The organism is uncultured Metabacillus sp. (assembly GCF_947503125.1).
GTDB lineage: Bacteria > Bacillota > Bacilli > Bacillales > Bacillaceae > Metabacillus.
Genome location: NZ_CANNCR010000007.1, coordinates 1 through 57,671 on the forward strand (window position 1 = coordinate 1; position 57,671 = coordinate 57,671).

Here is a 57,671-nt window from a genome sequence, read left to right on the forward strand (position 1 = left end):
AAAATCGTGTTAATTCCAAGGGAGTAGTCTGCCTAAAAATAGAGATTTGTAGCCCCAAGTTCTAGAAATACAATTTTAAGAAGTAAAATGAACAAAATTCCTTAGAAAGTTTAAAAACTATAATTGATTTTTGGTTAAATGCATGAACTCAGAGATGGTATGAATAATTCAGGTTTCCTTATTTCTTTTCCGTTTTTGAATAGGCTTCATATGTTTTTAACACTTCTAAAAATTGATCTTTAGAATGAATTCGAATACCTTGGATTAATTCGTCGTGCTTGCGGCTTTCGAGCTTTTTAACATCTATTTGAAAGAAAGATTGAATAACTTCCTTTGTTTCAGGCTTTCCATTAAATATTGATAATACCCCATCCCCATCAATTCCAAAGTATCCATTCGTTTTTAACAATGGCGAAATATCATCAACCTTTCGTTGAAGAACAATCCTTTCTTTACTTTGATCAATTAACTGCCAGCTATCATATGCAGCCCAAAAATCTTCCATCGAGAGAATGGTTTCATTTGTTACTTCTTCACTTAATTCTCCATCTAAGTAAACCCGCTGCAAAACCACTTTTACCGTTAACGGCTCATCACCTATTTTTTCGAAAGCTATTACTTGGTTACCGTTTGGATACAATCCGAACATAAAAATCAAACTGCAAACGGTAAGGATGCGACTTAGATGAAACGTTCTCATCAATCTCACCTCGATCATTAAATTCTTCAAAAGCCTACTATCATTTGAATCTAATCTGGTTCTGTTCAATTATATTGTGACCAATAATAGAAGTTTTAACCAACTTATCATCTAAATTACGCAATCCAAAACCTTCCACAACATCTGATAAGCTTTAAACTCTAGAAATAATAGAGAATAACACTTTTAAATATTCATTTCTTCCATAGGCTATTTCATTACGCTTCCTTTACTTAAGCTCATATATTGTTAATAAAGGAGGGGTTATAATGAATAGTTGGATATTCTTATATTTAGCCGCAATTTTATCAGGCTTTGCTTTAATTAAGGTGCCATTAGCAGGAACATTTTTAGCTAGTATTGCACCATTTACTACAGTTGTTGGAGTATTAACGGTTTTGGTTTTCTCAGCGGTTCTTATTTATAAAGGCATCAGATATTTATTTTCAAATAATTAGTTTTATATAGAAAATTAAAAGTCACTCAGGTACAGCCAATTCCCCTTTACTGAGTGACTTTTTTATTGGGAATTCCATAATCTTTACACTCAGGTTAAATGCTCTTTTTCATCCCGCATGCCCTGCATTCCCTTAGAAAAATGAAATCCTTAACAGAACTTTTAAATAAAGTATTCCCGCAATTATCACAGCGGCCGCTGATCTCGTCAGGGTATTGTTTAAAATCATATACAATCGATGTATCAATTCCTTTTGTTTCTCGTTTTATTTCTTTGTCTTCCATTCGATCACCTGCTACATAAAATTTTAAAAAAACTTCATATATCATACCATATTTTATGGTTCGTTTTATCATAATAAAAAGGGTCGACCCCAAACACAATATAAGAACTTAGTTCCATATCGGTTTTAGGAAGTCAGACCCTTTTGAGGCTGCCTTTATTCGTTTCTATCTCCATTGAATGGGCGTTGCATTGCATTTCCAAGATCATTCATAAGATTGTTTATATCATCATCAATTCTTGTGCGGTCAACACCATTTTGAATATTATTATCTATGTTACGAACACGGGTAAAGGTTCCTTGATCTGTCACAACCTGAACATCCCGACCATCAGCCATTTTACGAACATTATTTTTGATTTTATTCTTTAAATTGTTTTCATTAGCAGCATCTGTTTTAACTGCAACTAAAATGCTATTTTCAGTAACCAAGACACGTGCATCATCAACATTGTTCATTTTCTCAACAGAAGCCCCTATTTTTCGTGAGATTTCATTATCTTCACGATCATTATTTCCTTGTTTATTTAAATGGCCATGGTAATTTGTATCTGTACGTCTAAATCGATTATCTCGAACAAGTCCATCATCCCGGTCACCTAAAGGAACTGTTGGATTGTCCATATTTTGGTTGTTATTACGATTATTAACCCTACGGAAATAATTGTTTTCATTATTCATACCATCCATCATTTCCGTTACTGGGCCTTCATTATCCACATTGGTATCTTCATTTGAATAGTAACCCATGGGTTGAGTGTTATCATTATACCTTGTATCTAATGCACCCTCATTATTATTACAGGCTGTTAAACCCGATGTAAGAAGTGCGATAGCTGTAAATGCTGAAGCTTTTTTCTTGTTTATCAACACGATTACCCCCCTGTAGGTACTTTCAAAGAGCACAATATCGCGCTCATTAACTAGCTTGTACCTTTTACAGGGAAATCAATCTGTTAGTTAACGGTAATATTGGAGACAGGAAAAAGCAGAGGTATCTCCATTACCTCTGCAAATTTAATCGGTTTAATCTTCGTCGTTATCTTCCCTGCTGTCATAATCAGGCATTTCAAACATTTGCCCGCCCTGTGCCATTTGCTCTGGGGAAAACCCTTGTGGACTCATGAATTGTTGCCCTTGAGCACTCATAAACTGCTGTCCTTGGTCACCCATAAATTGTTGCCCTTGTGGTTGTGGACCCATGAATTGTTGTCCTTGATAACCACCAAATGGTTGCTGCATTGGATAGCCAACTGGATGCATCATTGCAAAGCCTCCGTATGGCTGCTGCATTGGATAGCCATACTGTGGCATTTGTTGATATGGACTCATCTGCGGAGCAGGTCCGCCGCACCCGCAATCCTTCTGGTCATATGCTGGAGAAAGGGCTTCATTTTCATAATCATCGTCATCATACGGATCATCGTATGCTCCTAAAACTTGGCTAGGATGATGAAATCCCGGACCTGGTAATACTGGAGACACCGGTACACCTGCATATGGATTTACTGGGAACCCATGACCGTAATGTGCAGCAGGCGCAACAGCTTGCGGATATGGCATATTTGGTGCATAAGGACCTTGTTCATCATCATCGTCATCATATTCCGCAGGACTAACTGCGGTTGGGTATGGCTGTTGCGGCATTGCCGGACCGAAACCATATGGCATTGGAAAATATGGTCCTGGTGGACATAATCCACTGCCAGGTAATACTGGTGAAACAGGTACCATATATTGTGGTGCTACACAATGTGGCTGATACATGGCTGGTGCAACATTTGTTGGCATTGGCATGTAAGGCATATTCGGTAGATTCGGCATATTTGCCATATCTTTTGAATCCTCCTCTTGTTGTAATGGTGATGTGTAATATGGCTGCTCCTTAAATTGCTCCTTAGGCTGTTCTTTAGGTAAATCTTTTGGTAGCTCTTTAGCTGGGACTTTATAGATGTCTTCATCATCCTTCATTATATCTGGTAATACATTTTCCGGTTTTGGCGGCAATTGCGGATTTGGCATTTGCGGCATCATCGCCATATTCACCGTATAATAATTATTCATATCGATTCCAGTATATACCGGATGCTGAATATTAGGTACAGGCGGTATATAAGGTTTTGATGGTTTTTCCGTTTTTACATCTTTTGGTGCTGTATCTTCTACATCTACTGCCTCTTTAGGTTTTTCTTTTGCAAAAGGATGTTCAACCTTAGGCATTTCTTTTTTTATCGGCATTTCTTTTTTCACTGGTGCTTCCTTTTTTAATGCTACATTACCAGAAGGTACTTTAATTTTCATTCCAGGCATGATTAAATCAGGATTGCTTAATTGGGTGTTCATACTTTTTAACTCTTCGAAATCAACCCCATATTTTTTTGCAATTTTCCAAAGAGTATCGCCCTTTTGAACAATATGAATTTTCAACGCTTTCCCTCCTAAACATAAAAATAAATAACCATCAGAAAGCTTTTTCTATACTGATGGGCTTCTGACTCATCGAACTAATGATAAAATCGATGATGTTTTTCCACCTCATAAACAATAAGCATGATGTCATTAATCTTCATCACAATTTATGAAGAAAAAACAGAAAATATGATTAAACTCGTATTAAAAATTGGATAAACCTATCCACTTTTATCATTTTTATGCTTAATGAGGACATTTTATTAACCGCAAAACTTTCATGATTTATATACATAAATAAAAATGAAGGAGGAAAAATACTACAATCATACTTAAAGGATTGGTTAAATGCTTAAAATAGTGATGACATTTGTTTTAATAAATTTGATAGTACCTAATAATGAAGTTCATGTAGAAGCAGCGGAAAAGGAATCAGTTACAATTGCAATGCGTAACAATGCTTTAAATGCAACCATTCAATTTTTTAATGCTCAAAAAAACTGCAAGACGGACAAAATGTCAAAGTATTCAATCGACATTCAGAATGTCGATCGTAGTAGTTATGATCAAACATTTTGCAAGAAAAATCCTTTACAAAAGGCAGAAATAACGGACCTTACTGTTGTTTCTAGTGACCTTGCTTTAGCATCGGTACATTTAGATTTTGAAGACCAAGTCATTGTTCAGACATTCCCAGTTATTAAAAAAGAAGGAAAATGGAGAATTGTAAAAGGTGTATATCGAAAGCAAGCAGCGGAAAAAACGATGAATATTGGTATGCTTAACGGAATTAAAGGTTATTTTAGCAGCATTCATTCAGGGAATGAAGCTGCATTAAGGAAGTATGCTAGAAAGTTTAATAAAGATCATGAGCAAATAGATAATCGTGATAGAATATCGGCGCTTGAATATAACATACATAATGTAACCACTCTAACAAATACAGCATCGATTGTTGACATTTCCGTCATAAATGGCAAACAAGTAAACATGATAAAATACGTTGTTTATAAGGCAGATAACAATTGGAAGGTGATTGCCGACAGGCATTTAGTTAAAGCTGTAATCCCTAAAAATGCAAATCCTGTTGAGGTAAAATAAGGAGTTTTTGAAAGCATAAGGGTCAGTTCTCCAGTATAGAGGGACTGACCCAATTTTGTATTTAAACATTTGCAAGCATGCGGTCAAGTGCTAAAACGGCATCCTTTGTTATTTGCTCAGGCACTACAATTTGATTCGTGATTTCTCCTTTTTCTAAGCCTTCAAGCGCCCAAAGGAGATGTGGGAGATCAATCCGGTTCATTGTTAAACACGGGCACATATAAGGATTTAATGATACGATTTTCTTGTCCTTGTTTTGCTGAATTAAACGGTTTACAAGGTTCATTTCTGTTCCGATCGCCCATTTTGTACCTGATTCTGCTGCTTCAATCATATCAATAATATACTTTGTTGAGCCTGCATAATCAGATAAGCCAACAACCTCACGACTGCATTCCGGGTGGACAATAATGTTCATATCCGGTTCTGTTTTGCGAATATGTTCAATATTTTTCACTGTGAAGTTTTCATGGACTGAGCAATGGCCTTTCCAAAGAATAACAACGACCTCTTCAATATTCCCATCATATTCTAATTTGTTATGAATTGGGTTCCAGATCGCCATTTTTTCTAACGGAATCCCTAAATCATACGCTGTATTTCTTCCTAAGTGCTGATCTGGTAAAAATAAAATTCTTTCCTTCTTAGTAAATGCCCACTCTAACATTTTCTTGGCATTTGAAGAGGTGACTGTTGCACCGCCGTTTTTTCCAACAAAAGCCTTAATGGCAGCTGTAGAGTTTACATAGGTTAAAGGAAGAATCGTATCACCAAACAATTGCTGGAGCTCCTCCCATGCCCGGTCGGTTTGTTCAATATCAGCCATATCAGCCATTGAGCAGCCAGCTCTCATATCTGGTAAAATCACCTTTTGGTTCTCAGTAGTTAACATATCAGCCGTTTCAGCCATGAAATGAACACCGCAAAACACAATAAATTCAGCTTCTTTATTGGCTGCAGCGGCTTGTGCTAGCTGCAGGGAGTCACCTGTTACATCAGAAAACTGCACAACCTCATCTTTTTGATAATGATGCCCCGGAATATAAAGCCTTGTGCCGAATTTTTCTTTAATTTCGCGTACGCGACGTTCCATTTCCTCCGTTGTACGTGTTTTATAGGATTCTGGCATCATTTCTCTTTTCTCATGTTCAAGAATATCTAATAATTCCATTTTCTGACCTCCTATTTAACATTCAAGCTTATATCTAACGATTTATATGAGTGTGTTAATATACCTAAGGATATATAATCGACATTTGTATGACGGAAATCAGCTAAATTATTTAGTCCAATTCCCCCAGAAGCTTCTGTCACAATATGTTTTGGCGTTAGTTCAACAAATTTTGCTACCTCTTCTGGTGAGCGGTTGTCAAACATGATAACATCTGCTTCAGCCTCAATTGCTTCTAGCAGCTGCTTTTCGGTTTCAATTTCCACTTCAATTTTCACCATATGACCTGTTTTTTCCCTTACCTCTTTTACAGCATTTATAATCGAACCTGCAAAGGCGATATGATTGTCCTTAATCATGACCCCATCATAAAGGCCAAAGCGATGATTAAAACCACCGCCGCAACGGACAGCATATTTTTCAAACATTCGCAAACCGGGAGATGTTTTTCTTGTATCGCAAATTCTTGTATGATCTGATTGAAGGAGATTTACTGCCTTATTTGTTAAGGTTGCAACCCCGCTCATCCGCTGCAATAAATTTAATATCACTCGTTCCCCGCTCAAAATCGTGCCGACCGGTCCCTCGATTTCCGCGATAATATCACCCTTGGTAAGTTTGTCGCCGTCACGTTTTTTTAAGGTTACATCCACCTTTTGCTGAAATAAGGAATAACCTGTTTGAATCACATCAATTCCAGCTAAAATTCCATTTTCCTTAGCAATTATGACAGCCTCTCCCCTTGCTTCAGGACCAAATATCGTTTGACTTGAAACATCCAATTCACCTAAGTCCTCTAGAAAAAATTCCTCAAGTTTCTTTTTAAATTTAATCACGTTCATCCGCTACACCCCTACGTACATTTCATTTTTTGTTCGGATCAGCTGCTTTTTTCGCCATTCTTTATCATTCATGTCAGGAAAATCAATTCTGAAATGTCCGCCTCTGCTCTCCGTTCTGTTTAATGCCGAGGTGGAAATTAGCCAGCCGATTGTTATCATATTGATGATTTCAATTTGTTGAGTTGTGAAATCCTTCACATTAAATGCCCAAAAAGAGCATTGCTTCTGATAACTCTCAAACCAATTTACCGCATATGTTAGCTCTGCTTCCGTTCGCTGAATTCCAACATATCGGGTCATAATGCCTTGAATTTGTTTCTTTGTCGGTAATTCACAGCTATCTGTACTTGCAAATTCCATGCTATCATCAACGGCCATTACAGGTTGATCAAAGGGTAAGGATAATATATGGCCGGCGACTCTTTTTCCGAAAACAAGTCCTTCTAATAAAGAGTTGCTAGCTAAACGATTTGCACCATGAACTCCCGTACAAGCAGCTTCACCTATTGCAAATAATTTCCTAATATTTGTTTCGCCATTCTCATCCGTGCGAATTCCTCCCATTAGAAAATGCATACCTGGTGCTACGGGTATTCTCCCATGTTTTAAATCAATACCATGTTGTTTACACATACGTGAAATCGTTGGGAATCTCGTTACAAAATTTGAAAGCATGGATATATCAAGGAATACTTCATTCCCCTTTTTCATCTCGAAAAAAATCGCTCTTGAAACGACATCTCTAGGCGCTAAATCTGCTTGTGGATGGAGCTTATCCATAAACGCTTCTCCATGCTGATTAATCAAGACAGCTCCTTCACCGCGAACAGCTTCTGAAATGAGTCCAACACATTGCCCATTAATTTGAAGCATCGTCGGATGGAATTGGATAAATTCCATATCAGCAATTTCCGCTCCTGCCCGATACGCCATAGCAATCCCGTCACCTGTGATCACATCGGCGTTTGATGTATGGCCATAGACAGCCCCACATCCACCGCTTGCTATAATCGTGTTACTTGCCAAGTACCGTTTAATCGTTCCATCTATTCTCTTAGTAAAAACACCGCAACATACACCATGCTCAACAATTAATTCTGTTGCCATTTCATTTTCTATGATTCTTACCGAGGATTTTGTTGCTTGATATAAAAACTCAGTAATGGCTCTTCCTGTTGCATCTCCTCCGGCATGAATTATTCTATGATGGCTATGTGCCCCTTCCTTCCCTAGAAGAAATTGACCATTTTGATCACAGTCAAAGCTCATGCCTCGTTGGCACCATTCCAAAATTTCATTCGGGCCTTCTTGGACAAGATACTCAACATTTGTTGGATTATTATGATAACACCCTGCCACTAACGTATCTTCAAAATGATTTTTCCAGGAATCATTTTTATGAATCACAGCGGCTATTCCACCTTGGGCAAGCATTGAGTTGCTCTTTTTCCAAGATGATTTCGTAATAAGTGTTACTTGTTTATGTCGTAAGTGGTATGCAGCAGAAAGGGCTGCGATTCCACTGCCAATGATAATGACATCTGATTGAGGCATACATGGCACCCCCAGTAAATTTACACCTGTCTTGACACCTATATTTACATATATTTAAAATAATGACAAGAGTTTTTTTATACGATTAGAATTTACTCCTTAAGGATACGTATAAAAAAACGATGACTTTCCCATCAGAACATGACAATAATCCATTTTTTTAATTATAAGATTTCATAGATTATGAAAAACATGGGGTGAAACCATTGATCTATCTTGATTACGCAGCAACGACTCCTATGAGTGATCATTCGTTAAACATATATATAAAGGCAGCAAAAAATGCATTTGGTAACTCAAGCAGTTTACATGATATTGGCGATATAGCCGCAAGGACTTTACAGGCTTCGAAAAAGCTTATTGCAAATATGATTGGCGGGAACGAAAAACGGCTTTACTTTACAGGCAGCGGGAGTGAAGCGAATATTTTGGCCATACAATCACTATTAAATGGAATTCATCCATCTAAAAATCATATTATTACGACCCAAATTGAACACTCATCACTTTATACTTTTTTTAAAAGACTGCAAACAGAGGGCTTCGAAGTTAGCTTCTTGAAGCCAAATAAACATGGACAAATCTCAATTGAAGATGTGATAAACGAGATTAAAGATCATACGGGATTGGTTTCCATTCAGCATGGCAACTCTGAACTTGGTGTTATTCAGCAGATTGAAGAAATCGGTCTATGTTTAAAAAAGCAAGGAATCTTATTTCATAGTGATTGTGTTCAAACCTTTGGTAAACTGCCAATCCATGTGGAAAAGGGATATGTTGATGCCATTTCTATCTCCAGCCATAAAATTTATGGACCGAAGGGAATCGGTGCTGCCTATATCGATTCTTCCGCATACTGGAGGCCAGTAATTCCCGGAACGACCCATGAGTCAGGCTTCCGTCCTGGGACAGTAGATGTTCCCGCAGCTGCCGCGTTCGCTGCTGCAGCAAAAGATATCTCAGATAAAATGAATGAACATTCAAAACATTATCTAGAGCTGAGAAGCCAATTCATACACGCAATCAAGCCATATAAAGACAAACTAATCCTTTTAAATGAAAACAGTGAGCATATCCTTCCGAATATTTTACCTGTGATTGTCAGTGGAATTGAAGGACAATATTTGATGCTTGAATGCAACCGATATGGTTTTGCCATTTCAACTGGAAGTGCCTGTCAAGTCGGCATGCAAGCACCTCCCCGCTCACTTCTTGCCTTGGGAATTGACGAGCAAAAAGCAAAGCAATATATTAGAATATCATTAGGGGAGCAAACAAAGGCTAAAGAGCTAGAATCATTTACACGAACTCTTATTAACATCATCGAACATTTTTAAGAGACTGGCAGCTTCTTTTAATCGGGAAAAAAGCGGTCATTAGTTAATATATTAATCGAATTGTTGAAAGGATGATCTTTGTGAAGACGGAAAAAATTTTAGGAGATGAGCGACGAGCCATGTTATTGGAATTGCTTTCTAATACAGACAAGCCGATTACTGGCGGAGAATTAGCCAAAAAAGCAAATGTCAGCAGACAAGTTATTGTGCAGGATATTTCCCTTTTAAAAGCTAAAAATTACCCCATTATGGCTACAAGCCAGGGATATGTGTTTTTATCAAAGCAAAATGACCACTCTAACCTTTTTGAACGGATCATTGCCTGTAAGCATGCCCCTGAACGGACAAGAGAAGAATTAACCATCCTTGTTGATCATGGTGTGTTTGTAAAGGAGGTCATTGTTGAGCATCAAGTATATGGCGAATTAACAGCCTCTGTTATGGTAGGTAATCGAAATGATGTAAATGAATTCATCAAAAAAATAGACCACTCTAATTCTGTTTATTTATCACAATTAACAGAAGGGCTTCATTTGCATACCTTGCAAGCTGATTCACTGGAAAAACTAGATCGTGCATGTGAAGAACTTGATAAAGAGGGATTTATAGTTAAGGACTAAAGAACAGCAGGATCAACATTTCAAGATCCAGGTGACTTTTGATTCACCTGGTTTCTTGAAAAAAGGTACTAAACCTCTTTTTCGATATTTTGTTTAATCGAGTATCCTTCATAAGACCCAAGCAGCTTTACACTGCAGCCTAAAGCTTCAAGCTCAGCAATTGCACCTGGTATAAGGATTTCGTCGACAAGCATATCAAGATCAATAATGAAAAAATAGTTGCCTAACCCTGTTTTCATCGGTCTTGATTCAATTTTTGATAAATTTAGCTTCCGCCATGTAAATGCTGATAACACTTGATGTAATGCCCCTGGCTGATCTGAAGGCAATGTCACCATCAGTGTCGTTTTTTCTTTATCAGGCTTTAAATACGGACTACAATATTCCTTATTTTTTAAAGGATTTAAAATGGCAAATCTCGTATGGTTATAGTGATAATCATGGATATTCGCCTTTACAATTTCTAACCCATATTCTTTTGCTGCAAGTCTATTTGCTATCGCCGCTACAGGCTCTTCTGGATGCTGGCTAACATAGCTTGCTGCCGCTCCTGTTGATGTTGCATAATCATAGATTATCCCTTTGAAGGTATTGTGCAAAAACTTATGACACTGGGCAATCGCATGTGAGTGAGAATAAACTCGAGTTACGTTCTCCCAATCCTTTACTCTTGCTGGATGAACCATCAAATGCTGTTCAATTGGTGCAACAATTTCTCCGACTATGTATAATGGTCGTTCATGTATCAAATAGTCAAATGTTAAATTAACAGAGCCTTCTAATGCATTCTCAGTAGGAACAACAGCAAAATCAATTTCACCATCCGCAACAGCATCAATACACTGAGGAATCGTGGTAAACCCTACCTGCTCAACCTCTTCTCCAAAAAATGCTTGCACAGCTAAATGGGTAAATGTTGCTCTTGGCCCTAAAAAGCCTATTTTTAATGCCAACTATCTTCAACTCCTTATGCTCCCTGGCCAAGTATCTCTACTTTCTCAACAAATTCCAATCTTCTGAGCTTAGCCATCAAGCGATTGATATCTTCTGTCATTCCATTCGTATTAAGAGAGAGTGTAACATTTGCACGTCCTTGAATGGGAATGGTTTGGTGAATGGTTAACACATTACATCCAGCAGTGGCAACAACCGATAACAATTGGGATAATGTACCACTGCGGTCCTCAAGATGAAAAAAAAGTGTGATAAGCTTTTCTTTTACCATTGTATGGAACGGGAATACAGCATCACGATATTTATAAAAAGCACTGCGGCTCATATCCACACGCTGAACAGCTTCGGCTACAGAATCTACTTTTCCTCTTTCTATTAACTTCTTTACTTCAAGAGTTTTTTTCATCGCTTCCGGCAAAATATCTTCGCGAACTAAAAAAAACGTAGCGTCCTTCATTTTCTCCCTCCCAACATTTTTCTTAATGTAGATAATTTATCACAATATTAGCTAAATTTCTTCTTTTTTCTTAATTTATTTTTTAAAACGATGAGAAGGACATAAAGTTTTCACCTTCGTACAAAAAAGAGAGCCAAATGATCAGCTCTCAGGCACAATATTAAATCATTATTCAACAAACTCAAATTCGTAATCAAGCAGTTTTACAATATCACCGTCTTGTGCTCCTCGTTCTCGTAAAGCTTCATCAACACCTAAACCACGAAGCTGTCTAGCAAAGCGGCGAACTGATTCTTCTCGAGAAAAGTCTGTCATTTTAAACAGTTTCTCAATCTTTTCACCAGAAAGGACATATGATCCATCACTGTCGCGAGTAATCGCAAAGTTCGGCTCTTCCTTTTTAAATTCATATACTACCCGGTGCTCGGCAGGTTCTTCCTCAAATAACGGAAATTCAGGTGTGCTCTCCAATGTATCAGCTATTTCAAATAACAGTTCACGAACACCCTCGCGAGTAATCGCTGAGATCGGGAAGATTTTCACATCATCCTCAAGCTTTTTCTTGAACTCCATTAAATTATCTTCAGAATCTGGCATGTCCATTTTATTGGCAACAATAATTTGCGGACGCTCTGTTAACCGAAGATTGTATTCCTTTAACTCTGCATTAATGGTTACATAATCGTCATAAGGATCTCTGCCTTCTAACCCAGACATATCGATAACATGAACGATAACACGTGTTCTTTCGATATGTCTTAAGAATTGGTGACCTAATCCGACACCTTGGTGAGCACCTTCAATTAAACCAGGCAGATCTGCCATGACAAAGCTTCTACCGTCTTCTGTTTCAACCATTCCTAAATTAGGAACAAGGGTTGTAAAGTGGTAATCTGCAATTTTCGGCTTCGCAGAAGAAACGACTGATAATAAGGTTGACTTTCCTACACTCGGGAAGCCTACTAACCCTACATCTGCCAACACCTTTAATTCCAAAATAACATTTCGCTCGATACCTGGTTCACCATTTTCCGACAGCTCCGGGGCAGGATTTGCAGGTGTTGCAAATCTTGTATTCCCGCGGCCCCCTCTGCCGCCTTTGGCAATGACTGAACGTTGTCCATGCTCAGTTAAATCTGCAATAATTTGTCCTGTTTCTTCATCCGTAACAACCGTTCCAGGAGGAACCTTTACGATCATTGGCTGTGCATTTTTGCCATGCTGGTTTTTTGACATACCATGCTCACCGCGAGGAGCTTTAAAGTGACGTTTGTATCGAAAATCCATTAAGGTTCTTAAACCCTCATCTACTTCGAAAACGACGTCAGCACCGTTTCCGCCATCACCGCCAGCCGGGCCGCCTTTTGGCACATATTTCTCACGACGGAACGCTACCATTCCGTTTCCGCCATCGCCGCCTTTTACATATATTTTGACTTGATCGACAAACATTTGTCTTCCTCCGTTCTAAATCCCAAATGAAATAACTGTAGTTAGCTCATATGTATCAACGTGATATTCATTCACAACCAATCGTGAATGATCAACTGCTTTTAACCAATTTTCGATTTGATCTGTCTTATTTATTATGCCATTAAAATCAAAAAAGAAACGAACCCCAGCTTTATCAGAATCTAAATCGATCGTAATGCTCACATGGTTTTCACTGCATCTATCGACCGTATTTTCTAGTATATCCAAAAAGCTCCTGCTCCATTGGGTCACTGACTCATCGAATGGTTCCAAAGACCGTACATCCCCTAAAATTTCATATTCAAGCAACAAATGATGTTTGTTCCAATTATATGTGAGGAGATAACTTGCAAATTCGGGCATTTTCAAATTACAGAGTTTTGATTCATGTTGGGCTTCCATAATGACTTCTTCTATTATATCGTTGACACGTTCATATTTTTGCAGGGATAGATTACCTTTAATTAATTGTAGTTTATTCATCCAATCATGACGAGAATGACTTAAAAGATCGACAATGTTCCATTCGTTTAAATTATTTTTCATACTCATTTTATTCTCCTAGTTCTTATTAGAAAACTTGGCATGTCTTGATAGGCTGTACTATGAATTATAACAAACATTGATTTGGAACATAAGGGAAATTGTAACAATCGTCATTTATTACAACAAAAAAACCCTAACCCAAATTTTCAGGTTAGAGTCTTTATTACAAACTTATGCTTCTTGTGCTACAGGGTATACGCTAACTTTTTTGCGATCGCGTCCGAAACGTTCGAATTTAACGACACCATCAACTTTTGCAAATAGCGTATCATCACCGCCGCGGCCAACATTTTCACCTGGGTAAATTTTTGTACCGCGTTGACGGTAAAGAATTGAACCACCAGTTACGAATTGCCCATCAGCACGCTTTGCACCAAGACGTTTCGCGATAGAGTCACGACCGTTTTTAGTCGAACCTACCCCTTTCTTAGATGCGAAGAATTGAAGATCTAATCTTAACATGAAGTTCACCTCCTATTTAGTTGATATTCGATACAGAAATATATTGTCCATACTCTCTTTCAATCGTTTGAAGTGAAATCAGCATACCTTCCAACAAAAGTTGAACTTTATCACTTGTTGCTTTGTCAAGGTCAGCAGGCAATTTCACGTGTAAATAGCCGCCATCCTCGCCTTGCTCAATTTGTGGTTCAATATTTGTTAATGACAGTACTGCATTGACAGCACCAAAGGTAACAGCTGAAGCCCCAGCACAAACTAAATCTTTACCATGCTCATCAAATTCAGCATGTCCAGATAATATGAACGATGTGATAAGTCCCTCATTTGAACGATAAATTTTTGCATTTATCATATTCAAACAGCCTTACGCGTTGATTTTTTCGATAACAACTTTTGTGTATGGCTGACGGTGACCTTGCTTTTTACGTTGATTTTTCTTAGCTTTATATTTGAAGACAGTGATTTTCTTTTGACGACCATGTTTTTCAACTTTACCTGTAACAGTTGCTCCGTCAACAGTTGGGCTGCCAACCTTCACATTGTCTCCACCTACGAATAAAACTTTGTCAAACGTAACAGTTTCACCTTGCTCAGTACCAAGCTTTTCAACATAAATTACTTGGCCTTCTTCAACTTTTAGTTGCTTTCCGCCAGTTTCAATAATTGCGTACATTCTCTGCACCTCCTATAAACTCAGACTCGCCAAAATCAGGTGAATGTCTAAACATTGCTTAAACCTTATTCTGAGCGGTTGTAGCACGGGTGCGCTACAAGTCATAACATTAACCATAATATCAAATACCTTTGAAATATGCAACCATTATTTCAAGCTTTAAGCCTTTCTGTGATTGAGCTCAAGCTGCCAATATGTTTTATTCGATAATTAGGTATGGGACTTGTTAAAGTTGAACACAGTATTTTAAAGTGTAACGCTTCTTCAAGCTGCTTTTTATGGTTCTTGTTTTCACCTTGAAGCAGTTGGATTACATCATCAGTCGCTTCAACCCAGATCGCTTCCTCGTCCATGAATTGATACTCCCACAGTTCTCGCTCAAGCTTATAGGTAACACTCTCGGCAGATGGAATTCGCCCTGTTCCATGACAGACTTCACATCGGTTTGTAAGACTTTCCTGAATCGATCCCCGTACTTTTTTTCTTGTTATTTGCAAAATATTCAGTTCGGTAAAGCCAATTATTTTATGCTGGACACGATCCCTCTTCATCTCGCGAGTGACCGTATCGACAATTACTTCTTGGTCTTCTTTATATCTCATATCGATGAAATCGATTAAGATAATTCCGCTAAGATTTCGCAATCTTATTTGTTTGGCAATTTCAATTGCAGCTGCTTGATTTGTTTTTAGTACCGTGTCCCTCATCGAAGATTTCCCAGAGAATTTCCCTGTATTTACGTCAATAATTGTCATTGCTTCCGTTTGTTCGATCACAATAAATGCCCCGTTCTTTAGCCAAACAGTTTGTTTTAAGAGTTTGTCAATCTCTTGTTCAATCTTATGTGTAGAGAAAATCCCTTCTTTTTGATCATGATACATAACCGTGACATTTGGATATTGCTGTTTTAAATGCTGTACTGTCTCAATTTGATCGCAAATTATCATGTCTTTAGGATGAAGTGCTAGTTCATTTACAATGCGGTCAACAAAGCTTCTTGCCTCAAATATACATTCAGGTACTTTAGCATTTTTTCTAGACAAAGAGGTGAACTGCTTTTTGAGCTTTATATATTCTTCAGTAAGCTCCTCCTTTGTTTTATGTAAACTCGCTGTACGAAAAAGAAGCCCCTCTTTTCCCTCGCGGAGCTCATCAGCAATTGTTAATAATCTATTTCTTACTGCCTCATCTGTAAGTTTTTTTGAAACAGCAAGATAATCACCAAATGGCATGTATACTAAAAACTTACCGCCAAATTCAAGATTTGTTGTTAGCTTCGGTCCTTTTTGATCTGTCCCCTCTTTGACAACCTGGACGAGCAGCTGATCACCCTCTCTTACATAATGGGAGATTGAAGTTTTAGAACCATGGTTCACTTCATACTGAAACGAGATTAAATCATTGCGATGTAAGTATCCGTTTTGTTTTAAGCCGATATCAACGAAAGCAGCCTGCATACCGGGAAGAACCTTTGTCACTCTTCCAACAAAAATATTGCCAACAACCTCGTCTTGATAAGAATTCGTTTGATGAATTTCTGTTAATTGATTCTCCTCAACAACAGCACAACGAATTTCGTTTGTTTTTTCATTAATAAACAATTTCCGCACTGCTTATACCCTCTTTCTATAAGAAAAGGGACAAAAGCTTTTGCTAAGCTTTCACTTCCCAGATAGATACCTCTATTACTATATCATAGAAGCTGTTTACGAATGAAGGTACAGGCTAATATCAATAAGCGTAGACTAAATCTCCTACCTTTGAATCGGTAAGCTTATTTGCAAAATAGGCATGGAGCAATTCATTTTCATCCATTTCCGATACTTTTGAACCATTTCGTTCCACAATGATTAAGTGTTTGCATCCCCGTTGAAATTGAAGCAACACATGGAAAATTAACTCTGACTCATCTACGACAATCGGCTTTAAACGGTAAATGGTCTCTTGTTTGCCATAGTAGCGTTCCATTAAAAAGCGCAAACAGCCATACATTCGATTCTTATACTCTTGATATAAACTGTAAATGAGGAAGGAGGTAATAATCCATGCATTCAAATGATTCGGTGAATATACTAAAACAACTGCTACGTAATTGAACAAGAAAAAGAGTGACACTCCAATCATATATAAATGTGCTCTTTTATATGGCCAATAATTTGAGAAAAGAATAAATAATAGCTTGCCGCCGTCTAAAGGCCATACAGGCAGCAAATTAAAGAATAAGATCGATAGATTATAAAACGTAAACAATTGATAATCATCTGCACTAATTATATTCGCTGTCAAAAGCAGATAGGCTGCCCCCTGAAGCCAAATATGCTGAATCGGACCTGATAATACAACAATTAACTCTTGTTTCAATGAACGATTTCCATGCTCATCAACCACAGCAACCCCTCCAAACGGGAGGAGCATGATTGATTTAATACGCCAAGAAAAAAAATGAGCACTTATTGCATGGCCCATTTCATGTACAAACACAATCAGCATTAAAACGAATACCGTTTTAAAGTTTGCTGTAATGACACTTATTCCAATCATGACCCATAACAATGGATGAATATGGATTTTTAATAAGAGAGTTAAATAGTTATTCAAATGGGATCACCTTGTTCGGGTCAATAAAATCATCACCCTTTTTTATAGCAAAATAATAGGTGCCTTTTTGATTTTCATTTAATTTTGTTTTTCCTAGCTCTTTTCCTTTTTCGACAAAATCATAAAGAGCTACATCAATTTTTTCTAAATTTCCATACCATGATTCTGTCCCATCTGCATGCTGGATGACGATTGTAAGACCATTATCCGATTTTTCACCCGCTTCAACAACAATTCCTTCATTAATTGCCTCTACAGCAGGGCGATTTGTCTCTACCATAATCCCCTGTCCGTTGTCTTCAAAGGTTTCAAGGACTTTCCCAGTTGCTGGTACAGATAAATCAGCGGTTTCAGTTTGATTTTCCTTTTCATTATCACCTGATGTTGGATTAAAAAGGGCTAATGGTTCGCCAAATTGTTCCTTATACCATGAAGATACAGCAGCAAATTGAAACTCTTCTTCAAGTGAATAACTGACCGCTGATTGTACTTTTTGGAAAAGAGGTGCTCCATTTTTAAAAGCGATTGCAGCCACTAATACGATCACGGCTGAAAATAATACTTTAAACATGAATACTTCTGCACGGAAAAGCGGATGACCGCCATTCCCATTGCCAGGGCCACCTTCATACGTCGGCGGCGAATATACGCCATATCTCTCCTCGTCACTTAAAAACAAGGAAGTTCGCTTTGTTGTTTCAGGATCATTTCCTAATCCTCTTTCACGTTTTCTTTTCGCAATTCTTTTTTTCACTTCATCCGCTCGATGACTCATCCCCATCAATCCTTTTAGTCAGTTTGTACAAGTTTATGCCTTGTCCTGAAAGGATATGATTAAATTTTATCGCTTAAAAAAACAAAAAAACTAGTGGTTTAAATCAACTCTTAATAAAAGTTGGTTTTGCCCACTAGTCACTATGTAAGATGATTAAACTCGTACACCAAAGAATTTCTTCAATCTGGTTAGTACGCCTTTATGTTGCTCCTCTAAAGATTGTAAAGGAACCGATTCACCAAGAATTCTCCGTGCTATATTACGATAAGCAATTGCTGCACGATTATTCGGATCCATGGCAATTGGCTCTCCATTATTGGATGCTTTTATGACATTATCATCATCAGCAACAATACCAATGAGATCAATGGAAAGATGTGTCACAATTTCATCTACGTCCAGCATGTCCCCGTTTTTTACAAGGTGATTACGAATACGGTTAATGATTAATTTCGGTGGTTCAATATCTTCCTTTTCTAGAAGGCCGATAATTCGGTCTGCATCACGAACAGCGGATATCTCAGGTGTTGTGACAACAATCGCTTTGTCCGCACCAGCAACTGCATTTTTATAGCCTTGTTCAATACCAGCCGGGCAATCAATGACAATATAATCATAATCTTGTTTTAATTCATCTACAAGCTTTTTCATTTGCTCTGGTTTTACGGCTGTTTTATCACTCGTTTGCGCTGCTGGCAATAAATATAATAGATCTTCAAACCGTTTATCTTTAACAAGCGCCTGATGCATTTTACAGCGACCTTCAACAACGTCCACTAGATCATAAATAATCCGATTTTCTAATCCCATTACAACATCCAGGTTTCGAAGACCGATGTCTGTATCTACTAGACAAACACGTTTGCCTAATATAGCTAAAGCTGTCCCTAAATTTGCAGATGTTGTTGTTTTACCAACACCACCTTTACCTGAGGTAATGACAATTGCTTCACCCAATGTTAGATTCCCCCTTCAAACCTTGTCAAATTAGGTCGTAAATGAGTAAGTAGCTGCAGTCGCTCTATAATCATTTCGTTATCTTCATTTATATAAGCACATTCCATTTCATTTCCATCATTAGGTATATGATCGGGTGCACGATTAATGATGTCACTAATTCGAAGCTGAGCCGGTTTCATTAATGAGGCAGCAATAACAGCCTGCCCGTTACCATCCGCTCCCGCATGTGCAATTCCTCTTAACGCCCCTAGTACAAAGATATTTCCGGCAGCAATCACTGTTCCGCCTGGATTGACATCACCAATAAGCAGGAGATCCCCTTCAACCTTTAAAACCTGACCAGAGCGAACAATTTTTGCAACAGAGACAACTTCTGTTTCTCTTTTTAGCCTAAGCGCCTCATCCTTTGTTATAACATTGCTTTCAATTGCTTCAACCTTTAAATTGCGTTTTTGCTGAATCAATGATTCCAGCTTTTCATGTTGCTGCTTATTAACGAACCGATTACCGACCTTGACATTTACACCAATAACTGGACCAGACCCGTGAATATATTGTTTTAAAGATAGCATTTCCTCGAGTTCATGGAGCAATTGGTCAAAAGAGCATGAATCATCGAGATGTAACGTTAAGCCATCTTTTGTGCCTTTAATGGTAACATATTGTTGTTTTTGGACCTTCATCACGTTCACCTCAACGATTTATCTATTCGACAGAAATGCATTAAATCCTTTTTCTAATCATCTGATTCTTCTAATTTTATTTTAGTAAGGAATTTTTTCATAGGGTAGATTAACAGAATGGCAACGATAGAGTTTAATGCAAGAGTAGGCAATAATCGTAATGTTGTAAAATGGTACAATGTCATTTTCGTCGACCCAATTAAATAATTAATTCCATACACATAAAATTCAAGGATGGCGATTGATAAAATAGTCAGGAATAATACAATTAATGCATTTCCATGTAAAATCTTCATCGCTTTTGAAACTAGATAAGCCAAAATGGCATATGCAAATAGGTAGATTCCTATTATCTCGATATATACAATGTCATACAGCAAGCCGAACACTAACCCGAAAATCATTCCATGTGTTCGATTCAAGTATACGGTGAGAAATAGACATGTAATTAATACAAATCGAGGGATATAAAGCTGATCTTCCAGTGCAAATGGTAAATGAACCAAGTGAGAGAAAATACTCTCACTTATAAAAATAAACAGAACCAGAAAAGGAAGAATGAAACGCCTCAAGATTCCTCCTCCTCCTCAGTTACCGCTTCAACTGGATCTTCTGATTGTGCAACACGCTCTGCTACCCAAACCCGGTCAATATCATAGAAATTTGCTGACGGTTTCACATAGGCCATTTGTTCTAATCCATATGTATCCGGTTCAACTCCAATTATTTCACCAATTAAGATGCCTTCAGGGAATACTTCACCTTTTCCTGAGGTGATTACTTTCTGTCCCTCTACCAGCTTAACATCTGATTCTATACGTTTTAGTAAAAGCGCACCTTTTTCCTCGTCATAGCCTTCTATTAAACCCATTACTTTTTGGGTATTGTTTGCATTGTTTTTGTCAGCTTCATTTTCCGGTAATGCTTGTACTTCAGCTGAAATTTTGTTTTTTAGATCTGTTGCACTTAATAGCTGCACAGTTGAAGTAAATTGTGAAATTGTTTTCACTTTTCCAACCAAACCTTCAGCCGTTACAACGGCCATATCAGGCTGAATCCCATCTTGTGCGCCTTTGTCAATTGAAACATAATCATACCATCTGTCAGGATTTCGCCCAATGACAGTGGCAAAAATCGGATTATACTTTCTTAAGTTAGCAACCTTACCTAGCTCAGCTAACAATCTTTCATTTTCTTCTTTATACTCTTGAAGATCCGCCTCAAGCTGCATATATTCATCAAGTCTGCTCTTTAACAGCTCATTTTCTTCATAGGTATTTTTTAAATCCGTCACATTTTCAAAGAAATCAGAAACATATATTGCAGGTTTATGAAATATTGACTGAAAAACACCTACTGTATCCTGTAAAAATTGCTCAGGCCAAGTTAACTTTCGATCTTCCTTTAAAGAAAAACCAATCAATGCCACTAAAACAATAATACTAACTAGCAACAAGATAAGGCGTTTATTCAGGAAAAACTGTGGCATGATGAACACCCTCTTAACTCGAATTTCCGTTTCAAAACATAGCCTCTGCTTATATGTGACAAATAAATGATGTCAATAAGCAAAGGCTTTTCAATTAATTGTATTATCGGCTGTCTCTAGCTTTATTTTTAAATAAATGGATATGCTCTAAAGCTTTACCTGTTCCAATCGCAACACAATCTAATGGATCTTCTGCAATTAACACCGGCATATTCGTTTCTTCACCAATGACTTTATCTAAATTCCGCAGTAATGCACCGCCGCCTGTTAAAACAATGCCGCGATCCATAATATCTGCTGCAAGCTCCGGCGGTGTTTTTTCCAAAGTGTTTTTTACTGTATCAACAATTGTATAAACAGTATCTTTAAGAGCGTCAGCAATTTCAGCTGCGGTAATTTCAATTGTTTTTGGCAAACCTGTTAGAAGGTCTCTCCCTCTTATATCCATATTCTCAACACCGTCAGGAGAGCCAGCTGAACCAATCTCCATTTTAATGGCTTCAGCTGTACGGTCACCAATCATTAAGTTATACGTTTTACGTATATATGTAATAATCGCCTCGTCCATTTCGTCGCCAGCAACACGAATTGATTGGCTTGTTACAATACCTCCGAGAGAGATAATCGCAACCTCTGTTGTCCCGCCGCCAATATCAACTACCATACTTCCAGTCGGTTCCCAAACTGGTAAATTCGCTCCAATTGCTGCAGCAAATGGCTCCTCAATGGTATAAGCATCTCTTGCTCCTGCCTGTCTGGTTGCATCAATAACAGCCCGTTCTTCTACTGCCGTTATACCTGATGGAACACAAACCATAACATAAGGCTTTCTTGCAAAAACACCTTTCGTTTTTGTTGCTTGCTTAATGTAGTATTTCATCATCGTTGCTGTTGTTTCATAATCAGCTATAACTCCATCTTTCATCGGGCGCAAGGCAACAACATTTCCCGGTGTACGACCAATCATATTTTTAGCATCATTACCAACTGCAACAATTTGCTTTGTATCTGTTTGTAAGGCGACAACAGACGGTTCTCTCACAACAACCCCTTTCCCTTTCACAAATACAAGTGTGTTTGCAGTCCCTAAATCTATACCAAGGTCTCTTGTACCAATTCCAAACATAGGGTGTATCTTCCTTTCTGAAACGAAATATTTACTTTTTATTAATAGGAAAATTGACGAAAACAACTTTCTTCATTTTGAGGCTTTTCTACCTTCAGGCATGTTTTACATCAAATGAGGTTATATTTTCGAAACTGCTTCTTCATCTTTCCTGCATCGAAATGAGTTTTTTCCTAAAATAGAAAAAAACTCATAAACCTTATTATATCGTAATTACGCAAAAAAAAAAGTATTACACATAGCCTTTTTCTTTTAAACTGACATATTTTTGTTCTCCTATAATAAGATGGTCCAAAAGTTCTATTCCTAATACCTTTCCACATTCAGATAGTCGCTTAGTCACTTCAATGTCCTCCTTGCTCGGAGATGGGTCGCCTGAAGGATGATTATGAATACAAATGATTGAGGCGGCAGAGCGTTTGAACGCTTCTTTAAAGACCTCACGAGGGTGGACAATTGATGCATTCAGACTGCCGATAAACACCGTTTGTTTATGCAAAACTTGATTTTTTGTGTTTAAATAGAGGCAGACAAAATGCTCCTGACTTAAGAAACGCATTTCTTCCATTACATAGTTGGCCCCATCTTGTGGTGAGCGAATGACAAAACGATCATCGTACGTAAGACGATTGATTCTTCTTCCAAGTTCCAGAGCAGCCAATATTTGAACTGCCTTTGCCTTTCCTATACCAGATATTGTTGTGATTTCTTCTACTGTTGCATCCTTTAACATTCTCAGTCCTTCAAAATGATGAAGCAGCTTTTGCGAGAGTTCAAGGACAGATTCCTTTTTTGTTCCGGTCCTAAGCAGGATCGCGAATATTTCTTGATTTGACAACTTATCAGGGCCTTCATTTAACAAGCGTTCTCTAGGCCTTTCATCTTCAGGGAAATCACGGATTTTAAGTATTGAACGTTCCATATTGCCTCCTTCATTCCCCTTTCTGCTCACTAAGAAATTTCTCTCTCTATCATGGACCTATGTTACAGTTTTATACGAAGAATACATCTATTTCTAAAAAAAGCCTGCCCCTATGCTATGTTTGATAAGTTTCATTTAGCGCTTAAATCCCATTTTTAACAACTCGCGGTTTGTTCGAGCTATTGGCAAGCCGACAATAGCATAATAATCTCCATGAATTTTTTCGACTAGTAATGCACCATAGCCTTGAATTCCATAGGCTCCAGCTTTATCCATCGGCTCACCTGTTGAAACATATTCCTTAATTTCTTTTTGAGTAAGCGGAAAAAAGGTGACACTTGCTTTTTCATAAAAAGATTGAATTTGTTCACCGTACATAATGGCGACTCCTGTATAAACCTCATGTGTTTTCCCTGAAAGCATTTGAAGCAACTCAATTGCTTCCCTTTTACTAGATGGCTTTCCCAACATCCGCTCTCCATATACGACAAGCGTATCAGATCCGATTACATAAGAATGCTTATTATGTTTAGCAACACTTGCTGCCTTTTGCATAGCTAATGACTGGACCATTTCTGCTGGGTGAAGACTTTCGTCTAATATTTCGTCCACTTCACTTACAATAATCTTAAATGGAATTTGAAGAAGCTCAAGTAGCTCTTTTCTTCGAGGAGATGCTGATGCTAATATAAGACTTGACGCCATGTCATACATCCTTTCTACGTTTCAGATCAGAAGATACACGACCATCGTACCAAAATGAGGTAAAAACAACAATTTTTGAAAAACAAATTTTTATAGAGCAAAAGTGGACATCATTTTTCTAAGAAGAATAACATCATGACAAAATAAAGAGCTATTTTTTGTCTCATACAAAAAATAGTAATAGACTTACTCTTTTCACAGTAAGCCTATTGCCATTCTTTTAATTTGTCGTTATTTTACTAGTTACATCTAACACATACTGCTGTGCATCCCAACCACTATTATTTTTTATACTTTCAGCTGCTTTTAAAAGATTTTCGATTAATGTCTTTTCTTCCTCACCATTTGCTTTGATGCTTTTAATGGTCGTTTCAATTTCTGTAACAGCTTCTTGACTTGGAGTGTTTCCGTTTGCTGCAGCGGCAGCTAATGAAGATAATTCCTGAATCGCAGTAGCCCATTGCTGTGCTGCACTCCCAGTTGAAATAGTAAGTGACAGCTCTTTTCCACCCCAAAATTCAATATCTGCAAAGTTTTGCTTTTGATACATTTCACTAAGTGAGCCGGTTTCCGTCCTCTCTTTTCCAAAGCCTGCAAATACTGTATAGGAACCATTTGTTTCGATAACAGTTGCAGCAAATCCCTTCTCCTTAATCTTTGAGGCAACCGTTTCTGCTCCTGTTTTTGCAGAAAAAATTCCACCTTGAACAGCATATAAATTTAGAGTGGCTGTCGAAGCTGCCGATTCATTTCCTGCTGTATCTTTATCATCATTATTGTTCTCCTGATTTGGCGACTCCCCAGTTGCTGTACTGTCTTCGCTTGTTACATTAACTGAAGATCCCATTGTCGGCATGTCTTCATTCGATAAAAAGTTTAGACCAATCAAGCCAAACATAAACCCTAAAACAATCGCTAAAACGATAATTGTCATCATTTTTTTAAATGGAAATGTCCCATTGATTTTTTTACGAATTTTATTATTGGAATATTGATAAGGTGTGACCGTTTGATTTGAAAATCGTATCTTTTTCTTTGAAGGTGTAACAACCTTCGGGTCATCTTTAAAAATTGAATCATCCTCTTCAGGTAGAAGCCAAGGAAAATCATCTTCCTCTTCTATTGGCTGCTTTGCTGAAGCAACCTCTTTTTCTGCCTTCAGCTTTTCATCCCAACTCGAAACAGCAAGTTCTTCGGCGGTATCTTCTTGTGAGAGCTGGCGTTCCTTACCATTAATTTTTATTTTGATCATGTCTGATGTGTGCTTGTCCATATGCCTACCACCCTTCTTTACAAAACACGTGCGGTCATTTTGCTTACCATGCTATCAGAAAGCATCAAAAAAATAACAAGACATTTGTCGTCTTAACATTGAAAGTTTTCGTCAAATTTTTCATTTGACATGTGAAAAGACATTAACAGTTTATACAAAAAATAGGTGTATAGACCTATTCAAAAATTTCTTTTATAAGCTTAGTTTGCAATTTGGACAAAGTTAGGTCTTTAAAACTAACTATACAGGTAAGATTTGAAACAATCTGCAAATAACCGATTGCCTTTTTATATCTTTATAGAAAAGGACCATTCAAAAAAAGAAAGTGAATATATAAATCGATTAAATCCTTCCCAAAAAAATAGGCAATTAATGCGCCAATACCTAAAAAAGGGCCAAACGGAAATGGTCGACTTTTCTTTATATGACCGGTAGACAGGCCAATTAGCCCTGCAACTGTTCCAATAAGAGTTGCAAGAAAAAAACAGAGTAAGACAAGCTTCCAGCCTAGAATTAAACCTAATACTGCAAGAAACTTCATATCTCCTCCGCCAAGTCCTCCCTTGCTTATTAAAATGATGATTAGGGGCACAAGACCACCTACCACTAAGCCTGCAATAGGGTCCCACCATGGATTAAGGGGGATCAAAATCCTTTCTATCGCAAAAAGCAGCAGAAAAAATAGATTAACAGCATCAGGTATTATCATATACTTTATGTCTGAAACGACAACAATCATAATAAATGAAATAAGTGACCACGAGATCATCACTTCATTGGACCAACCCATCAGCAAAGGAGAAATCACAAAGAGAAGCGCCGTAAAAAATTCAATGAAAGGGTACAGAGGTGAAATAGCATTTCTACATGTTTTACATTTCCCTTTTTGCAAAATATATGATAGAAGCGGGATCATCTCGACTGCTTTCAGTTTTTTATGACAAACAGGGCAAGCGGACCTTGGTAATAAAATGGATTCCTTTTTTGGTATACGAAGACCTACTACATTGTAGAACGAACCAAGTATTGCTCCCAGCAGAAAGATATAAATAAAAATAACGGTGCTAACAATCATAGAAAGGCTCCTTTATAAAAATTGATACGTTCATGAAGAGGGAGAATTTTTCACTCCCTAAAGAATCTGAGGGAAAAAACGCAGGAAAAAGATGTTTGGAGTTTTGATAATGAAAACTAGGAATCTAATGAAGCATCAGGGCTAATCAATGCCCTGATGCGATGGTGAACTAGCTCTTTTTTATTCCATGGGAAATAATATCTATTCGCCTAGGTTAAAAAAATGTTCACTAACTTACATAAACTGCGACCTTATTCCTTCCAGCCTTTTTCGCTCCAATATACATCGCGCGGTCAGCATGCCGGATGAGAGAAAAAGTATCCTCTGCATCCAATGGTGCTGTTGCGACTCCGATACTTGCTGTTAAAAAGACCGCAATCGATCTGCTTAGGCTATTCTGTAACGAGTGATCAATCTCGAAAGGATGATTGGCAATTAATTGACGAATTTCTTCAGCATATGCAATACTGCTTTGTTTATCCATATTCGGCAGGAGGATGACAAACTCTTCACCTCCATATCTTGCAACCGTGCCAATTCCTTGTTTTTTAACATAATTCAGCAGACGATGTGATAGTTGAATAAGGACTTCATTACCAGAGTAATGCCCATATGTATCATTTATGTTTTTAAAATGGTCGATATCTAATAGTATCAGCGTTAAGGCAGCTAGTTCATGTTGATGCAGCCGTTGGAAATCACGCTCTAGCTTTTGCTCAAAATAACGATAATTATATAAGCCTGTCAGTGAACAGTGTTCACTTTGCCTTCTTGTCTCTTCATAGTTTTTAGCATTTTCTATTGCTACCCCTAAGTAGACTGACAATAAATCGATAATCATTAGCTGTGCACGATCAAAAGCGTGTTTTTTATTAGAAGCAAGAATAACGATTCCGATTAAGACTTGGTTTCTCATAACCGGCACAGCGATAAGGCTTTCCACTGTTTTTGGCAGCTGGGATTGCTGAATATGCTTCCATTGCTTTCTTTTGTGGAATAAAAAACTCTCCCTCATAATATATACATGGCCTGATATTCCGCGATCAGGAGACTTTGCTTCTTCACCACTTGCATGAATGATCCCATTTTCATATCTTCTTACGATTCTAAGCATGTCCTTTTCAAATACATCGATTAAATACGCCCTTTCTACTGGAATCATATCAACGATCTTCTCCATGAAGATATCCAGGACATCTTTTTTATGTAATTTCTCCGTTAACTGATGCCCAATTTCGCTTGCCTTCTGCAAATAACGATTAATTCTTTGGCTTTTATAGTAGAGTGACAGAAAAATTGATAATCCTAGAAAAGGTGTTCCTACAAAGAAAATGGCTTTCATCCCTACCTGAAGATACAGAAAGTAAAGGCCTATCCCCATCGGAAAAACAAGTAATGAGGTAAAGCATTCCCAGAGGAAGCTTCGTGTAAAAAAAGCAAACCTCATTTTATAAATAACAACCTGAATGATGCTTAATAAGAATTGATTAATAACAAAAATGGAGAGTCCATACAAAAAAATTGCTAAAAGATCTTCATTTATCGTTAAACGGCCATGTGTACCTCCCGCTAGGTAATAAATCGCAGCACTCCCTATCGAGATAAAATAAAACAATAGCGCATTCAACGGATATCTATAAAGGTCTTTTGAACCAACACGAACTTTTAATAAGAGAACAATAACTGCAATTTGGGTTAAAAGAAGTTCTATAAATAATCCAAACAATAAAAAAACAACAAGTGAAACACCCTGTACATAAAAAATAGGTGTATCATTTATGATGATCGGCCAAACAGAAACAAGACACATTAATAAAAGAAACGCAGTAATATCCCACTGAAACCCTTGATATATTGGCGGTGAAGTATGATAGGCAATCATGAAAAATAAGGGTGTTGAAACAATCCAACAGATCCATAATGCTGCTTGCATCTTCCTGCCCAAAGCAGAGCCCCCTCATCATATAGTCGTTGATAGGACTTATTTTAGCAAATATTCAAATTTTTGTCATTTTATTCTCTTGCTTTTTCCTCATTCTCCTCGTTTCTTTTTCGACAATATTCACGTATGTGTGAAATAAAATATAATGAACCTGTTATGACGACTAAATCTTCTTTTTGATCCCGATATTCAGTTATTAGCTGGTCCATCATTTGCTGCCATGATTCAGAGTAGGATTTTTCTTTAAGCTGACAAGCTGAATAAAGCTCAAATGCCGTTGCAGCCCTTGGAAAATCAAAGGTAGTAAAATGCATGGAAGCGGCAATGGTTGATAGTCGCTCAATCATTTGTGCATAATCTTTGTCCTTCAATGCACTAAACAAAATGTGAATGCTGCGATCAGGATAATGTCGTGTTAATGTTTCAAGCAAACTCTCAATTCCTTCTTTATTATGGGCACCATCAATAATGACTTCTGGATTGTTATATACTAGCTCAAATCTTCCTTTCCAAGTGGCTCCTTTAAGCCCTTTGCGAAGCTGCTCTTCACTTAATTTCAACTTGTCCATCTTTATCATATAATCAATGACTGAAACAGCTAAAGCTGCATTTTTGATTTGATGCTCTCCCCTCATTGAGATGACGAGATTTTTATAGGTTGAATACGATGTCTGAAGCGTAAACATTTCTCCTTGCTGATAGAGCTGTTTTGGAATAATGTTTAGATCTTTCCCTAAGAAATAAATCTCAGACTGCATAGTTTTGGCTACTTCGCTAATTACCGTTTTTGCTTCCTCGTTCTCGACAGCCGTCATAACCGGAACACGAGGCTTAATAATTCCTGCTTTCTCTGCCGCAATTTCGGCGATCGTTTCACCTAATATATTCATATGGTCATATCCGATCGTTGTAATAACGGATAAAATCGGCTCAATGATGTTTGTGGAATCTAGTCTGCCGCCTAGACCAGTTTCCAATAATAAAAAGTCCGGCTTGTTGTATTTTCCAAAGTAAAGAAACATCATTGTCGTGATAATTTCAAATTCAGTTGGGCCGCCTAACTCTGTTTTTTCAATTTGTTCAACATAAGGCTTTACTTCATTGGCAAGCTCAATCATTTCTTGATCAGATATCGGCTGGCCATTTACACTAATCCGTTCATTAAACGTTTCGATGTATGGCGATGTAAAGCTCCCAACCTTATATTCACCTTCTACAAGCATGTGCAGCATATATGAAATAGTCGATCCCTTGCCATTTGTACCTGCAACATGTATAGTCGGAATATTCTTTTCTGGATGACCTAGTTCCGCTAAAAGCCATTCCATTCTTTTTAAACCCGGCTTTATGCCAAATTTTAAGCGTCCATGAATCCAGTTAAGGACATCGGAATATTGCGTAAACATAAAACAAACCTCCTTTTAGAAAATGATCTGAAAAACTCGGGTGAGCTAACCGCGCCACCCGAGTTCCCCCTTTTCTTATCCTTTTAATTCATTAATTCTTGCTATTACAATCTCACGTTTTTCAAGATAATCTTTTTCCTTCGCTTTCTCTTCCTCAATGACTTTTTCTGGAGCTTTCTTTAAAAATCCTTCATTTCCTAATTTTTTCTGAACGCGTTCTACTTCTTTATCAAGCTTTTCACGCTCTTTTTCTAATCGTTTAATTTCCTCTTCAATATTAATTAATCCTTCAAGAGGTAAAATTATTTCTGCACCAGTGACTACAGCTGTCATTGATTTTTCAGAAGAGGTAAAATCTGTCGCGATTGTTAATGAGCTTGTGTTGCAGAAGCGTTCAATGTATGCACGATTGTTTTCGAGCTGAGTCATTACCTCTTCATCTTTCGCTTTAATTTGCATCTGAATTTGCTTGCTCATTGGCGTATTTACTTCAGAGCGAATATTTCGGACAGCTCGAATCACTTCGACTAAAAGCTTCATTTCATTTGATGCAGCTGCATCGGTCAGCTCGCTGTTTACAGTTGGCCAAGCCGCTACAGTAATGGACTCTCCTTCATGCGGAAGTGATTGCCAAATTTCCTCTGTAATAAATGGCATAAACGGATGTAATAATCTCATTGTGTTATCAAGGACATAACCAAGAATAGAACGTGTAGTCTTTTTCGCTGCTTCATCTTCTCCATATAATGGGAGCTTAGCCATTTCTATATACCAATCACAGAAATCATCCCAAATGAAATTGTAAAGCAATCGTCCAACCTCTCCGAACTCATACTTATCAGCAAGCTTTGTAACATTTTCGATGGTTTCATTTAATCTTGTTAAAATCCATTTATCCGCTACAGATTTTTCACCAGTTATATCAATTTCCTCATATGTTAAACCATCCATATTCATTAAAGCAAAACGAGAAGCGTTCCAGATTTTATTTGCAAAATTCCATGTAGATTCAACTTTTTCATAGCTGAAACGTAAATCCTGTCCTGGTGAGCTTCCTGTTGATAAGAAGAAACGCAGTGAATCAGCACCATATTGATCAATGACTTCCATCGGATCAACGCCATTGCCAAGTGATTTACTCATTTTACGTCCTTGCTCATCACGTACAAGTCCATGGATTAATACATCTTTAAATGGGCGCTTACCAGTGAATTCCAGGCCTTGGAAAATCATTCTTGAAACCCAGAAGAAAATAATATCATAACCTGTAACAAGAGCATCTGTAGGATAGTAGCGCTTAAAATCAGCTGAATCCGTATCAGGCCATCCCATTGTTGAAAACGGCCAAAGCGCTGAACTGAACCATGTATCTAGAACATCCTTATCCTGCTCCCAATTTTCACTATCGGCCGGCGGTTCATGATTTACATATACTTCTCCGGTTTCTTTATGGTACCAAGCTGGAATCCGATGTCCCCACCATAGCTGACGTGAAATGCACCAATCACGGATATTTTCCATCCAGCGTAAGTAAGTTTTTTCAAAACGATCTGGAACAAAATTCACTTTTTCTTCAGCCTTATCCTGAAGCTTAACGGCTTCATCTGCTAAAGGCTGCATTTTAACAAACCATTGTGTGGATAAATAAGGTTCTACAACTGCACCGCTTCTTTCACTATGTCCAACAGAATGCAAATGCTCTTCAATTTTAAACAGCACACCTTGTTCTTGTAGATCTTTTACGATTTGCTTTCTGCATTCAAAACGATCTAGCCCATTGTAGCTACCAGCATTTTTATTCATTGTACCGTCTTCATTCATAACAAGAATACGTTCCAGGTTATGACGATTACCAAGTTCAAAGTCATTAGGATCATGTGCCGGCGTAATCTTCACTGCTCCAGAACCAAATTCCATATCCACATAATCATCACCGACAATTGGAATTTCTCGGCCAACAATTGGCAAGACAACTTTTTTCCCAATTAAATGCTTATAGCGCTCATCTTCAGGATGCACAGCTACAGCAGTATCTCCCAGCATGGTTTCAGGACGTGTTGTAGCCACCTCAATTGATCCGCTGCCATCTGCTAATGGATAACGCATATGGTAGAAAGCACCTTGAACATCCTTATAAATAACCTCTATATCAGATAAAGCTGTTTTTGTTTGCGGGTCCCAGTTAATAATATATTCACCGCGGTATATTAGGCCTTTATTATAAAGAGAAACAAATACCTCTCTTACCGCTTTTGATAAACCTTCATCAAGTGTAAAGCGTTCGCGTGTATAATCTAATCCCAGGCCTATCTTAGCCCATTGCTCACGAATATGGCCTGCATACTCTTCTTTCCATTTCCATGTTTCTTCAACAAATTTTTCACGACCTAAATCATAACGGGATTTGCCTTCTTCCCGAAGCTTTGCTTCAACCTTCGCTTGGGTTGCAATTCCTGCATGGTCCATTCCAGGAAGCCATAGTACGTCATAACCCTGCATTCTTTTCATCCGCGTAAGAATATCTTGCAGCGTCGTATCCCACGCATGACCTAAATGAAGTTTACCTGTAACGTTTGGCGGCGGAATAACAATCGTATAAGGCTGTTTTGATTCATCACCTGTCGCTTCGAAATATTTTCCTTCTACCCAAAAGGAATAACGGTTTTTTTCAATTGTATTTGGATCATACTTTGTTGGTAATTCACGCTGTTGTTCAATCTTTCCCATCTTAATAGTTTCCTCCTTTATCTACCTGCTAAATTTCATAAGCAATATAAAAACTTATGTACAAAATAAAAACTCCTTCCATCCACTAAAAGGACGAAAGGAGAATAATTTCGCGGTACCACCTTTTTTCACAAACTAAAGCATTAGTCTATGCACTTAAAAATGATAACGGTCTGCACCGGCTTCTCCTACTCCATTCAAAGAAGCAACTCCTGGGCGACCTTCCAATGCATCTACATAAGAAATCTTTCAGCAAATGATTTCTCTCTCTGTAAAGAGATCGCAATTGTACTCTTCCCAATCAACGTTTCACCTGTTATGAAATTGATCTATTCTATATTACTAAAAAATTCTTTTTTCCGTCAATATCTTCGCCAATTTTCCGTATTTATATACGGGCACCTATCACTAGTGTTTTGCATAAGATGTTAATACGTCAATATTCCTGCAAGCAGAAGCTAAATACTTTCTCATTGTTTATGTGTTGAGAAGGATCACAGCTTAAGAATGGTTTATTTTATGGCAGATAATGGAGGAGGAGTTGTGATATGAAGCGGAGGTATAACCCTTACACCCTTCCGCCATGGGTAAGACAAATACGAGATGTCGGCATCCAAATTATTATTCCATTAACAATTTTCCAAGGTATTCGTACTGTATTCTTTCCAACATCCTTTGATGTATTATTACTAGCTCTTTTAATCTTTTTAGCTATTGCTTTTCGTTATGATTGGATATGATATCCTTGAATAACACAATATGCTAAACGCTCCTACTTTTCCACAAAAATTAATAAAAATGAGGCTGACACTTTGTCGCCTCATTCGTTTTTTACTCAGATGCCTCTGCTTGCATTTTCTTCTTCTCTTCTACTTCTGATATGTTCATGACGATGTATTCTATATTTTTAAAATGCCAATATGCTTTAACTAATTGTCTGTTCTTTTCCAGCTCAGATTCGGTTTTGTCTCTATTGACAAAGCTTTCAATGATACGGCATATCCGATCGGGAAAGGCAAGATAACTTAAAAATAATAGCATTTCCTCTTCTTTATACGGGTAAATTTTTTGATACGTATAAAACCAGTTTACACAATCATTACATTGGGTCGGATATGATGAGGCTGTTCGATTCATGAATAAGAGGAAGTCATCAATTGGTGCAGCATATTTAGCCTTTTCAAAGTTTGTTAGATAGCCGGTTCCTTGATCATCATATAAAAAATGGTGAGAGGATATTTTCCCATGAACTAATACAATTCTTCCTTTTTCCTTTCCCTCCATCGCTTCCGACCATTCTTGCAGCTTCTTTTTAGAGAAATCGATCGCACGGCTTACCTCAATAAAATAGGTGACAGCTTGTAGTTCAAAAGGTGATAGATATAATCTTCGCTCACATTGGTCAACATATTTTTCGTACAGAAGTTTCATCCTTTCCCAGCGCTGCGATAATGCTTCATAATGTTTAGCTGCTTCTTGACCATTTAGTTGCACTTCCCTTTCAGTATGGCTATGCATTTTAGCGATTTCTTTAAATAAGTATTGATGTCGTGCATCCAGCTCATCCTCTGGTTCATTAGCCAACCAAGGCATCATATAATAATATTCCTTGTTATTTTGAGTAATGAACTGCTGTTGTCTATTCTTTACAATTGGAACATAACTTTTATAACCTTGTTGGCTTAAGATTTTAAAAGAATCAACAAAAGCAGGATTGAATTGTTTTGGAAGCTTTTTCAAAACATATGTCCCTGTATCTGTATATACCTTTATTGTTTTACGGCTTATATCTTCTATATATTCAGCACGAATATCATAATTCATTAAAAGCGGCCTTAATTCTTGAACTTGTATAGCCAATGATTGACACCTCAAATCCTCTAATGAGAAATTGAAAAAAACAGCTGAGGTAAATGTAGCCCCATGCTGTTTCTTCAAGTATTTTACAGGATCCCTTAATTCCTAACTTTAGTTGCAATTCAATTAGGGATCAATACAAGGAATAGATCTAAATCACTTACGATTATTTACTTGTTGAATAGGCAGGGATGTAAAGAATTTGTCCTTCATAAACATCTTGATCCGCATGAAAATCATTAACTCTCATAAGCTGTTGAACAGTAATCTCATATCGTTCACAGATCAGATCTATTGTATCTCCCTGCTGAACAATACACATTTTCACTCGTGAGAAATCCTCATCATCTTCGCGGGCAAAAAGACTTGTTAAATAATGTGCATCCTTTGGATTGCTTTCTTCTTCTCTTTTTTCTTCAGCTTCCTCTTGAATTTCTTCGTTTTCAACATTTTCTGCTTTAGAGAACAAGGAATATTGAATCTCAGGCGGTCCATCTGTTACCTCTTCTATCTCTTCTTGTTTCCTTACCTCAACAATGAATGGGTCATAAATGTCTTCTTCCTGAATATCTTCTGCCTGGCTGCTATACAATTCTTCGCTCTCTTCTTGTCTCGGAATGGAAGCGGCAATACTTTCTTTTTCTTCCTCTTTATCCTCTGTTTCCAATTGACCTATCGGCTCTACTTGATCCAAAGACAATTTGTCCACGTCTTTCTCAGCAGATTCATGTTCCTGATATAATGATGAAAAAGGATTTGAAGGTCTTTGCTCAAATGGCAGCGGTGAAGGTTGGCTGTCATATTCAAAGGTTTCTTCTTGTTGTTCCCCTCTGTAAAGCGGTTCTAATTCCTCTTCTTCCCTGCTTTCCACTTCATCGGCAACCTGTTGTTGGGACTGCTTATTTGTAATGCCGCCAATCGATAAGTCAGCAACTAATTTTAAACATTTTAACTCTGGAAGCTCATAATCAAATGAATCAATGGCCACATATACTTCATCTAAATTTTCGATTCTGTTGCTTGGAATCGTGATATCTACCGGAAAACGGTGATTTAATATGCTTATACCATCTTCACGTGTAGAAACTTCATTTACATAACGTACATTAGCATATTCATATTGGTCTTTTTGGTCTTCCACCTTTGCTTCATTATCTATTTTGTATTCACCGGAAAGTTGAAGTGCACCTCTAATGGAAATATACTGATCATGCTCATGAATTGTGATATCAGGCTCTAATGAAATTGTTAAAAGTTCAAATACTTCCTGTCCTTTTTGAAACCAGACTGATTCTTCTACAGAAAAACGTAATTGTTCTTGATCCTGTGGCAAAGATATTTCCTCCTTTCAAATAGCCTAACAAATTACTATGACATTACAGATGTATGTGGAAAGGAAGGAAAATATGATAAGTTTCTTTGCAGACTTATCCAAAGGATCAAGCATTCGCCATTCCCTAAGCTTCTATTTTAAATTCTATATTAAAAGGCCTAACACAATGTGCTAGACCCTTTTTCATCTTATTTTAATGCAGCAAATGCTTTTTTAGCTGCCTCGATTGTATAATCAATGTCCTCATCACTATGTGCGGTTGATAAGAATAAGCCTTCAAACTGTGAAGGCGGGAGAAATACTCCCTCATTTGCCATGCTTCGATAATAGCTGGCAAAATACTCAAGATTAGATGTTTTTGCTTTTTCATAGTTTGTAACAGGTTCGTTCGTAAAGAAGAAACCAATCATGGATCCGGCGCGATTGATCGTATGAGGAATTTCATATTCTTTGGCAGCCTCGGATAATCCCGATTCAAGGCGGTCTGCTTTTCGTTTAAATTCTTTGTAGGAATCTCTTGTTAACAGCTTTAATGTTTCATATCCAGCCGTCATAGCCAAAGGATTTCCTGACAAGGTACCAGCTTGATAAATTGGACCGCTCGGTGCAATTTGCTGCATGATTTCGGTTTTACCTCCGTATGCTCCTACTGGCAATCCTCCACCTATTACTTTTCCTAAGCATGTTAAATCAGGTGTAACACCAAAATAGTCCTGTGCACAGCCATAATCAACACGGAAGCCTGTCATGACTTCATCAAAAATAAGCAGAGCACCTGCTTGCTCTGTCACTTCACGCAAGCCCTCTAAAAATCCTGGCTGAGGCGGAACAACTCCCATGTTTCCGGCAACAGGCTCAACGATCACACCAGCAATATCTTCTCCAAATTGTTTGAATGCATACCGAACGCTATCAAGGTCATTATAAGGAACCGTAATCGTATTTTTCGCAACGCCTTCGGGAACACCAGGACTGTCCGGTAATCCTAATGTTGCCACTCCAGACCCAGCTTTTATTAATAAAGAATCGCCATGGCCGTGGTAACAGCCTTCAAATTTTAGAATTTTATTACGGCCGGTATACCCGCGAGCTAAGCGTAAGGCACTCATCGTTGCCTCAGTGCCAGAGCTTACCATTCTCACAATTTCAATTGAAGGGACTCGTTCAATAACAAGCTTGGCTAATTCATTTTCGATTAATGTCGGCGCCCCAAAACTTGTCCCAGATTCAACGACCTTTTTAATGGCTTCGACCACTGTGTCATGTGAATGACCATGAATGAGAGGTCCCCATGATAAGACATAATCAATATATTCATTTCCATCAATATCGAAAATTTTCGAGCCTTTCCCGCGTTCCATGAAAATCGGATTCATCCCTACAGATTTAAAAGCACGAACAGGGCTGTTAACTCCTCCCGGCATTAATGTTAATGCCTCTTCGAATGCCTTTTCACTCTTTGCATAGCTTTTCATTTTTATTCCCCTTTCTCACTGACGATTGAAGTAATCAGTATTTATATTATTGATCTTCCTTTAACCAGCGAGCAACATCTTTTGCAAAGTAAGTAATCACTAGATCCACACCCGCACGCTTCATGCCAACTAGCATTTCCATGACAATTGCTTTTTCATCGACCCAGCCGTTTTGTGCTGCTGCCTTAATCATTGAGTACTCACCGCTAACGTTATAAGCAACAAGCGGTACATTAAAATGATCTTTCATATCACGGATAATGTCTAAATAAGCAAGCGCCGGCTTTACAATTAAAAAGTCTGCCCCTTCTTCTAGATCTGACTGGGCTTCTCTAAAGGCTTCCTCTCGATTTGCAGGGTCCATTTGATAGGTTTTACGGTCACCGAATTGCGGTGTACTTTGTGCGGCATCACGAAATGGTCCATAAAATGCGCTGGCATATTTTACTGCATACGACATAATCGGAATATGCTCAAAACCAGCCTCATCCAAGCCATGACGAATGGCGGCAACAAAACCGTCCATCATATTTGAAGGTGCTATGATATCTGCTCCAGCCTTAGCTTGACTTACAGCAGTGCGTGCCAATAAATCAAGTGTTGGATCATTCAGAATCTGTCCATTTTCAACAATTCCACAGTGTCCATGGTCGGTATATTCACAAAGACAAGTATCTGCAACAACAAGCAGCTCTGGGAAAGCTTCCTTCACCTGTCTTGTTGCTCGTTGAACAATACCGTGGTCATGATATGCCTGGGTACCTGTCTCATCCTTCTGTTCTTGTTCAGGTACTCCAAATAAGATGACCGACTTAATGCCTAACGAAACAACCTCTTCTATTTCTTGATTTAATAAATCTAATGATAAATGAAAAACACCTGGCATCGAAGGGACTTCATTTTTTATATTTTCTCCTTCCACCACAAAAATCGGATAAATAAAATCCTCTACTCTTACATGGTTTTCTCGTAACATCGCCCGCATATTTGCACTTGAGCGCAGGCGGCGATGTCTTGCAAATTGAATGTTCATTTATAAACCCTCCTTACTCATTTCATGCTCAATCATGAGCTTTACCATTGCATCAATTGTATAAGAATGAGGCATAATCCCATTGTAGCCATAATCATTTAACTTATCATTTGTAATTGGACCTATACAAACAAATACAACTTTCCTTAAATTATCTTGCAGTTCTTTTTGATTTAAAACCTTCATAAAGCTGTCAACGGTTGAGGAGCTGGTAAAGGTAATAAAATCTAGTTCATCTTGTTGAAGGTATTTTATCAGTTTTTCTGCTTCATCCATCTTATGTATCGTTTCATAAACAACGAGATCTGTCACAGAAAAACCCTTTTGCTTTAATTCCGTCACAAGTGTAGGACGGGCAAGATTCCCGCGGATTGCCAAAATTCTTGAATGTTCCGGCAAGTTTTTCGATAAACTTTCCGCTAATTTTTCTGCAACAAATTCTTCTGGTATAATGGAAACTCGCAAACCTAGTTTTTCCATTTGTTTACTCGTTTTACTGCCAACTGAAGCGGCAATTAAATGACTTAGGGTCGAATATGAAACATTGAATTTATCTAAATAGCTTTTAAAAAAAGAAACGCCATTCGCACTTGTGAACACAATACAATCGTAGTTTTTCAAATGTAAAATGGTCGTTTTGATCATTTGCTCCTGCTTATCATTTGCTCTAATCTCCAGCAGCGGGGCAGGTATTGCGATCCCGCCTGCCGCTTCAATTTTGTCAATAAATTCTTGGACTTGAGCTTTTGCACGTGTAATTAGTACACGTTTCCCCTGCAATGGAAGGCGATCGGCCATTACTGATCGAGCTCCTCTTTTACCCTGTCGATTAACGCTTTTGCACCTTGCTTTGTTAAAGCAGCTGAAACATTCTCGCCGACTTTTACAGGATCATCTCCAGTTGCCTGCTGTTTATAAATTTCCTTTCCATCCGGAGAAGCTATTAAACCAGTAAACGTAATTTCATCGTTTTCACTTACTGATGCAAAACCAGCGATTGGAACCTGACAGCCGCCCTCCATTTTCGTAAGAAATGTTCTTTCTGCAGTAACAGCTAATCGTGTGGCTTTATCCGTTAAGTTTGCAAGCAGGTCAAGTATTTCATCATCATCTTCACGGCACTCAATAGCTAAAGCACCTTGTCCAACTGCAGGCAAACAAATATCCGGCTCTAAAAATTCTGTAACCACTTCCTTGCTCCAGCCCATTCTTGCTAACCCTGCTGCTGCTAGAATAATGGCATCATATTCTTCTGTTTTAAGCTTTTCAAGGCGTGTATCAATATTTCCTCTTATCCATTTTATTTCTAAGTCTGGACGTTCAATTAACAATTGTGCACTTCTTCTTAAGCTGCTTGTTCCAATGATCGAACCCTTTGGCAGATCTGCCAACTTTTTATGGTCTTTTGAAATTAACACATCCCGATGGTCCTCCCGTTTTGGGACACAGCCGACTGTTAGTCCCTCCGGCAGAACACCTGGCATATCTTTCATACTATGTACCGCCATATCGATTTCGCCAGAGAGCATTGCCTGCTCAATTTCTTTGACGAACAAGCCCTTTCCGCCAACTTTCGATAAGGTAACATCTAGTATCTTATCTCCCTTTGTCACAATTTCTTTAACCTCAAACTCAAAGGGAAGTCCAAATGATTTTAACTGATTAATCACCCAATTGGTTTGGGTTAATGCAAGTTTGCTTCGCCTTGAACCAACAATAATTTTTCGCATATAATCCTCCTAGTACAATCTAATGGTGTCATTAAGAGTCCCAAAAATGAAATCTTGATAAGCTGCCGAATAGAAAAAAATTGATTAATAATACGAGGAATGAAGCAACATTTAATAGTGCGACCGACTTTCCTTGCAATTCTTTGACAATGCGATTATATAAATAAATGCTATACGTCAATAAAACCATGAAAGAACCGAGCACCTTCGCATCATACCAATGAAATTTTTCAATTTTTATATAGGCCCAAATGATGCCTAAAATCAAGCTCAATAACAAGATTGGTACACCAATAACATTTAGTACATACGACATATGATCAAGCTTAGTTAAATCCTCTAGTCGCAAAAGACGTCTTCCCCATTTTTTCTTTTTCAGTAGATTATATTGAATCAAATATAGAATTGAAAAAACAAAGGAAAGGGAAAAAGCCCCATAAGAAAGTATTGCCATTGTGATATGAATCAATAACAATTCAGAAACAAGCTTACTTGAAACCGCTGCCGACTCGTATTGCGCAGGTGCGAAAGTATGTAAAGCCATCATGATAAAGCCGATTACATTTGTAAAAAAAATGATAAACTCTGCTCGTAAAAATTTGTTAATTACTACTGAGAGAGTAACCAACACCCATGTGTAAAAATACAGTCCTTCAAATACATTCAGTACCGGGAATCTTCCAGTTTCAATCATCCGGGAAAATAAAAAAATTGTTTGTAAAAGCCAAACAATAGAAAGTAACCAGAAGGCAACTTGGTTCGCCTTCCGGTTATGGTTAAGAAAATCTATAAAATATAAAAGCACGCAAAATGCATAAAGGATAATCGTTATTTCGTTAAGTCTAGTTAAACTCATCTCCATATATAAAGGTCCTCTCACTTACGATTGAAGTGAAGCACGATATTCTGAAAGCTGCTCATTTGAAAGCAATGATCGTTTTTCCGCTCTCTCTTTTTGCACTAGATCTTCAACAGCATCTTCAATGTTAAAGATTTTCATAAATAGATCTAACGATTCTTCAGCATTCGGTTCAGCTGAAAGCTCTTTCACTTTTACAATAGGATCTCTTAACAATTGATTGATGATGCTTTTCGTATGCTTGCTAAGCAGCTTTCTTTCCCGCTCTGTTAAATTAGGCATTTTCCGCTCAATGCTTTGCATTGTTTCTGCTTGAATGGATAATGCTTTTTGACGAAGAGCTGAAATAACCGGAACAACTCCTAAGGTATTAATCCATTGTTTAAATTGAACAATTTCCCCTTCAAGCATTAGTTCAATTTTCTCAGCAGCGATTTTTCGTTCCTGCAGATTTGCCTCAACAATTCCCTGTAAATCATCAATATCATATAGGAAAACACCGTCTAATTCTTCAAGCTTTGGATCCAAGTCACGAGGCACTGCAATATCCACCATGAATAATGGACGGCCTTTTCTTAATCTTTCAACATTAGCCATCATATCTTTTGTAATCACAAAATCCTTAGCACCAGTCGAACTGATAAGAATATCCGCTTCAACTAAGCCACATTGCAATTCATTGATCGCTTTCGCTTTTCCATTAAAGCGACTGGCGAGCTCTTGTGCTTTTTTAAGCGTTCTATTCATGACCGTGACTTCCCCTACACCGCTTCCATGAAGATTTTGCACGGCAAGTTCGCCCATTTTCCCGGCCCCTAAAATAAGCACATGCTTATGTTTTAAGTCGCCAAATATTTTCTTCGCTAATTCAACAGCCGCATAACTAACTGATACTGCATTAGCCCCGATATCTGTTTCTGAGTGGGACCGTTTTGCCAGTGTTATTACCTGTTTAAATAACTGATTAAAGATTGTGCCTATAGTTTGCTGTTCTTGAGCTAGCAAAAAGCTTGTTCGTACCTGCCCTAAGATTTGCGTTTCCCCTAGAATCATTGAATCTAATCCGCACGCAACTCTATATAAATGCTCTAATGCACCATCATGTTCATAGATCATTAAATACGGTGAAATCTCTTCTTTATCTAAGCCGAACCATTCTGCAAGAAACGCCTTAATATAATAACGTCCAGTGTGAAGCTGGTCGACAACCGCATAGATCTCTGTACGATTACATGTAGACACAATGACATTTTCCAGTATGCTTTTTTGGTCTTTTAACTGTTTCATCGCATCTTCAAGCTCGTTCGGTTGGAATGAAAGCTTTTCGCGAATTTCAACAGGGGCTGTTTTATAGTTTAAGCCGACAACTAGTATATGCATTTTTTCCTTTACACCCCCACATGCAAAGTTCCCTTTAAGTATAGTATATCATCCCTAATTTCAATCTCGTTTCATAAAATGTGAACAGTTTTGAAACTCTATGGTATGATAAATAAGATTTATAAATTGTACAATTTTTCAGTTGACTTGTAAATTTATCAGTCATAAAATCTGACATAGATTTTACACGATTTGACAAGATTCACATACTCTCCACTCTGTACAATAACAAATATTAAGCTGCTAATCAAGTTATCGGTTTGAAAGAACCCTTTACTTTCTTTTCATTAAAGCATTTATCAAGATATTATTATGTTATGAGGTGTTCCTTTGAAAAAACTATCTTTATTACCTGGAATAATCTTACTAGGGATAGGCATTTTTTATTCTCTCCAAAAATTAAATATTCAATTATTCGAAAATCAAAAAAGTTGGCAAGGATTGCTCATTCTTTTAGGTGCAGCATTCTTAATAAGCGGACATTTCGAAAAGGACAATACGGCCATTCTTCCAGGCATCCTCTTATTTGGTCTTGGAATTCACTTTATTTATCAGCCAAAGCTGCCGACATGGCCAGATCATCCAGCTGCATTTTTATTTATTTTATCGATTGGAATGCTGCTTACAGCAGCGCGAACAAAATCAGGCTATGCAACCGGGATGCTGCTGCTAGCAATCGGATTATTTCTACACTTCTTTCAAACCATTATCCAATCATTTTCTATTGTTGAAAATGGGGCAGAGCTTATCGAGAGCTATTGGCCATTTTTAATGATTTTAATAGGTAGTCTCTTATTGTTTGTTAAAAGGAGAAAATAATTCTCTAAAGCAAAAGGGTCCCTAACAAACACAAAATCGTGTTTGTTGGGGACCCTTTTATGCGATATAATCTCCAATCAATTTCCAAGCTTCCTCTTTCCCTTGGCCGGTTTCAGATGAAAATAATACAAATGAATCTGATTTTTCCATATTTAAGGTATCCTTAATAACCTTTACATGCTTCTGCCATTTGCTTTTAGGAATTTTGTCCGCTTTTGTAGCGACAATCATGGTCGGAATTTCATAGTGCTTTAGAAATTCGTACATTAACACATCATCGTTTGTAGGAGGATGACGCACATCGATTAACAATACAACTGCCCTAAGCTGCTTGCGGGTGGTGATATACGTCTCAATCATTCTTCCCCAAGCCTCACGTTCTTTTTTGCTAACCTTTGCATATCCATAACCTGGTACATCAACAAAATGCAGAATCTCATTAATGAGATAAAAGTTTAAAGTTTGTGTCTTCCCAGGCTTTGAAGATGTGCGTGCAAGGTTCTTTCTTGCAAGCATCTTATTGATAAACGATGATTTTCCTACATTTGATCGACCTGCAAGAGCAATCTCTGGGAGATCTCCTTCGGGATATTGATCCGGCTTTACTGCACTTATAACGATTTCAGAACTAGTTACTTTCATTGCTTCTCCCCTGCTAATGCATGTTTTAAAACTTCATCAAGATGTGACACAAGCACAAAGTTAAGCTCCTTACGGACACTTTCAGGAATATCATCTAAGTCCTTTTCATTTTCCTTAGGTACAATGACTTTCGTTAAGCCTGCACGATGGGCACTAAGTGATTTTTCTTTTAAGCCGCCAATTGGCAAAACTCTTCCCCTTAATGTAATTTCACCTGTCATACCAACCTCTTTACGTACTGGTCTCCCAGTTAATGCTGAGATTAATGCAGTAGCCATTGTAATTCCAGCTGACGGACCGTCTTTTGGAACAGCACCTTCTGGTACGTGAATATGAATATCATTCTTCTCATGAAAGTCTTGATCAATCTGAAGCTCTTGTGCCCTAGAGCGAATATACGAAAAGGCTGCCTGTGCAGATTCCTTCATCACGTCTCCAAGCTTTCCTGTCAAAATCAGCTTTCCTTTTCCTGGTGCAACCGATACCTCAATTGATAACGTATCTCCGCCAACAGTAGTATAAGCTAATCCTGTTGCAACACCGATTTGATCCTCAAATTCAGCTTGACCATATCTAAAGCGATGTTTACCAAGATAATCTTCAAGATTTTTATCTGTGATGATAATTTTTTTACGCTCTTCTTTCACAATAAGCTTTGCAGCTTTTCGACAAACAGTAGCCAATTGACGCTCTAGCCCACGCACACCTGCTTCTCTCGTATAATAACGGATAATGCTTTGAATTCCGTCGTCACGTATTTGTAAATGTGATTTTTTAAGACCATGTTCTTTTAATTGCTTTGGCAATAAATGGTCTTTTGCAATATGCACCTTTTCCAGTTCTGTATAACCGGCGATATTAATAATTTCCATACGATCACGCAGCGGGCCTGGAATGGTAGCCAGATTGTTTGCCGTTGCAATAAACATAACCTTTGATAAATCATATGTCTCTTCAATATAGTGATCACTGAAGCTATGGTTTTGCTCGGGATCTAATACTTCAAGCAATGCCGCTGAAGGGTCGCCTCTAAAGTCGCTGGACATTTTATCAATTTCATCTAATAAAAAGACTGGATTAATCGTGCCAGCTTTTTTCATTCCTTGAATAATTCGTCCAGGCATTGCTCCGACATATGTTCGGCGGTGACCGCGAATTTCAGATTCGTCTCTAACACCGCCAAGTGAGATGCGGACGAAATGACGGTTTAATGATTTTGCTACAGATCGTGCCAGTGATGTTTTCCCCACTCCTGGAGGGCCTGCTAAACATAAGATCGGTCCTTTTAACGAGTTGGTTAGTTGTTGCACTGCAAGGTACTCTAAAACACGCTCTTTTACCTTCTCAAGACCATAATGATCCTCATTGAGAATTTCTTCAGCTATGTTAATATCTAAACGGTCTTCCGTTGCTGTTGTCCATGGTAATGAAAGTAGCCATTCAATATAATTACGTATTACAGCACTTTCTGCTGAGCTTGAAGGAACCTTTTCATACCGATCCAATTCTTTTAAGGCAACGACTTTAATATTCTCAGGCATACCTGCTTTTTCAATCCGTTCAGAGATGGAAGATACCTCCCCACCCTTGCCTTCCTTTTCACCAAGCTCTTTTTGAATAGCCTTCATTTGCTCACGAAGATAATATTCCTTTTGAGTTCTTTCCATCGAACGCTTTACACGTTGTCCGATTTTTTTCTCAAGCTGCAGGACTTCTTTCTCGTTATGGAGAATCGAGATGACTTTATTTAGTCTTTCTTTTACATCAAGTGTTTCAAGTACCTCTTGCTTTTCTTTGAGCTTTAAAGGCAAGTGAGAAGCGATAATATCCGCCATTCTTCCAGGCTCATTAATATCTGTTACCGTAGCATATGTTTCAGCTGAAATTTTCTTTGCAAGCTTTATGTATTGCTCAAAATATTCTAGCATCGTTCTCATTAACGCTTCTTCTTCAACACTTTTTTCCTCAGGATCCTTATAGACAGCAACTTCTACTGAATAATAATCGTCTTCTTCAAGAAAGCGTTGAATTTCCCCACGCTCGATTCCTTCTACAAGTACCCGGATGGTACCATTCGGTAACTTTAACATTTGCTTGATTTTAGTTAATGTACCAATTTCATAAATATCTTCTTTTTGCGGCTCATCTATGGCAACTTCTTTTTGTGTCGTTAAAAAAATGATATGATCATCCATCATGGCTTTTTCTAACGCCTGAACAGATTTATCTCTCCCTACATCAAGGTGTAGTACCATTGTTGGATATACTAACAAGCCTCGTAGCGGTAGGAGGGGGACGATTTGAGTATTTGCTTTCGCCATGCGCTTATACCTCCATGACATAATAATAAGTTCTTGTACAATTCTATCCTATTCTCTTTTAAGTGTCTATTTGTAACCACTACACTCATTTAGGTAGTATACCCCATTCACTAACAGATAAAAAGTGAGAGTTGGTCGAAATAGGAGCAAATTATTCGAGACTGTCCCCTATTTCGTAAAGAAGGGGTCAGTCCCCTAAAAAGTTTTATACTAATTACTTAGTAATAAACTCTCTAGAGGACTGACCCCGGTATTAAAGCTTCATACCGATTCCTGATGAGGAAATGCTTGTGTGTTTTTTTGCAGCAAAGGGCTGGTTCTTTCTGTTGGTGGATTGACAAGGGCTATGTCAAAGACTTCTTGTAAGTGTGTTACGGGTACAATATTTATGTCATCAATATCTTTTAAAATTGATTGCATGTTTTCTTTTGGAATGATCACTGTTTTTGCTCCGGCTTTTTTTGCCGCTTTGATTTTCGGAATGACCCCTCCAATTGGTTTGACATACCCGTGGATACTAATTTCTCCTGTCATGGCAACCGTATGATCAATTGAGATTTTATGAATCGCAGAAAAGATTCCTGTTGCCATCGCTATTCCTGCCGATGGTCCATCAATTGGCGTGCCGCCTGGGAAATTTACATGGATATCATAATCACCTGCATGAATTCCCATAGACCTAAGAACAGTTATGACATTTTCAATTGAACCTTTTGCCATACTTTTCCTTCTAATTGATTTTGAACGATCCCCAATGCTTTCTTCTTCAACAATTCCGGTAATATTGATGGAACCCTTATCTTTCTCTGCTGGAATAACGGTTACTTCTATTTCTAATAGAGCTCCTGTATTTGGGCCATATACAGCTAATCCATTCACTAAACCTACCATAGCCTTGTTATTAATCTTTTTCTCATGTCTTGGTGTTAATTGGCTTGAATGGATTACCCATTCAATGTCTTCAACAGTTATTTCATTTCGATCCTCTGACATCGCCATCCCTGTAGCGATTTGCATTAAATTGACTACCTCACGGCCATTGCGGACATATGAGGTTAGCATATCTATTCCTTCATCATTCACAATCATATTTACCTTATCCGCTGCTTTTCTCGCAACTATGGCAAGTTCATCCTGTTCAAGCTCCCTGAAGAAAACTTCTAAACATCTCGAGCGAATAGCTGGCGGAATCTCGTTAGGTGTTCTCGTTGTTGCACCAATTAAGCGAAAATCAGCCGGCAAACCATTTTTAAAGATATCGTGAATATGGTTTGGTATTTGTGTATTTTCTTCATTATAATAAGCGCTTTCCAAAAATACTTTACGATCCTCTAACACTTTTAATAGCTTATTCATTTGAATAGGATGAAGTTCACCAATTTCATCTATAAACAGAACTCCCCCATGTGCATGGGAAACCGCTCCTTGCTTCGGCTGAGGGATTCCTGCTTGCCCCATAGCCCCTGCTCCCTGATAAATGGGGTCATGAACAGAGCCGATAAGAGGATCAGCAATTCCTCTTTCATCAAACCTAGCCGTTGTTGCATCCAATTCAACAAAAACAGCATTATCCTTAAATGGTGATCTCACATTCCGTTTTGCTTCCTCTAATACAAGTCTTGCAGCAGCTGTTTTTCCGACACCAGGCGGTCCATAAATAATGACATGCTGAGGATTTGAACCACAAAGCGCTGCCCGCAAAGAGCGAATTCCATCTTCTTGTCCCACAATATCCTGGAAACTCTTTGGTCTTACTTTTTCAGCTAACGGTTCTGTTAAACGAATCGCCCTCATTTTTCTTAATTGTTCCATTTCTTTTTTTGATTCACGATCTATTGAGATTTTTTGCGTTCTTTGACTTTTTAACAAATTCCAAAAGTACATCCCGATGATAATTCCAAAAAACAGCTGAATAAACAAAGCGATACTTGTCCAACTCATTGTAGTCCCTCCTGCTAAGGTGTCTTGATTACCGCTACTTGTTGTGCAAAAATAACCGAATTTCTAAATCAAGAAACTTTTCGGTCATACCTATCTCGTCCTTTTTCGTCCATTTGTAAGTGAGTTTTTTAAAGATGAACAAAATTGTTATGTAATTAACTGGGTTCTACTCACTTAAAGCTGACAAAAGGCAAGCCTCTGCTTGCCAATATCCAGGCAAAAATATTCGATTGATCTTTATAGTATGGAGCGGTTATTTATAGCTAGTATCTCCGAGGTTTAGCAGGAATAAACATGTTAAAATTAAGAAAAGCACAAGGCGCTTTGCTCAGCCTAGGGCAAATAAAACACTTATGAATAGAACGTTCTTTGCTTCAGTTCATGAGGGGCTAGGCGCTGGACAACTAAGATAAAATTTTATACTTTACCTTTTTAAAAAGGAAGCTGATTTAAGCTCAGCTTCCTTTTTGGTGTGAATACACTTTTTATGCAGATGTTTTTTTATCTTCTTGAATAACTGTTCCATCATTTAAGATAAGTTTTGGCGGGGTATTGCCAGTAACTGTTTCAGCAGTAATGATTGTTTTCACAATATCTTCACGTGATGGAAGATCAAACATCATATCGAGCATAATTCCTTCAATAATAGAACGCAGGCCACGAGCACCAGTTTTTCGTTCAATTGCTTTTTTCGCAATTTCAATGAGGGCTCCTTCTTCAAACTCAAGTTCAACGCCATCAAGATCTAACATCTTTTGATATTGTTTAACCAGAGCGTTTTTCGGTTTTGTTAAAATTTCAACTAAGGCGTCCTCATCAAGTGGTTCTAGGCTTGCAATAACCGGTAAACGGCCAATAAACTCTGGGATTAAACCAAATTTCAGTAAATCTTCGGGCAGTACCTGTGAAAGCAACGCTTTTTTATCGAGATCAGCATTTTTATTTTCTGAGCCAAAGCCAATCACTTTTTTACCAAGACGGCGCTTGATAATTTGTTCAATTCCGTCAAACGCACCACCGCAAATAAAAAGAATATTGGTTGTATCAATTTGGATAAATTCCTGATGTGGATGCTTTCTTCCACCCTGTGGAGGAACACTTGCTACCGTACCCTCAAGAATTTTTAGCAATGCTTGCTGAACACCTTCACCTGAAACATCACGTGTGATGGATGGGTTCTCAGATTTGCGAGCTACCTTATCGATTTCATCAATATAGATAATTCCTTTTTCTGCTTTTTCAACATCATAGTCTGCAGCTTGAATAAGCTTTAATAAAATGTTTTCAACATCTTCCCCAACATATCCAGCCTCTGTTAATGAAGTTGCATCAGCAATCGCAAAAGGTACATTTAAAATGCGTGCCAAAGTTTGTGCAAGCAGTGTTTTACCACTTCCAGTAGGACCAATCATCGCAATATTACTTTTAGAAAGCTCAACATCATCAATCTTACTGTTTGAATTAATTCGCTTGTAGTGGTTATATACAGCAACAGCTAAGGATTTCTTAGCCTGGTCTTGACCGATTACATACTCATCTAATATTTCATTAATTTCTCTTGGTTTTGGAACATCTTTAAATTCAACTTCTTCTTCAGTTCCAAGCTCTTCCTCAACAATCTCAGTGCAAAGCTCAATACACTCATCACATATATAAACTCCAGGTCCAGCAACCAGCTTGCGAACCTGATCTTGAGTTTTACCGCAAAATGAACATTTTAACTGTCCTTTTTCGTCGTTAAATTTAAACATTGTTTCACCCCTTGTATCTTTATCTCACTCTAATGATTCTGCCCCACCCCAATAAAAAGCTTTCTATTTCAAGTATAATCAGGTCATTGTAGGTAGGTTGTTCTTCCTTACACATATGTAAAGAAATTAATTGTAAAAACAGGTGTATGTATTGCATTTTACCATAAGTTATAGGTAAACAGGTAATGATACTACTTCAACTTTAAAAAAGGTTATAAAATTTAATGGAATATATTCTAACTATTCCCCAACTAATTAACCCTTCATATAGCTTTGAAAACATTTTATTACTTCATGTGTATGTATGTATTGGCTTTCTTATATCATTCCCAAAGGAATATAAATAAAACATGATTGTATAAAACAAGGCACGATCCAATCGCGCCTTGTTCTTTAATTATTATTATGCAACAACTTTGCTATTTTCCACAAGAAAATCGATCGCTTTACGAACTTTTAAGTCTTCTTTTAGACCTTCAGCTGATCCGCCTAATGCTTGTTTAATGCTTTCAACAGGCATGTTGTACATTTCAGCCATTTTTGTTAGTTCTGCTTCAACATCTTCATCAGAAACTTGAATATTTTCAGCTTTAGCAATTGCTTCAAGTGTTAAGTTGTATTTTACGCGCTTCTCTGCATCTTCACTCATTTGAGCTTTTAATGCTTCTTCATCTTGACCTGAGAATTGGAAGTAAAGATCAAGATTCATACCTTGCATTTGAAGACGTTGCTCAAATTCCTGCATCATGCGGGAAATTTCATTTTCAATTAAAGCATTAGGAATGTCAACTTCCACACCTTCTGCTGCTTTCTCAATTAATGTGTCACGTAATTTATTTTCTGATTCAGTCTTTTTTGCTTCTTCAAGACGAGTTCTTGTTTGAGCTTTTAGCTCTTCAAGTGTTTCAACTTCATCGTTAACATCTTTAGCAAATTCATCATCTAAAGCTGGAAGCTGTTTTGATTTGATTTCATGAACTTTCACTTTGAAAACAGCTGGTTTACCGGCAAGGTTTTCTGCGTGATACTCTTCTGGGAATGTCACTTCAACATCCTTTTCAGCTCCTGCTTCTAAACCGATAAGCTGATCTTCAAAGCCTGGGATGAAAGAACCTGAACCAATTTCTAATGAATAGTTTTCAGCAGCTCCGCCTTCAAAAGCTTCTCCATCAACATAGCCATCGAAGTCGATAACAGCAGTATCGCCGTTTTCAATAGCACCTTCTTCTTTTACAACAAGCTCAGCATGGCGTTCTTGAAGTTGTTTTAGTTCATTTTCAACATCTTCATCTGTAACAGTATCGTCTAATTTTTCAACTTCTAGACCTTTATATTCACCTAATTTTACTTCAGGCTTAACAGTAACTTTTGCAGTGAAGATTAAGCTCTTACCTTTTTCAATTTGTTCAACATCAATTTCAGGACGATCAACTGGCTCAATTCCAGCTTCGTCAACTGCATTTGGATATGCTGTAGGAAGAATGATATCTAATGCATCTTGATATAGAGATTCAACGCCAAAGCGCTGCTCGAACATTCCGCGTGGAACCTTCCCTTTACGGAAACCAGGAATAGAAACCTGTTTAACCACCTTTTTAAATGCTTCATCAAGTGCTTTAGTGAATTCCTCAGCTGGAACTTCAACCGTTAGAACGCCATCGTTCCCCTCTAATTTTTCCCATTTTACTGACATATGTTGTTCCCTCCAAAAATCTATAATGATGTGCGAATAAGTGATAAGTTTATCGATGTGGCTGCTTGTCCAGTTTTAACAATCATCCACATCGATATACCTGTTTATGTACGGTATTAATAACCGATTGATAACCTTGCTAAAGGATTTCGCATTATTGAAACTTCCACTCGTGAGAATCTCCTCATCCCAGGCATTGTTAGTTTCACTTACCTCAGTTCATACTGTCATTAACTCGCTAGACAGGTTAGAACGGGATAAAAAAGAAGGCTCATTTTGCCAACAATAAAATGACCTTACTACGATGATCACTATTTTGCAACCATTTTATTATAACATAGAAAAGATTCCTTTCAACATATAGCCTCATATTTGCATATAAGAAATTTCTTCTATTTGATAAATTTTTTTACATGCTTCATGTAATGAGGACATTGAAAGGTTATATAAGTCCTTTATCTCTTCAGGATCCAGTGTGATTCCATGCATTTCATACCCGACCATATGCAATGCTGCTGCCCATACATTAGCATCTGTCGGCTTAGGAAGCAAAGGAAAAAGAACATATAAATGACGAATCCAAAGCTCCTTTACCGCCTCAAAAAGGGTTGGATTTTCATTACCAAGTGTATCATCTAAAATCGTTAGCACTTTTTTTGTAAACGGCAAATCAGATAGATCATCAAGCTGTGCAGGTATAACGGTTACTGTTTCCCCGAATTTATAAACCGTTACTTCCTTTTCAACTTCATTTTCAATCATTAAGTGCAGGATCATTGATTTAATCATAGGATGACTATTCGGATTTTCTAATAGCAACTTAAGCGAAGAAAAATGCTTGCTTAAATTTCGATCTCGTAATGATTGGATATAAGCCATTTGCTTATTTGTATTTTCTAAGATGTCTTCAATATATAATGGCTGCTCCTCATCATCCGATTCCATGATATCCTCATCATTTTGTGTCATCTTCCGGCTAAATTCTAACAATTTATAAAAATGCTCAGCACTTTCTGCAGGAAGTTGATTCTCCTCTAACACCGCTTCAATTGTCGTTTGAACCTCTCTGTATTCCCGAAGCTGAATCAAAATCGTTAAATAAATTTGCAAAACTGTAAAGTAGTGGCCGATATCTTCCAGAAGCATTTTTTTGCATATTTCCTTTGCCTCTGCAAGCTCACCCAGTTCCATAAAACATATGGCCATCCCTAAGTGAAGCTCAGCCTTATCTTCTTTTAATTTTTTTGCTTCAGAAAACATATTTAGAGCTTCATGATATTTTTTCTCTTTTAATAAATCCATTCCCTTTTCAATATAACGGTCCTTTAAATTAGGAAAGGGAATAACTTTTGAGCGCTTTTTCTTTTCCATTATGTTGGTCAACTCCAGCAACCTTTCTTTGTTTTCAAGTTTATCAATCCAACTCTTGGAAAACAAGCAGTTCCTTTCTAAGTAGTAAAAAAAGCGCAAGGCGCCTGCCTATCGGCGACAAGCATAAGGCGAACAGGAATAGAAGGTGTTCTTTACCTTCAATTCCTGTTTGACTTATGACCTCGAGCCGATGGCGCCTGGAGCTAGATTCAGAAACGCAGCTATGTTAAGAAAATATATAAATTCTGATAGTAAAAAAAAGAGCTGCATTATAAAAATGTAGCTCTTCTTTCTACTTCAAATTTCTGGATTTTCTCATCATAATTTAAGGTTAAGTCTATTTCGTCTTTCCCATGCAGAAGCATATCCTTCCAATAAGGGTCTACGGCAAATGTCTCCGATAAATTATCATTGTCAGTAAGCTTTTGTTCTTCTAGATTGACTTTCAGCTCATATCCTTCAGCATTTGCTTTTTGGCGTATTACATCTAAAACAGCTTGATCTAAAGTGATTGGCAGTAAACCATTTTTCAAACAGTTTTGATGAAAAATATCTGCGTATGATGGTGCTAAAATGACTTTAAATCCATAATCGGAAAGCGCCCATGGAGCATGCTCGCGAGAAGAACCGCAACCAAAGTTCTCACCTGCCAATAAAATGGTAGCTCCCTTGCTTTTCTCTTGATTTAATTCAAATTCAGGGTTTTCAGAACCATCAGGAAGATATCTCCAATCGAAAAAGGCGAAGCGGCCGTAGCCTGTTTTTTCGATTCTTTTGAGGAATTGTTTTGGAATAATTTGGTCTGTATCAACATTGGCTCTATTTAAAACAGCTACTTTTCCTTCATGTGTTGTAAAAGGTTTCATTTTGCCCCTCCTATTAAGCGTGAATTTTCTCCTGAATATGGCGTATATCTACAAATCTGCCATGAATCGCTGCTGCCGCTGCCATGGCCGGGCTAACTAAATGTGTTCTTGCTCCTTTTCCTTGTCTTCCTTCGAAGTTACGATTAGAGGTTGAAGCACAGCGTTCACCTTCAGGAACGACGTCGTTGTTCATGCTTAAGCACATGCTGCACCCAGATTCTCTCCATTCAAAGCCTGCTTCTTTAAAAATCTCATCCAAGCCTTCTTCTTCAGCAACTTTTTTAACAGTTTGAGATCCCGGTACAACAATTGCTCGTACAGTAGGAGCAACCTTTTGTCCTTGTAAACTTTTAATAACTTCTGCAGCCTGTCTCAAGTCTGTTAAACGTGAATTCGTACATGATCCGATAAAGACATGGTCAATTGTAATATCTTCAATTTTCATATTTGGCTGTAAGCCCATATAGTCAAATGCACGCTTTGCTTCATCGATTTCTTCCTCATTATTGAAGCTATTTAAATCAGGTGTTTTTTCATCTACACCTACAGCCATACCTGGGTTTGTTCCCCATGTTACCATTGGTGCAATGTCCTCACCTTGTAATGTGATGACTTTGTCATACTCAGCACCTTCGTCAGATTTTAACGTTTTCCAATATTCAACAGCTTTTTCGAACTCTTCACCTTTAGGTGCATATTTTCTACCTTTAATATAAGAGAATGTTGTTTCATCAGGTGCAATAAGCCCTGCTCTTGCTCCAGCTTCAATTGACATATTACAGATGGTCATACGCTCATCCATTGATAAGCTTTCAATAACTTCACCTGTATATTCAATAATATAACCAGTACCAAAACGAACGCCATACTTTCCAATGACAGCTAAAATAACATCCTTTGCTGTTACTCCTTTTTGAAGCTTACCTGGAATATGGATATTTAACGTTTTAGGACGTTGTCTCCAAATCGTTTGTGTTGCGAGAACGTGCTCTACCTCACTTGTCCCAATTCCAAAGGCAATTGCTCCGAATGCTCCATGTGTTGATGTATGGCTATCTCCACAAACGATTGTTTTTCCTGGTAAGGTCAACCCTAATTCAGGACCAATAACATGGACAATACCTTGATCCTCACTCTCAAGGTCAGCTAAACGAATGCCAAATTCCTTACAGTTTCGTTCTAGAGCACTAATCTGATTTTTTGCTACCTCATCGTTAATGACAAATCGATTTACCGTTGGAACGTTATGATCCATCGTCGCAAACGTTCTGTCCGGTCTTCTTACTTTACGTTTTTTTTCGCGTAAGCCTTCAAAAGCCTGCGGTGATGTAACTTCATGGATTAAATGTAAATCGATATATAATAAGTCCGGTTTCCCCTGCTCTTGTTGGACTATATGCTCATCATATATCTTTTCAATTATCGTTCTTGGCTTCATAGTCATAACCTCCTTTATAGATGGAAAAATGAGGGGCTGACGAAAGCGAATGTCAGACCCCTCAAACTCAATATAAATAATAAGTCCTAAAAAACTTTGTCATTACATATTAGTCTTATTAAATTCGACTGTCCCCAAAGTGGTCAGTTCCCTTTTTACGGATTAAGAATAAGCTTCCATAATGTTTAAAATAGCGTGGTCATCTGCAAGGGCATTCTTAATTTCTTCGCCAATTTCCTTAGTAGTTAGAAACTTACCGCCCTCAGCCAGATCAGCTGTGCGGTTCCCGGCATTTAATACATTATCAACAGCTTTTTCTATTGCTTTTGCTTCTTCTTCTAAACCGAAAGATTGACGAAGCATCATCGCAGCTGAAAGAATTGTCGCTACTGGATTTGCAATATTTTTCCCAGCAATATCTGGTGCTGAACCGTGGACAGGCTCATATAAATGCAAGCCTCCTGAAGATAAACTTGCTGAGGATAGCATTCCAAGTGAACCAGTGATCATGGATGCTTCATCACTTAAAATGTCACCAAACATATTTTCCGTAACAATCACATCAAATTGTCTAGGTGAACGGATAATTTGCATTGCTGCATTATCAACCAGCATATGTTCAAGTGTGACGTCTGGATATCTAGCTGCTATCTCTTCTGCCACTTCTCTCCAAACACGGCTTGATTCTAAAACATTTGCTTTATCAACTGAAGTGACGTGCTTGCGGCGTTTCGATGCTATTTCAAATGCTGAAACTAGGATTCGTTCGATTTCATAGCGTTTATAAAGCAATGTATCGACAACCGCATCCTCACCTTCATGAACAATCCGTTCACTTGGTTTCCCGAAATATAATCCGCCTGTTAGCTCTCGAACGATTACAAAATCTACTCCATTTACATACTCTTTCTTTAAAGGGGAAGAGTCTAGCAAGCTTTCAAATGTTTTAATCGGACGCAGATTTGCATATAAGTCCAGTTCTTTACGTAAAGCTAATAGTCCGCGCTCAGGTCTTAATTCAACAGGATTTTGATCCCATTTTGGACCGCCGACAGCACCTAAAATGATAGCGTCAGATTCCTTACAAATACGAATTGTTTCCTCAGGCAGCGGATTGCCTTTTTGATCAATTGCGTTTCCGCCAATAAGTCCATAATTAAATTGAAATTGATGATGAAAATGTTCTGCAATAGCTTTTAAGATATCAACTGTGACATCAACTACTTCTTTACCTATTCCATCACCCGGTAATAATGCAATTGTTTTTTTCATATTCCCTTCCCCCTTCGAGTGATTTTAAATTAGCAGACTTGCTTCTAGAGTTTGTTTAGGTAGTTCAGAAAGTAATGTCATCCGGTTAACTGCATTGATATAAGCTTTAGCTGATGCCTCTAATACATCCTGTGCCATACCTCTGCCGCTTGCTTCTGTTTCGCCAATTTTAATTTTGACATACACTTGGGCAAGTGCATCTCGACCGCCGCTATTAGACTGAATGCGATAGTCAATTAGATTAATCGAAGTACCAATACAGCGTTCTAAAGTATTGTAGATGGCTTCAACACTTCCTGCTCCTGTTGCAGCTTCCTGAATGATCTCATTTTCGGGATTAATTAACGTTATTGTCGCAGTTGGAACTTGAGATGTCCCATATTGAACCTGCAATGCACTTAACTCATATGCAGCTTCTTTGCTCGCAACCTTTTCTTCTATAAGAAGGGCTTTTAAATCCTCATCAGAGATTTCCTTTTTCTTCTCTGTCAGTTCTTTAAATGCCATGAATAATTTATTAACCTCTTCATCTGAAATGTCATACCCTAATTCATGTAATCTATTTTTAAATGCATGTCGGCCTGAATGCTTACCAAGCACCATTGAATTTGTTGAGACACCTACAAGCTCAGGTGAAATGATTTCATACGTTGTTTTTTCCTTCAATACGCCGTCTTGATGAATGCCTGATTCATGGGCAAATGCATTTCGGCCAACGACAGCTTTATTTCCTGGAACAACCATTCCTGTAAGATTGCTGATAAGCTCACTAGATCGCTTAATTTCATTTAAAGTCAAGCCTGTTTTTGCTTTGTAATAATCGCTGCGGATATGGAGGGCAACTGCCACTTCCTCTAGCGCAGCATTACCTGCTCTTTCACCAATTCCATTTATGGTCCCTTCAATTTGGCCGGCACCATGTTCAATTGCTGATAGAGAGTTCGCCACTGCCATGCCTAAATCATCATGGCAGTGTGCGGATAGGATAATCTTATCAATACCTTTTACGTTCTCACGTAGATACGTAAAAATTTCTCCATACTCTTTCGGCGTAATATACCCGACTGTATCTGGAATGTTGATAACATTTGCGCCTGCTTCAATCACTTTTTCAACGATTTCAGCTAAATATGGAAGCTCTGTACGGCAGGCATCCTCTGCAGACCATTG

The 57,671-nt window shown here is 37.9% G+C and carries 53 protein-coding genes and 2 other annotated features (1 of these 55 running past the window's edge); of the genes, 6 read left to right on the forward strand and 47 right to left on the reverse strand.

Features of this window, described 5'->3' with window-relative positions; translation table 11 throughout:
- Positions 1-178: 178 nt before the first annotated feature.
- Entirely contained in the window at positions 179-700 is a 522-nt protein-coding gene (locus Q1B07_RS07240) for an intercompartmental signaling factor BofC (protein ID WP_299091663.1), read from the reverse strand.
- A gap of 269 nt (positions 701-969) precedes the next feature.
- Between Q1B07_RS07240 and Q1B07_RS07245 the strand changes: the two genes are divergently transcribed.
- A complete protein-coding gene (locus tag Q1B07_RS07245) occupies positions 970-1,158 on the forward strand; it encodes a hypothetical protein (RefSeq protein ID WP_299091666.1) in 189 nt (62 codons plus the stop codon).
- A gap of 94 nt (positions 1,159-1,252) precedes the next feature.
- Here the strand turns inward: Q1B07_RS07245 and Q1B07_RS07250 are convergent, their stop codons facing one another.
- From Q1B07_RS07250 to safA, 3 genes are all read right to left on the reverse strand, one after another.
- Entirely contained in the window at positions 1,253-1,441 is a 189-nt protein-coding gene (locus tag Q1B07_RS07250; protein ID WP_299091668.1) for a hypothetical protein, read from the reverse strand.
- A 155-nt stretch (positions 1,442-1,596) separates the two neighbouring features.
- Positions 1,597-2,310 (reverse strand): YhcN/YlaJ family sporulation lipoprotein, encoded by a 714-nt coding sequence (locus Q1B07_RS07255; RefSeq protein ID WP_299091671.1) that lies wholly within the window; start codon positions 2,308-2,310, stop codon positions 1,597-1,599.
- Positions 2,311-2,466: 156 nt separating this feature from the next.
- On the reverse strand, positions 2,467-3,867 hold the full coding sequence (gene safA / locus Q1B07_RS07260; protein ID WP_299091674.1) for a SafA/ExsA family spore coat assembly protein: 1,401 nt from the start codon (positions 3,865-3,867) through the stop codon (positions 2,467-2,469).
- 330 nt (positions 3,868-4,197) lie between these two features.
- Here safA and Q1B07_RS07265 point away from each other — a divergent pair, with 330 nt between their 5' ends.
- The gene (locus Q1B07_RS07265; RefSeq protein ID WP_299091677.1) at positions 4,198-4,950 is read left to right on the forward strand and encodes a hypothetical protein; all 753 of its coding nucleotides are present in this window, start codon (positions 4,198-4,200) and stop codon (positions 4,948-4,950) included.
- 61 nt (positions 4,951-5,011) lie between these two features.
- Here the strand turns inward: Q1B07_RS07265 and nadA are convergent, their stop codons facing one another.
- Genes nadA through nadB form a run of 3 tightly spaced genes read right to left on the reverse strand, consistent with a single transcriptional unit; the run spans position 5,012 to position 8,517 of the window.
- Entirely contained in the window at positions 5,012-6,121 is a 1,110-nt protein-coding gene (nadA, locus tag Q1B07_RS07270) for a quinolinate synthase NadA (RefSeq protein WP_299091679.1), read from the reverse strand.
- A gap of 11 nt (positions 6,122-6,132) precedes the next feature.
- Positions 6,133-6,963 (reverse strand): carboxylating nicotinate-nucleotide diphosphorylase, encoded by an 831-nt coding sequence (gene nadC / locus Q1B07_RS07275; protein ID WP_299091682.1) that lies wholly within the window; start codon positions 6,961-6,963, stop codon positions 6,133-6,135.
- Positions 6,964-6,966: 3 nt separating this feature from the next.
- Positions 6,967-8,517, reverse strand: coding sequence for an L-aspartate oxidase (gene nadB, locus Q1B07_RS07280; RefSeq protein ID WP_299091685.1), 1,551 nt, complete (start codon positions 8,515-8,517; stop codon positions 6,967-6,969).
- Positions 8,518-8,723: 206 nt separating this feature from the next.
- Here nadB and Q1B07_RS07285 point away from each other — a divergent pair, with 206 nt between their 5' ends.
- Positions 8,724-9,854 carry an IscS subfamily cysteine desulfurase gene (locus Q1B07_RS07285; protein ID WP_299091688.1) on the forward strand — a complete coding sequence of 377 codons (1,131 nt, stop codon included), beginning with the start codon at positions 8,724-8,726 and terminating at the stop codon, positions 9,852-9,854.
- Between the two features lie 71 nt (positions 9,855-9,925).
- On the forward strand, positions 9,926-10,474 hold the full coding sequence (locus Q1B07_RS07290) for a transcription repressor NadR (protein WP_299091691.1): 549 nt from the start codon (positions 9,926-9,928) through the stop codon (positions 10,472-10,474).
- Between the two features lie 68 nt (positions 10,475-10,542).
- Here Q1B07_RS07290 and pheA read toward each other — a convergent pair whose 3' ends face one another.
- From pheA to Q1B07_RS07400, 22 genes are all read right to left on the reverse strand, one after another.
- On the reverse strand, positions 10,543-11,427 hold the full coding sequence (gene pheA, locus Q1B07_RS07295; protein WP_299091693.1) for a prephenate dehydratase: 885 nt from the start codon (positions 11,425-11,427) through the stop codon (positions 10,543-10,545).
- A gap of 14 nt (positions 11,428-11,441) precedes the next feature.
- Positions 11,442-11,885, reverse strand: a complete 444-nt coding sequence (locus tag Q1B07_RS07300) for an ACT domain-containing protein (RefSeq protein ID WP_299091696.1) — start codon at positions 11,883-11,885, stop codon at positions 11,442-11,444.
- A gap of 168 nt (positions 11,886-12,053) precedes the next feature.
- Entirely contained in the window at positions 12,054-13,337 is a 1,284-nt protein-coding gene (gene obgE, locus Q1B07_RS07305; RefSeq protein ID WP_299091698.1) for a GTPase ObgE, read from the reverse strand.
- A 15-nt stretch (positions 13,338-13,352) separates the two neighbouring features.
- A complete protein-coding gene (locus tag Q1B07_RS07310; protein ID WP_299091701.1) occupies positions 13,353-13,910 on the reverse strand; it encodes a sporulation initiation phosphotransferase B in 558 nt (185 codons plus the stop codon).
- A gap of 165 nt (positions 13,911-14,075) precedes the next feature.
- The gene (gene rpmA, locus Q1B07_RS07315) at positions 14,076-14,366 is read right to left on the reverse strand and encodes a 50S ribosomal protein L27 (RefSeq protein ID WP_046515783.1); all 291 of its coding nucleotides are present in this window, start codon (positions 14,364-14,366) and stop codon (positions 14,076-14,078) included.
- 16 nt (positions 14,367-14,382) lie between these two features.
- Complete coding sequence (locus tag Q1B07_RS07320) at positions 14,383-14,718, reverse strand: ribosomal-processing cysteine protease Prp (RefSeq protein ID WP_299091710.1); 336 nt, start codon at positions 14,716-14,718, stop codon at positions 14,383-14,385.
- 12 nt (positions 14,719-14,730) lie between these two features.
- The gene (rplU, locus tag Q1B07_RS07325; RefSeq protein ID WP_299091711.1) at positions 14,731-15,039 is read right to left on the reverse strand and encodes a 50S ribosomal protein L21; all 309 of its coding nucleotides are present in this window, start codon (positions 15,037-15,039) and stop codon (positions 14,731-14,733) included.
- A 12-nt stretch (positions 15,040-15,051) separates the two neighbouring features.
- Positions 15,052-15,129, reverse strand: a sequence feature (ribosomal protein L21 leader region).
- A 62-nt stretch (positions 15,130-15,191) separates the two neighbouring features.
- Positions 15,192-16,649, reverse strand: coding sequence for an Rne/Rng family ribonuclease (locus Q1B07_RS07330; RefSeq protein WP_299091713.1), 1,458 nt, complete (start codon positions 16,647-16,649; stop codon positions 15,192-15,194).
- Between the two features lie 121 nt (positions 16,650-16,770).
- Positions 16,771-17,637: a M50 family metallopeptidase gene (locus tag Q1B07_RS07335; protein ID WP_299091715.1), complete on the reverse strand. Its 867-nt coding sequence runs from the start codon at positions 17,635-17,637 to the stop codon at positions 16,771-16,773.
- Complete coding sequence (locus Q1B07_RS07340) at positions 17,630-18,412, reverse strand: M23 family metallopeptidase (RefSeq protein ID WP_299091717.1); 783 nt, start codon at positions 18,410-18,412, stop codon at positions 17,630-17,632. Before Q1B07_RS07340 ends, Q1B07_RS07335 begins: the two co-directional genes overlap by 8 nt.
- A 153-nt stretch (positions 18,413-18,565) precedes the next feature.
- Positions 18,566-19,369, reverse strand: a complete 804-nt coding sequence (gene minD, locus Q1B07_RS07345; protein ID WP_299091720.1) for a septum site-determining protein MinD — start codon at positions 19,367-19,369, stop codon at positions 18,566-18,568.
- A 2-nt stretch (positions 19,370-19,371) separates the two neighbouring features.
- Positions 19,372-20,055, reverse strand: a complete 684-nt coding sequence (minC, locus tag Q1B07_RS07350) for a septum site-determining protein MinC (protein WP_299091722.1) — start codon at positions 20,053-20,055, stop codon at positions 19,372-19,374.
- Between the two features lie 53 nt (positions 20,056-20,108).
- The gene (mreD, locus tag Q1B07_RS07355; RefSeq protein ID WP_299091725.1) at positions 20,109-20,627 is read right to left on the reverse strand and encodes a rod shape-determining protein MreD; all 519 of its coding nucleotides are present in this window, start codon (positions 20,625-20,627) and stop codon (positions 20,109-20,111) included.
- Entirely contained in the window at positions 20,624-21,544 is a 921-nt protein-coding gene (mreC, locus tag Q1B07_RS07360) for a rod shape-determining protein MreC (protein ID WP_299091727.1), read from the reverse strand. The genes mreD and mreC overlap by 4 nt, the downstream gene beginning before the upstream one ends.
- Before the next feature lie 103 nt (positions 21,545-21,647).
- Positions 21,648-22,670, reverse strand: a complete 1,023-nt coding sequence (locus Q1B07_RS07365; RefSeq protein WP_046515747.1) for a rod shape-determining protein — start codon at positions 22,668-22,670, stop codon at positions 21,648-21,650.
- A gap of 232 nt (positions 22,671-22,902) precedes the next feature.
- Positions 22,903-23,592 carry a DNA repair protein RadC gene (radC, locus tag Q1B07_RS07370; RefSeq protein ID WP_299091732.1) on the reverse strand — a complete coding sequence of 230 codons (690 nt, stop codon included), beginning with the start codon at positions 23,590-23,592 and terminating at the stop codon, positions 22,903-22,905.
- 135 nt (positions 23,593-23,727) lie between these two features.
- The gene (locus Q1B07_RS07375; protein WP_299091734.1) at positions 23,728-24,297 is read right to left on the reverse strand and encodes a nucleoside triphosphate pyrophosphatase; all 570 of its coding nucleotides are present in this window, start codon (positions 24,295-24,297) and stop codon (positions 23,728-23,730) included.
- 220 nt (positions 24,298-24,517) lie between these two features.
- A complete protein-coding gene (locus Q1B07_RS07380; protein ID WP_299091737.1) occupies positions 24,518-25,570 on the reverse strand; it encodes an SPOR domain-containing protein in 1,053 nt (350 codons plus the stop codon).
- A 295-nt stretch (positions 25,571-25,865) separates the two neighbouring features.
- Positions 25,866-26,645, reverse strand: coding sequence for an A24 family peptidase (locus tag Q1B07_RS07385; RefSeq protein WP_299091740.1), 780 nt, complete (start codon positions 26,643-26,645; stop codon positions 25,866-25,868).
- Positions 26,646-26,874: 229 nt separating this feature from the next.
- Positions 26,875-28,590, reverse strand: coding sequence for a sensor domain-containing diguanylate cyclase (locus Q1B07_RS07390; protein WP_299091743.1), 1,716 nt, complete (start codon positions 28,588-28,590; stop codon positions 26,875-26,877).
- 68 nt (positions 28,591-28,658) lie between these two features.
- Positions 28,659-29,993: a folylpolyglutamate synthase/dihydrofolate synthase family protein gene (locus Q1B07_RS07395; protein WP_299091744.1), complete on the reverse strand. Its 1,335-nt coding sequence runs from the start codon at positions 29,991-29,993 to the stop codon at positions 28,659-28,661.
- 75 nt (positions 29,994-30,068) lie between these two features.
- Positions 30,069-32,720, reverse strand: coding sequence for a valine--tRNA ligase (locus tag Q1B07_RS07400; protein WP_299091745.1), 2,652 nt, complete (start codon positions 32,718-32,720; stop codon positions 30,069-30,071).
- Positions 32,721-32,806: 86 nt separating this feature from the next.
- Positions 32,807-33,034 (reverse strand) — a binding site (T-box leader).
- Positions 33,035-33,268: 234 nt separating this feature from the next.
- Here Q1B07_RS07400 and Q1B07_RS07405 point away from each other — a divergent pair.
- Positions 33,269-33,460, forward strand: a complete 192-nt coding sequence (locus Q1B07_RS07405) for a hypothetical protein (protein ID WP_046515736.1) — start codon at positions 33,269-33,271, stop codon at positions 33,458-33,460.
- Positions 33,461-33,551: 91 nt separating this feature from the next.
- On the opposite strand, the gene ysxE is transcribed toward Q1B07_RS07405, so the two are convergent.
- The 8 genes from ysxE to hemA form a co-directional block, all read right to left on the reverse strand.
- The gene (gene ysxE / locus Q1B07_RS07410; protein WP_299091746.1) at positions 33,552-34,580 is read right to left on the reverse strand and encodes a spore coat protein YsxE; all 1,029 of its coding nucleotides are present in this window, start codon (positions 34,578-34,580) and stop codon (positions 33,552-33,554) included.
- 163 nt (positions 34,581-34,743) lie between these two features.
- Complete coding sequence (gene spoVID, locus Q1B07_RS07415; protein ID WP_299091747.1) at positions 34,744-35,910, reverse strand: stage VI sporulation protein D; 1,167 nt, start codon at positions 35,908-35,910, stop codon at positions 34,744-34,746.
- Between the two features lie 188 nt (positions 35,911-36,098).
- Complete coding sequence (hemL, locus tag Q1B07_RS07420; RefSeq protein ID WP_299091749.1) at positions 36,099-37,385, reverse strand: glutamate-1-semialdehyde 2,1-aminomutase; 1,287 nt, start codon at positions 37,383-37,385, stop codon at positions 36,099-36,101.
- 46 nt (positions 37,386-37,431) lie between these two features.
- Entirely contained in the window at positions 37,432-38,418 is a 987-nt protein-coding gene (gene hemB, locus Q1B07_RS07425; RefSeq protein ID WP_299091751.1) for a porphobilinogen synthase, read from the reverse strand.
- The gene (locus Q1B07_RS07430; protein WP_299091752.1) at positions 38,419-39,216 is read right to left on the reverse strand and encodes a uroporphyrinogen-III synthase; all 798 of its coding nucleotides are present in this window, start codon (positions 39,214-39,216) and stop codon (positions 38,419-38,421) included.
- The gene (gene hemC / locus Q1B07_RS07435) at positions 39,216-40,148 is read right to left on the reverse strand and encodes a hydroxymethylbilane synthase (RefSeq protein ID WP_299091754.1); all 933 of its coding nucleotides are present in this window, start codon (positions 40,146-40,148) and stop codon (positions 39,216-39,218) included. The genes Q1B07_RS07430 and hemC overlap by 1 nt, the downstream gene beginning before the upstream one ends.
- 31 nt (positions 40,149-40,179) lie before the next feature.
- On the reverse strand, positions 40,180-41,010 hold the full coding sequence (locus Q1B07_RS07440; RefSeq protein WP_299091757.1) for an inner membrane protein YpjD: 831 nt from the start codon (positions 41,008-41,010) through the stop codon (positions 40,180-40,182).
- 18 nt (positions 41,011-41,028) lie between these two features.
- Positions 41,029-42,387, reverse strand: coding sequence for a glutamyl-tRNA reductase (gene hemA, locus Q1B07_RS07445; protein WP_299091761.1), 1,359 nt, complete (start codon positions 42,385-42,387; stop codon positions 41,029-41,031).
- A gap of 330 nt (positions 42,388-42,717) precedes the next feature.
- On the opposite strand from hemA, the gene Q1B07_RS07450 reads away from it, so the two are divergent.
- Positions 42,718-43,206, forward strand: coding sequence for a DUF5668 domain-containing protein (locus Q1B07_RS07450; RefSeq protein WP_299091765.1), 489 nt, complete (start codon positions 42,718-42,720; stop codon positions 43,204-43,206).
- A gap of 57 nt (positions 43,207-43,263) precedes the next feature.
- Here the strand turns inward: Q1B07_RS07450 and yihA are convergent, their stop codons facing one another.
- The 10 genes from yihA to Q1B07_RS07500 form a co-directional block, all read right to left on the reverse strand.
- Positions 43,264-43,848 carry a ribosome biogenesis GTP-binding protein YihA/YsxC gene (yihA, locus tag Q1B07_RS07455; protein ID WP_299091769.1) on the reverse strand — a complete coding sequence of 195 codons (585 nt, stop codon included), beginning with the start codon at positions 43,846-43,848 and terminating at the stop codon, positions 43,264-43,266.
- The gene (lon, locus tag Q1B07_RS07460; RefSeq protein ID WP_299091772.1) at positions 43,845-46,169 is read right to left on the reverse strand and encodes an endopeptidase La; all 2,325 of its coding nucleotides are present in this window, start codon (positions 46,167-46,169) and stop codon (positions 43,845-43,847) included. Before lon ends, yihA begins: the two co-directional genes overlap by 4 nt.
- Before the next feature lie 261 nt (positions 46,170-46,430).
- A complete protein-coding gene (lonB, locus tag Q1B07_RS07465) occupies positions 46,431-48,110 on the reverse strand; it encodes an ATP-dependent protease LonB (RefSeq protein ID WP_299091775.1) in 1,680 nt (559 codons plus the stop codon).
- 485 nt (positions 48,111-48,595) lie between these two features.
- Positions 48,596-49,861 (reverse strand): ATP-dependent protease ATP-binding subunit ClpX, encoded by a 1,266-nt coding sequence (gene clpX / locus Q1B07_RS07470; protein WP_299091778.1) that lies wholly within the window; start codon positions 49,859-49,861, stop codon positions 48,596-48,598.
- A gap of 403 nt (positions 49,862-50,264) precedes the next feature.
- Complete coding sequence (gene tig / locus Q1B07_RS07475; protein WP_299091779.1) at positions 50,265-51,554, reverse strand: trigger factor; 1,290 nt, start codon at positions 51,552-51,554, stop codon at positions 50,265-50,267.
- Positions 51,555-51,920: 366 nt separating this feature from the next.
- The gene (locus tag Q1B07_RS07480) at positions 51,921-52,928 is read right to left on the reverse strand and encodes a tetratricopeptide repeat protein (RefSeq protein WP_299091796.1); all 1,008 of its coding nucleotides are present in this window, start codon (positions 52,926-52,928) and stop codon (positions 51,921-51,923) included.
- 266 nt (positions 52,929-53,194) lie between these two features.
- Positions 53,195-53,791 (reverse strand): 3-isopropylmalate dehydratase small subunit, encoded by a 597-nt coding sequence (gene leuD / locus Q1B07_RS07485; protein WP_299091782.1) that lies wholly within the window; start codon positions 53,789-53,791, stop codon positions 53,195-53,197.
- A gap of 13 nt (positions 53,792-53,804) precedes the next feature.
- Positions 53,805-55,229: a 3-isopropylmalate dehydratase large subunit gene (gene leuC, locus Q1B07_RS07490; protein WP_299091785.1), complete on the reverse strand. Its 1,425-nt coding sequence runs from the start codon at positions 55,227-55,229 to the stop codon at positions 53,805-53,807.
- 162 nt (positions 55,230-55,391) lie between these two features.
- Entirely contained in the window at positions 55,392-56,501 is a 1,110-nt protein-coding gene (gene leuB / locus Q1B07_RS07495; RefSeq protein ID WP_299091786.1) for a 3-isopropylmalate dehydrogenase, read from the reverse strand.
- Positions 56,502-56,525: 24 nt separating this feature from the next.
- Positions 56,526-57,671, reverse strand: the 3' portion of a protein-coding gene (locus Q1B07_RS07500; protein ID WP_299091787.1) for a 2-isopropylmalate synthase. 405 nt of this gene lie beyond the right edge of the window; 1,146 of the gene's 1,551 nt are visible here — the last part of the coding sequence; its start codon lies off the right edge, out of view; it ends in the stop codon at positions 56,526-56,528.

Excerpts from the sequence above, each read along its gene's own strand:
- rplU (WP_299091711.1), bottom strand. The coding sequence starts at position 15,039 with ATGTACGCAATTATTGAAACTGGCGGAAAGCAACTAAAAGTTGAAGAA.
- radC (WP_299091732.1), bottom strand. The coding sequence starts at position 23,592 with ATGGAACGTTCAATACTTAAAATCCGTGATTTCCCTGAAGATGAAAGG.
- leuD (WP_299091782.1), bottom strand. The coding sequence starts at position 53,791 with ATGAAACCTTTTACAACACATGAAGGAAAAGTAGCTGTTTTAAATAGA.
- tig (WP_299091779.1), bottom strand. The coding sequence starts at position 51,554 with ATGTCAGTAAAATGGGAAAAATTAGAGGGGAACGATGGCGTTCTAACG.
- clpX (WP_299091778.1), bottom strand. The coding sequence starts at position 49,861 with ATGTTTAAATTTAACGACGAAAAAGGACAGTTAAAATGTTCATTTTGC.
- Q1B07_RS07240 (WP_299091663.1), bottom strand. The coding sequence starts at position 700 with ATGAGAACGTTTCATCTAAGTCGCATCCTTACCGTTTGCAGTTTGATT.
- lonB (WP_299091775.1), bottom strand. The coding sequence starts at position 48,110 with ATGAGTTGGACAAGTATCGCTTTGTTTATTCAGCTGTTTTTTGGAATT.
- leuC (WP_299091785.1), bottom strand. The coding sequence starts at position 55,229 with ATGAAGCCAAGAACGATAATTGAAAAGATATATGATGAGCATATAGTC.
- Q1B07_RS07430 (WP_299091752.1), bottom strand. The coding sequence starts at position 39,216 with ATGGCCGATCGCCTTCCATTGCAGGGGAAACGTGTACTAATTACACGT.
- hemB (WP_299091751.1), bottom strand. The coding sequence starts at position 38,418 with ATGAACATTCAATTTGCAAGACATCGCCGCCTGCGCTCAAGTGCAAAT.
- obgE (WP_299091698.1), bottom strand. The coding sequence starts at position 13,337 with ATGTTTGTCGATCAAGTCAAAATATATGTAAAAGGCGGCGATGGCGGA.
- rpmA (WP_046515783.1), bottom strand. The coding sequence starts at position 14,366 with ATGTTAAGATTAGATCTTCAATTCTTCGCATCTAAGAAAGGGGTAGGT.
- Q1B07_RS07380 (WP_299091737.1), bottom strand. The coding sequence starts at position 25,570 with ATGGACAAGCACACATCAGACATGATCAAAATAAAAATTAATGGTAAG.
- hemL (WP_299091749.1), bottom strand. The coding sequence starts at position 37,385 with ATGAAAAGCTATGCAAAGAGTGAAAAGGCATTCGAAGAGGCATTAACA.
- mreC (WP_299091727.1), bottom strand. The coding sequence starts at position 21,544 with ATGCCACAGTTTTTCCTGAATAAACGCCTTATCTTGTTGCTAGTTAGT.
- Q1B07_RS07310 (WP_299091701.1), bottom strand. The coding sequence starts at position 13,910 with ATGAGTATGAAAAATAATTTAAACGAATGGAACATTGTCGATCTTTTA.
- hemC (WP_299091754.1), bottom strand. The coding sequence starts at position 40,148 with ATGCGAAAAATTATTGTTGGTTCAAGGCGAAGCAAACTTGCATTAACC.
- Q1B07_RS07440 (WP_299091757.1), bottom strand. The coding sequence starts at position 41,010 with ATGGAGATGAGTTTAACTAGACTTAACGAAATAACGATTATCCTTTAT.
- lon (WP_299091772.1), bottom strand. The coding sequence starts at position 46,169 with ATGGCGAAAGCAAATACTCAAATCGTCCCCCTCCTACCGCTACGAGGC.
- leuB (WP_299091786.1), bottom strand. The coding sequence starts at position 56,501 with ATGAAAAAAACAATTGCATTATTACCGGGTGATGGAATAGGTAAAGAA.
- Q1B07_RS07375 (WP_299091734.1), bottom strand. The coding sequence starts at position 24,297 with ATGGCGTCAAGTCTTATATTAGCATCAGCATCTCCTCGAAGAAAAGAG.
- Q1B07_RS07395 (WP_299091744.1), bottom strand. The coding sequence starts at position 29,993 with ATGTTTACGCAATATTCCGATGTCCTTAACTGGATTCATGGACGCTTA.
- Q1B07_RS07245 (WP_299091666.1), top strand. The coding sequence starts at position 970 with ATGAATAGTTGGATATTCTTATATTTAGCCGCAATTTTATCAGGCTTT.
- nadC (WP_299091682.1), bottom strand. The coding sequence starts at position 6,963 with ATGAACGTGATTAAATTTAAAAAGAAACTTGAGGAATTTTTTCTAGAG.
- minC (WP_299091722.1), bottom strand. The coding sequence starts at position 20,055 with ATGAAGGTCCAAAAACAACAATATGTTACCATTAAAGGCACAAAAGAT.
- Q1B07_RS07385 (WP_299091740.1), bottom strand. The coding sequence starts at position 26,645 with ATGATTGTTAGCACCGTTATTTTTATTTATATCTTTCTGCTGGGAGCA.
- Q1B07_RS07340 (WP_299091717.1), bottom strand. The coding sequence starts at position 18,412 with ATGAGTCATCGAGCGGATGAAGTGAAAAAAAGAATTGCGAAAAGAAAA.
- Q1B07_RS07250 (WP_299091668.1), bottom strand. The coding sequence starts at position 1,441 with ATGGAAGACAAAGAAATAAAACGAGAAACAAAAGGAATTGATACATCG.
- Q1B07_RS07400 (WP_299091745.1), bottom strand. The coding sequence starts at position 32,720 with ATGGGAAAGATTGAACAACAGCGTGAATTACCAACAAAGTATGATCCA.
- hemA (WP_299091761.1), bottom strand. The coding sequence starts at position 42,387 with ATGCATATACTAGTTGTCGGCTTAAACTATAAAACAGCCCCTGTTGAA.
- Q1B07_RS07320 (WP_299091710.1), bottom strand. The coding sequence starts at position 14,718 with ATGATAAATGCAAAAATTTATCGTTCAAATGAGGGACTTATCACATCG.
- nadB (WP_299091685.1), bottom strand. The coding sequence starts at position 8,517 with ATGCCTCAATCAGATGTCATTATCATTGGCAGTGGAATCGCAGCCCTT.
- yihA (WP_299091769.1), bottom strand. The coding sequence starts at position 43,848 with ATGAAAGTAACTAGTTCTGAAATCGTTATAAGTGCAGTAAAGCCGGAT.
- Q1B07_RS07365 (WP_046515747.1), bottom strand. The coding sequence starts at position 22,670 with ATGTTTGGAATTGGTACAAGAGACCTTGGTATAGATTTAGGGACTGCA.
- Q1B07_RS07265 (WP_299091677.1), top strand. The coding sequence starts at position 4,198 with ATGCTTAAAATAGTGATGACATTTGTTTTAATAAATTTGATAGTACCT.
- Q1B07_RS07405 (WP_046515736.1), top strand. The coding sequence starts at position 33,269 with ATGAAGCGGAGGTATAACCCTTACACCCTTCCGCCATGGGTAAGACAA.
- Q1B07_RS07300 (WP_299091696.1), bottom strand. The coding sequence starts at position 11,885 with ATGAAGGACGCTACGTTTTTTTTAGTTCGCGAAGATATTTTGCCGGAA.
- nadA (WP_299091679.1), bottom strand. The coding sequence starts at position 6,121 with ATGGAATTATTAGATATTCTTGAACATGAGAAAAGAGAAATGATGCCA.
- Q1B07_RS07290 (WP_299091691.1), top strand. The coding sequence starts at position 9,926 with ATGATCTTTGTGAAGACGGAAAAAATTTTAGGAGATGAGCGACGAGCC.